General features: G+C 55.5%; 53 protein-coding genes and 4 tRNA genes (1 of these 57 cut by a window edge). 25 read left to right on the top strand and 32 right to left on the bottom strand.

Annotated features, from left to right (window positions below; all coding sequences use genetic code 11):
• Window positions 1-124: 124 nt before the first annotated feature.
• A complete protein-coding gene (ulaR, locus tag FHC49_RS09560; RefSeq protein ID WP_185669322.1) occupies window positions 125-880 on the top strand; it encodes an HTH-type transcriptional regulator UlaR in 756 nt (251 codons plus the stop codon).
• On the opposite strand, the gene yjfP is transcribed toward ulaR, so the two are convergent.
• Window positions 877-1614, bottom strand: coding sequence for an esterase (yjfP, locus tag FHC49_RS09565; protein ID WP_220439641.1), 738 nt, complete (start codon window positions 1612-1614; stop codon window positions 877-879). The genes ulaR and yjfP overlap by 4 nt on opposite strands.
• Window positions 1615-1820: 206 nt before the next feature.
• Between yjfP and bsmA the strand changes: the two genes are divergently transcribed.
• Both bsmA and yjfN read left to right on the top strand, forming a co-directional pair.
• On the top strand, window positions 1821-2129 hold the full coding sequence (gene bsmA, locus FHC49_RS09570) for a biofilm peroxide resistance protein BsmA (protein WP_220439642.1): 309 nt from the start codon (window positions 1821-1823) through the stop codon (window positions 2127-2129).
• 116 nt (window positions 2130-2245) lie between these two features.
• Window positions 2246-2533 (top strand): DUF1471 family protease activator YjfN, encoded by a 288-nt coding sequence (gene yjfN, locus FHC49_RS09575; protein WP_305067772.1) that lies wholly within the window; start codon window positions 2246-2248, stop codon window positions 2531-2533.
• A 61-nt stretch (window positions 2534-2594) separates the two neighbouring features.
• Here yjfN and FHC49_RS09580 read toward each other — a convergent pair whose 3' ends face one another.
• The 15 genes from FHC49_RS09580 to nnr all read right to left on the bottom strand — a co-directional run bounded on the left by FHC49_RS09580 (window position 2595) and on the right by nnr (window position 20490).
• Window positions 2595-4217, bottom strand: coding sequence for an isovaleryl-CoA dehydrogenase (locus FHC49_RS09580; protein WP_220439643.1), 1623 nt, complete (start codon window positions 4215-4217; stop codon window positions 2595-2597).
• A 175-nt stretch (window positions 4218-4392) separates the two neighbouring features.
• Window positions 4393-5124, bottom strand: coding sequence for a 23S rRNA (guanosine(2251)-2'-O)-methyltransferase RlmB (rlmB, locus tag FHC49_RS09585; protein WP_220439644.1), 732 nt, complete (start codon window positions 5122-5124; stop codon window positions 4393-4395).
• A 121-nt stretch (window positions 5125-5245) separates the two neighbouring features.
• Complete coding sequence (gene rnr, locus FHC49_RS09590; protein ID WP_185669317.1) at window positions 5246-7705, bottom strand: ribonuclease R; 2460 nt, start codon at window positions 7703-7705, stop codon at window positions 5246-5248.
• A 38-nt stretch (window positions 7706-7743) separates the two neighbouring features.
• Window positions 7744-8169, bottom strand: coding sequence for a nitric oxide-sensing transcriptional repressor NsrR (gene nsrR / locus FHC49_RS09595; protein WP_035893314.1), 426 nt, complete (start codon window positions 8167-8169; stop codon window positions 7744-7746).
• Between the two features lie 227 nt (window positions 8170-8396).
• Window positions 8397-9695, bottom strand: a complete 1299-nt coding sequence (purA, locus tag FHC49_RS09600; protein ID WP_035893315.1) for an adenylosuccinate synthase — start codon at window positions 9693-9695, stop codon at window positions 8397-8399.
• A 102-nt stretch (window positions 9696-9797) separates the two neighbouring features.
• Window positions 9798-9995, bottom strand: a complete 198-nt coding sequence (locus FHC49_RS09605) for a DUF2065 domain-containing protein (protein ID WP_185669315.1) — start codon at window positions 9993-9995, stop codon at window positions 9798-9800.
• A gap of 70 nt (window positions 9996-10065) precedes the next feature.
• Complete coding sequence (gene hflC, locus FHC49_RS09610; protein ID WP_123651143.1) at window positions 10066-11070, bottom strand: protease modulator HflC; 1005 nt, start codon at window positions 11068-11070, stop codon at window positions 10066-10068.
• Window positions 11071-11072: 2 nt separating this feature from the next.
• The gene (gene hflK, locus FHC49_RS09615) at window positions 11073-12335 is read right to left on the bottom strand and encodes an FtsH protease activity modulator HflK (protein ID WP_035893322.1); all 1263 of its coding nucleotides are present in this window, start codon (window positions 12333-12335) and stop codon (window positions 11073-11075) included.
• A gap of 155 nt (window positions 12336-12490) precedes the next feature.
• The gene (hflX, locus tag FHC49_RS09620; RefSeq protein ID WP_035893324.1) at window positions 12491-13771 is read right to left on the bottom strand and encodes a ribosome rescue GTPase HflX; all 1281 of its coding nucleotides are present in this window, start codon (window positions 13769-13771) and stop codon (window positions 12491-12493) included.
• Window positions 13772-13846: 75 nt separating this feature from the next.
• On the bottom strand, window positions 13847-14152 hold the full coding sequence (hfq, locus tag FHC49_RS09625; RefSeq protein ID WP_185669313.1) for an RNA chaperone Hfq: 306 nt from the start codon (window positions 14150-14152) through the stop codon (window positions 13847-13849).
• A gap of 89 nt (window positions 14153-14241) precedes the next feature.
• The gene (gene miaA, locus FHC49_RS09630; RefSeq protein WP_220439645.1) at window positions 14242-15237 is read right to left on the bottom strand and encodes a tRNA (adenosine(37)-N6)-dimethylallyltransferase MiaA; all 996 of its coding nucleotides are present in this window, start codon (window positions 15235-15237) and stop codon (window positions 14242-14244) included.
• The gene (mutL, locus tag FHC49_RS09635; protein ID WP_220439646.1) at window positions 15230-17098 is read right to left on the bottom strand and encodes a DNA mismatch repair endonuclease MutL; all 1869 of its coding nucleotides are present in this window, start codon (window positions 17096-17098) and stop codon (window positions 15230-15232) included. Before mutL ends, miaA begins: the two co-directional genes overlap by 8 nt.
• Window positions 17099-17107: 9 nt before the next feature.
• Entirely contained in the window at window positions 17108-18493 is a 1386-nt protein-coding gene (amiB, locus tag FHC49_RS09640) for an N-acetylmuramoyl-L-alanine amidase AmiB (protein WP_220439647.1), read from the bottom strand.
• Window positions 18494-18509: 16 nt separating this feature from the next.
• A complete protein-coding gene (tsaE, locus tag FHC49_RS09645; protein WP_123651147.1) occupies window positions 18510-18971 on the bottom strand; it encodes a tRNA (adenosine(37)-N6)-threonylcarbamoyltransferase complex ATPase subunit type 1 TsaE in 462 nt (153 codons plus the stop codon).
• Window positions 18964-20490 carry a bifunctional ADP-dependent NAD(P)H-hydrate dehydratase/NAD(P)H-hydrate epimerase gene (nnr, locus tag FHC49_RS09650; RefSeq protein ID WP_220439648.1) on the bottom strand — a complete coding sequence of 509 codons (1527 nt, stop codon included), beginning with the start codon at window positions 20488-20490 and terminating at the stop codon, window positions 18964-18966. Before nnr ends, tsaE begins: the two co-directional genes overlap by 8 nt.
• On the opposite strand from nnr, the gene queG reads away from it, so the two are divergent.
• Complete coding sequence (gene queG / locus FHC49_RS09655; RefSeq protein WP_220439649.1) at window positions 20489-21628, top strand: tRNA epoxyqueuosine(34) reductase QueG; 1140 nt, start codon at window positions 20489-20491, stop codon at window positions 21626-21628. The genes nnr and queG overlap by 2 nt on opposite strands.
• A gap of 269 nt (window positions 21629-21897) precedes the next feature.
• On the opposite strand, the gene FHC49_RS09660 is transcribed toward queG, so the two are convergent.
• From FHC49_RS09660 to orn, 4 genes are all read right to left on the bottom strand, one after another.
• Window positions 21898-21973 (bottom strand) — tRNA-Gly (locus FHC49_RS09660).
• Window positions 21974-22006: 33 nt separating this feature from the next.
• Window positions 22007-22082: transfer RNA gene (locus tag FHC49_RS09665), tRNA-Gly, on the bottom strand.
• Window positions 22083-22116: 34 nt separating this feature from the next.
• Window positions 22117-22192: transfer RNA gene (locus FHC49_RS09670), tRNA-Gly, on the bottom strand.
• Window positions 22193-22372: 180 nt separating this feature from the next.
• Complete coding sequence (orn, locus tag FHC49_RS09675) at window positions 22373-22918, bottom strand: oligoribonuclease (RefSeq protein WP_185669307.1); 546 nt, start codon at window positions 22916-22918, stop codon at window positions 22373-22375.
• 107 nt (window positions 22919-23025) lie between these two features.
• On the opposite strand from orn, the gene rsgA reads away from it, so the two are divergent.
• The 3 genes from rsgA to mscM all read left to right on the top strand — a co-directional run bounded on the left by rsgA (window position 23026) and on the right by mscM (window position 28580).
• Window positions 23026-24081, top strand: a complete 1056-nt coding sequence (gene rsgA / locus FHC49_RS09680) for a small ribosomal subunit biogenesis GTPase RsgA (protein WP_185669306.1) — start codon at window positions 23026-23028, stop codon at window positions 24079-24081.
• 120 nt (window positions 24082-24201) lie between these two features.
• Window positions 24202-25242 carry an archaetidylserine decarboxylase gene (gene asd, locus FHC49_RS09685; RefSeq protein ID WP_255581294.1) on the top strand — a complete coding sequence of 347 codons (1041 nt, stop codon included), beginning with the start codon at window positions 24202-24204 and terminating at the stop codon, window positions 25240-25242.
• 20 nt (window positions 25243-25262) lie between these two features.
• The gene (gene mscM / locus FHC49_RS09690; protein ID WP_220439650.1) at window positions 25263-28580 is read left to right on the top strand and encodes a miniconductance mechanosensitive channel MscM; all 3318 of its coding nucleotides are present in this window, start codon (window positions 25263-25265) and stop codon (window positions 28578-28580) included.
• A gap of 84 nt (window positions 28581-28664) precedes the next feature.
• Here mscM and yjeM read toward each other — a convergent pair whose 3' ends face one another.
• Entirely contained in the window at window positions 28665-30167 is a 1503-nt protein-coding gene (yjeM, locus tag FHC49_RS09695; protein WP_185669304.1) for a glutamate/gamma-aminobutyrate family transporter YjeM, read from the bottom strand.
• A gap of 214 nt (window positions 30168-30381) precedes the next feature.
• Entirely contained in the window at window positions 30382-31359 is a 978-nt protein-coding gene (gene epmA / locus FHC49_RS09700; protein WP_220439651.1) for an elongation factor P--(R)-beta-lysine ligase, read from the bottom strand.
• A gap of 310 nt (window positions 31360-31669) precedes the next feature.
• On the opposite strand from epmA, the gene frdA reads away from it, so the two are divergent.
• The 4 genes from frdA to frdD are packed head-to-tail and all read left to right on the top strand — an operon-like array spanning window position 31670 to window position 34963.
• Complete coding sequence (gene frdA, locus FHC49_RS09705; RefSeq protein WP_220439652.1) at window positions 31670-33460, top strand: fumarate reductase (quinol) flavoprotein subunit; 1791 nt, start codon at window positions 31670-31672, stop codon at window positions 33458-33460.
• The gene (locus tag FHC49_RS09710; protein WP_220439653.1) at window positions 33453-34187 is read left to right on the top strand and encodes a succinate dehydrogenase/fumarate reductase iron-sulfur subunit; all 735 of its coding nucleotides are present in this window, start codon (window positions 33453-33455) and stop codon (window positions 34185-34187) included. The genes frdA and FHC49_RS09710 overlap by 8 nt, the downstream gene beginning before the upstream one ends.
• Window positions 34188-34197: 10 nt before the next feature.
• Window positions 34198-34593, top strand: a complete 396-nt coding sequence (frdC, locus tag FHC49_RS09715; protein WP_185669325.1) for a fumarate reductase subunit FrdC — start codon at window positions 34198-34200, stop codon at window positions 34591-34593.
• A gap of 10 nt (window positions 34594-34603) precedes the next feature.
• Window positions 34604-34963: a fumarate reductase subunit FrdD gene (frdD, locus tag FHC49_RS09720; RefSeq protein ID WP_035894225.1), complete on the top strand. Its 360-nt coding sequence runs from the start codon at window positions 34604-34606 to the stop codon at window positions 34961-34963.
• Window positions 34964-35033: 70 nt separating this feature from the next.
• Here the strand turns inward: frdD and sugE are convergent, their stop codons facing one another.
• The 3 genes from sugE to efp form a co-directional block, all read right to left on the bottom strand.
• A complete protein-coding gene (gene sugE, locus FHC49_RS09725; protein ID WP_185669301.1) occupies window positions 35034-35351 on the bottom strand; it encodes a quaternary ammonium compound efflux SMR transporter SugE in 318 nt (105 codons plus the stop codon).
• Window positions 35352-35491: 140 nt separating this feature from the next.
• Window positions 35492-35638: a lipoprotein toxin entericidin B gene (gene ecnB, locus FHC49_RS09730; protein ID WP_185669300.1), complete on the bottom strand. Its 147-nt coding sequence runs from the start codon at window positions 35636-35638 to the stop codon at window positions 35492-35494.
• A gap of 183 nt (window positions 35639-35821) precedes the next feature.
• On the bottom strand, window positions 35822-36388 hold the full coding sequence (efp, locus tag FHC49_RS09735; protein WP_185669299.1) for an elongation factor P: 567 nt from the start codon (window positions 36386-36388) through the stop codon (window positions 35822-35824).
• A 40-nt stretch (window positions 36389-36428) separates the two neighbouring features.
• Here efp and epmB point away from each other — a divergent pair, with 40 nt between their 5' ends.
• Together epmB and yjeJ are read left to right on the top strand one after the other, a co-directional pair.
• The gene (gene epmB / locus FHC49_RS09740; RefSeq protein ID WP_220439654.1) at window positions 36429-37457 is read left to right on the top strand and encodes an EF-P beta-lysylation protein EpmB; all 1029 of its coding nucleotides are present in this window, start codon (window positions 36429-36431) and stop codon (window positions 37455-37457) included.
• A 150-nt stretch (window positions 37458-37607) separates the two neighbouring features.
• On the top strand, window positions 37608-38471 hold the full coding sequence (yjeJ, locus tag FHC49_RS09745; RefSeq protein WP_220439655.1) for a YjeJ family protein: 864 nt from the start codon (window positions 37608-37610) through the stop codon (window positions 38469-38471).
• Window positions 38472-38514: 43 nt separating this feature from the next.
• Here yjeJ and FHC49_RS09750 read toward each other — a convergent pair whose 3' ends face one another.
• Window positions 38515-38868 carry a DUF4156 domain-containing protein gene (locus FHC49_RS09750; RefSeq protein WP_185669296.1) on the bottom strand — a complete coding sequence of 118 codons (354 nt, stop codon included), beginning with the start codon at window positions 38866-38868 and terminating at the stop codon, window positions 38515-38517.
• 236 nt (window positions 38869-39104) lie between these two features.
• Here FHC49_RS09750 and FHC49_RS09755 point away from each other — a divergent pair, with 236 nt between their 5' ends.
• From FHC49_RS09755 to iadA, 3 genes are read left to right on the top strand one after another with little or no spacing between them, the layout of a single operon-like run.
• Entirely contained in the window at window positions 39105-39767 is a 663-nt protein-coding gene (locus FHC49_RS09755) for a nucleoside recognition domain-containing protein (protein WP_185669295.1), read from the top strand.
• Window positions 39764-40225 (top strand): YjiG family protein, encoded by a 462-nt coding sequence (locus FHC49_RS09760; RefSeq protein WP_185669294.1) that lies wholly within the window; start codon window positions 39764-39766, stop codon window positions 40223-40225. The genes FHC49_RS09755 and FHC49_RS09760 overlap by 4 nt, the downstream gene beginning before the upstream one ends.
• A 9-nt stretch (window positions 40226-40234) precedes the next feature.
• A complete protein-coding gene (iadA, locus tag FHC49_RS09765; RefSeq protein WP_220439656.1) occupies window positions 40235-41401 on the top strand; it encodes a beta-aspartyl-peptidase in 1167 nt (388 codons plus the stop codon).
• Between the two features lie 76 nt (window positions 41402-41477).
• On the opposite strand, the gene groL is transcribed toward iadA, so the two are convergent.
• The gene (groL, locus tag FHC49_RS09770) at window positions 41478-43124 is read right to left on the bottom strand and encodes a chaperonin GroEL (RefSeq protein ID WP_185669293.1); all 1647 of its coding nucleotides are present in this window, start codon (window positions 43122-43124) and stop codon (window positions 41478-41480) included.
• A gap of 33 nt (window positions 43125-43157) precedes the next feature.
• Window positions 43158-43451 (bottom strand): co-chaperone GroES, encoded by a 294-nt coding sequence (locus tag FHC49_RS09775; RefSeq protein ID WP_003855929.1) that lies wholly within the window; start codon window positions 43449-43451, stop codon window positions 43158-43160.
• 254 nt (window positions 43452-43705) lie between these two features.
• On the opposite strand from FHC49_RS09775, the gene yjeH reads away from it, so the two are divergent.
• Complete coding sequence (yjeH, locus tag FHC49_RS09780) at window positions 43706-44941, top strand: L-methionine/branched-chain amino acid transporter (protein ID WP_220439657.1); 1236 nt, start codon at window positions 43706-43708, stop codon at window positions 44939-44941.
• Between the two features lie 139 nt (window positions 44942-45080).
• Here the strand turns inward: yjeH and FHC49_RS09785 are convergent, their stop codons facing one another.
• Window positions 45081-45557 carry an FxsA family protein gene (locus FHC49_RS09785; RefSeq protein ID WP_185669291.1) on the bottom strand — a complete coding sequence of 159 codons (477 nt, stop codon included), beginning with the start codon at window positions 45555-45557 and terminating at the stop codon, window positions 45081-45083.
• Between the two features lie 337 nt (window positions 45558-45894).
• On the opposite strand from FHC49_RS09785, the gene aspA reads away from it, so the two are divergent.
• The 5 genes from aspA to FHC49_RS09810 all read left to right on the top strand — a co-directional run bounded on the left by aspA (window position 45895) and on the right by FHC49_RS09810 (window position 51469).
• A complete protein-coding gene (gene aspA, locus FHC49_RS09790) occupies window positions 45895-47331 on the top strand; it encodes an aspartate ammonia-lyase (protein ID WP_185669290.1) in 1437 nt (478 codons plus the stop codon).
• A 111-nt stretch (window positions 47332-47442) separates the two neighbouring features.
• Window positions 47443-48744: an anaerobic C4-dicarboxylate transporter gene (locus FHC49_RS09795; RefSeq protein ID WP_220439658.1), complete on the top strand. Its 1302-nt coding sequence runs from the start codon at window positions 47443-47445 to the stop codon at window positions 48742-48744.
• Between the two features lie 113 nt (window positions 48745-48857).
• On the top strand, window positions 48858-49181 hold the full coding sequence (gene cutA, locus FHC49_RS09800) for a divalent cation tolerance protein CutA (protein WP_185669288.1): 324 nt from the start codon (window positions 48858-48860) through the stop codon (window positions 49179-49181).
• On the top strand, window positions 49157-50851 hold the full coding sequence (locus FHC49_RS09805; protein ID WP_220439659.1) for a protein-disulfide reductase DsbD: 1695 nt from the start codon (window positions 49157-49159) through the stop codon (window positions 50849-50851). The genes cutA and FHC49_RS09805 overlap by 25 nt, the downstream gene beginning before the upstream one ends.
• Before the next feature lie 42 nt (window positions 50852-50893).
• Complete coding sequence (locus tag FHC49_RS09810; protein WP_185669286.1) at window positions 50894-51469, top strand: transcriptional regulator; 576 nt, start codon at window positions 50894-50896, stop codon at window positions 51467-51469.
• Here FHC49_RS09810 and FHC49_RS09815 read toward each other — a convergent pair.
• Window positions 51466-52056, bottom strand: coding sequence for a LysE family translocator (locus FHC49_RS09815; RefSeq protein WP_220439660.1), 591 nt, complete (start codon window positions 52054-52056; stop codon window positions 51466-51468). The genes FHC49_RS09810 and FHC49_RS09815 overlap by 4 nt on opposite strands.
• A 36-nt stretch (window positions 52057-52092) precedes the next feature.
• Entirely contained in the window at window positions 52093-52941 is an 849-nt protein-coding gene (locus FHC49_RS09820) for an AraC family transcriptional regulator (protein WP_220439661.1), read from the bottom strand.
• A gap of 169 nt (window positions 52942-53110) precedes the next feature.
• Between FHC49_RS09820 and FHC49_RS09825 the strand changes: the two genes are divergently transcribed.
• The 3 genes from FHC49_RS09825 to FHC49_RS09835 all read left to right on the top strand — a co-directional run bounded on the left by FHC49_RS09825 (window position 53111) and on the right by FHC49_RS09835 (window position 56771).
• Window positions 53111-53186, top strand: a tRNA-Phe gene (locus FHC49_RS09825).
• A 694-nt stretch (window positions 53187-53880) separates the two neighbouring features.
• Window positions 53881-54804 (top strand): hypothetical protein, encoded by a 924-nt coding sequence (locus FHC49_RS09830; protein ID WP_199557807.1) that lies wholly within the window; start codon window positions 53881-53883, stop codon window positions 54802-54804.
• Between the two features lie 779 nt (window positions 54805-55583).
• Window positions 55584-56771 carry a site-specific integrase gene (locus tag FHC49_RS09835; RefSeq protein WP_061090727.1) on the top strand — a complete coding sequence of 396 codons (1188 nt, stop codon included), beginning with the start codon at window positions 55584-55586 and terminating at the stop codon, window positions 56769-56771.
• Window positions 56772-56898: 127 nt separating this feature from the next.
• Here the strand turns inward: FHC49_RS09835 and FHC49_RS09840 are convergent, their stop codons facing one another.
• Window positions 56899-57302, bottom strand: the 3' portion of a protein-coding gene (locus FHC49_RS09840) for a hypothetical protein (RefSeq protein WP_061090728.1). 16 nt of this gene lie beyond the right edge of the window; only the last 404 of its 420 coding nucleotides appear in the window; its start codon lies off the right edge, out of view — the gene reads right to left on this strand; it ends in the stop codon at window positions 56899-56901.

The raw sequence follows: 57302 nt of genomic DNA on the forward strand, positions 1-57302 counted from the left end.
TCTTCAGTGTGTTCAGGCGCAATCTTCAGATAGCCGCCCACGTGGTGGGTTGCGCATATACTTTTAGTATTTTGGCTATTTTTCAAATATCATCTTTAATCATCATTTTTTTTCGGATTAGCTCATGACGGAAGCGCAAAGACATCAGATTCTACTGGACCTGCTGGCGCAAGCGGGTTTTATAACAGTAGAGCAGGTGATTTCCCGTCTGGGGATCTCACCCGCCACGGCCCGCAGGGACATCAACAAGCTTGATGAAAGCGGCAAGCTGAAAAAAGTGCGCAACGGCGCCGAGGCCGTAAACCAGCAGCGTCCACGCTGGTCGCCAATGAACATTCACCAGGCACAAAATCACGACGAGAAAGTGCGCATCGCAAAAGCGGCGTCGCAGTTGGTGATGCCCGGTGAAAGCGTGGTGATCAACTGCGGCTCGACCGCTTTCCTGGTCGGCCAGGAGATCTGCGGTAAACCGGTGCAGATCATCACCAACTACCTGCCGCTGGCAAATTACCTTATCGATCAAGAGCACGACAGCGTGATCATTATGGGCGGGCAGTACAACCGCAGCCACGCCATTACGCTCAGCCCACAGGGCAGCGAAAACAGCCTGTACGCCGGACACTGGATGTTTACTAGCGGCAAAGGGCTGACGGCAGAAGGGTTGTACAAAACCGACATGCTCACCGCCATGGCAGAACAGAAAATGCTGAACGTGGTGGGCAAGCTTGTCGTACTGGTCGATAGCAGCAAGGTTGGCGAACGAGCGGGCATGCTGTTCAGTCGCGCCGATGAGATCGATATGCTGATCACCGGCAAGCAGGCTGACGCGGAGATCCTCAAGAAGCTTGAGGATCAGGGTGTGAAAGTCATCCGCGTTTAAAGATGCTGGCGGAAAAAGGCCACCGTACTGTCCAGCGCTTCAGGCGTAATACGGTGGCGAACGCCCGCCTGCCAGACGCAGGTAAGGCGCTCGTCCAATCCTGACTCACGTAGTGCCTGCTGCAGACGGAACGTTTCCCCCGCTGGCACCACGTCATCTTCCTCTCCATGCCAGAGCAGCAAAGGCCGGTCCGCCAGACGCGCCAGTTGATGCCCGATGTCCCACTTCGCCAGCGGTGCCAGCAGGCGCGCCTTCTCGATACTGTTTGCTGCAGAAGGTGGGTATAAGGTCTGGGAAAGCGAAGTGAAATAGCCCGATCCCATCAGGCTCGCCACGCATTTCAGCTCCGGGTGCTGCGCCATCAGCCCCAGCGCGGTCATACCGCCCATCGAGGCTCCTGCCACCGCTAACCGCCCGTCGCTCACCAGCCCGCTTGCCAACAGCGCATCACGCAGCGTCGGGAACTCGGTAAAGTTCTGCACCAGAATCTGCCAGAAATGCTGTAACCGCTCGGTGCCATCACCGTTGAAGCGTTCCCCATGCTCGGCGGCGTTGGGCATCACCACCCGAAAGCCCGCCTGCGCCAGCGCTACGGCAAAATAGCTATAAACAACGTTCGACGAGGTGAAACCGTGATAAAACACTATGCTGGGAAGCGCCTTTTCACTACATCCCTTTGGGTAAGCATGCAAAATTTGCTGTCCTGCCAGGGTGCGCATTTCCAGTTCAATCATGAGTTATCTCCTTTAGCTATGCTGATATGGCATACGAAAATTGATGCAGTATGATGACGACAATACCCCTGATTTATAACATTGAGAACCCGGTTACGAAATCGTGATATTTTCATTCGAAAATAGCGCTATGGTTAACAAATCAGGAACATTCGCCTAAAGCGAAATGCTTTCCCCACTACACTATGACTATCAGGAAACGGGAAATGGCTAAACGACGGTTTATCCCACTGTTGCTGGCGCTCTTGTTGAGCGGTTGTACCATTCTGGAAGGCACCCCTGAAGCGCCTCCACCGGTCACCGATCACCCGCAGGAGATTCGTCGCAACCAGACGGAAGGTTTGCAGCGCATGGGTACGGTTAGCGCGTTGGTGTTTGGCTCTCCGATGGATGTTGAAGCGTCTATCAAAGAGAAAGTCACCGCGCAAAAGGCAGATTACTACGTGATCGTCATGATGGATGACACCGTAGTGCCAGGCCAGTGGTATGCGCAGGCCATCCTTTACCGTAAGTAGTTTTACGAGCTTTACGTAGGTTTGCACCGTTTCACGTTTCCCTGATGCACAATGACGCCTCTGTCTGGATACAGGATATGCGTCTGCTATGGACTGCCCCCACTGGGTTATGTGAAATGGAGCTGACGATGAAACAAACACTTACCTTATCTACCCTGCTTTTGTCAGGCGGCAGCCATGCCGCGGCGGCGCAATCTGCAGAGTTCGCCAGCGCAGACTGCGTAACGGGGCTAAATGAAATTGGGCTGATTTCGGTGAATAACGTCACCGGAAGCCTGGAAGATGTCGAACAGGTCATCGCTCGTAAGGCGGATGAACAAGGCGCTTCCTGGTATCGTATTGTGCAGATGTATGAAGAGCCCCAGCAGGATAACTGGCGTGCACAGGCGATTATCTATGCCTAACACTCGTCACTAGTGGAAGAAGCGTTACGCTTGTCGCGCCTCTTCCACCCGCTTCTCTTGCCTATCGTCCTCCGCCCGTCGCCCGACACAGCAGGTCATTCATCACCGCTTCATTGAGCAACGCACCGCCTCGCGGATCCAACATCATTCGACACCAGGCCTGAGCCATCGGTGGCGACGCATGACGCAGCATCTGCGCACCAACCCCCAGCAGGTACAGCTGATGCGTAATTTCACGTCCCTGAGATTCAGAAGGCTTACGCAGCCGCTGCTGCAGCTGTCGCCAGTGCCGGTCGAAATGACGATCCTGGCCCTTCACCTCATTGCATTCGACCACCAGCAGCGCCATTGCGTCAGGCTGCTTCACCAGCACCCGCAGCACATCAAGGCACATGATATTGCCCGAGCCTTCCCAGATGCTGTTCACCGGCATCTCCCGGTACAGGCGCGGCAACTCACTCTCTTCGCAGTAGCCAATCCCGCCCAGCACTTCCATCGCCTCCGCCACGAACGGAATGCCGGCCTTGCAGATGGCAAACTTGGCGGCTGGGGTGAAAAGACGCGACCACAGCGCCTCCTGCGGCTGATGATTCTGGCCCCAGGCGCTGGCGAGACGAAACATAAACGCGGTCTGCCCTTCCAGCTGGAGCGCCATTTTCCCCAGCACCTGGCGCATCAGCGGCAGGTCGACAAGGTTATGGCCAAACGCCTGACGCTGGAAGGCGTGGTACAGCGCCACCGACAGCGCGCGACGCATCAGGCTATGGCTGCCCAGCGCGCAATCAAAGCGCGTTAGCCCGCCCATTCTGAGGATTTGCCGGATACCGTCGCCCTCTTCGCCTAGCGGCCAGCCGAGGGCCTGCTGGAACTCCACTTCGCTGCTGGCGTTGGCGCGGTTGCCGAGCTTGTCTTTCAGCCGCTCAAGGCGAATGGCATTGCGGGTGCCGTCGGGCAGCAGGCGCGGCACAAAGAAGCAGGTTAATCCACCGCTGGCCTGCGCCAACACCAGATGCGCGTCGCTCTGCGGCACCGAATAGAACCATTTATGCCCGGTAAGCTGATAGCTGCCGTCCTCCAGTCGTTCAGCCCGCGTGCTGTTGCTCAGCACGTCCGAACCGCCCTGCTTTTCGGTCATCCCCATGCCGATCAGAAGCCCGCGCTTCTGCGCGCCGGGCAGCTGATGCGGGTCATAGCGATCGCTAAGCAGCGCCGAGCGCCAGTCGGCAAAAAGCGGCGGCAGCGTTTTTAGCAACAGCGGCGTAGCGGCAAAGGTCATGGTGATGGGGCACAGCGTGCCGGCTTCCACCTGCGCATGCAGCATAAAGCGCGCGGCGCGGGCGACAAACGCTCCGCTGCGGGCCTCTTCCTCCCAGGGAAGGTTATGCACCCGGTTAGCGCAAAGCCCCTGCATCAGCAGATGCCAGGCGGGATGAAAGCGAACGTCATCAAGCCGCTGCCCTTGAGGGTCATAGCGTAATAGTTCAGGAGGATGGGCGTTGGCGAGTCTGCCAAGCTCCAGCGACTCGGCGGTGCCGAGCTGTTGGCCGATGCTCGCCAGTAGCTCGCTGTCCCAGCCGGCATCATAGCGGGCAACCGCATCACGCAGCGCGACGTCAGATAAGAACAGGTTACTGTTATTTAAGGGGATAGGTTGATTAAAAACGGTGTGTGTTTGCCAGTTCATTGTGTCTCCCTCCGTCAATGGGCAACCTGTTAAGTATGGACGGTCAGGGAAGATGCACAATAAAAAAGCCACCCGAAAGGGTGGCCTGAATGCAGAACCCGGCGGCGCTTCGCCTGGACGGGCTATCGAATGGTAGCCCGGGCGAGGCGTTTACGCCGACCCCGGGAACGGTGTATTAGCTGCGCTGACGCACCGCTTCAAACAGGCAGATGCCGGTTGCCACGGAGACGTTCAGCGACGATACGGTACCCGCCATCGGAATGCTGATCAGTTCATCGCAGTGTTCACGGGTCAGACGGCGCATACCTTCGCCTTCCGCGCCCATCACCAGCGCCATCGCGCCGGTCATTTTGCTCTGATACAGGGTGTGGGTCGCTTCACCGGCGGTGCCCACAATCCAGACGCTCTCTTCCTGCAGCATACGCATGGTACGCGCCAGGTTGGTTACGCGGATAAGCGGTACGTTTTCAGCGGCACCACAGGCCACTTTCTTCGCCGTAGCGTTCAGCTGCGCCGAACGGTCTTTCGGTACGATAACCGCATGTACGCCAGCAGCATCGGCGCTACGCAGGCAGGCGCCGAGGTTGTGTGGGTCAGTTACGCCGTCGAGGATCAGCAAGAACGGGCTGTCGAGCGAAGCGATCAGATCCGGCAGATCGTTTTCCTGATACTGACGACCCGGCTTCACGCGCGCGATGATACCCTGGTGCACGGCACCTTCGCTTTTCTCATCCAGGTACTGACGGTTTGCCAGTTGAATGACCACGCCCTGGGCTTCCAGTGCGTGGATCAGCGGCATCAAACGCTTATCGTCACGGCCTTTCAGAATAAAAACTTCCTGAAAACGTTCAGGTGCGCGCTCCAGCAGTGCCTGCACTGCGTGGATGCCGTAAATCATTTCACTCATGAATATACTCGTTGTTAATTCTACGTTGTGATTACCCTCACCCTAGCCCTCCCCCTGGAAGGGAGAGGGAACAGTTCTCCCTCGCCCCTAAGGGGAGAGGGTCGGGGTGAGGGGAATGGGGTTATTCCGCCGCTTTCTTCTTCGCGGCACGCTTAGCTTTGGTCGCTGCGGCGATTTTCTGCGTCTTGGTGGAAGGCTTTTTGGCCTTCTTCGCCGCCCCTTTCTCGGTAGAAGCCGGTTTAGCTTTCGCTTTACCTTTCTTCTCGCCGCGGAAGGCGCTGTCCGGTTCGAAGTTAGTGCGCTTGCCCGCCTGACGACGACGGCTGGCGCTCGGCTTGCCGCCGCTGCCTTTCTTCGCTTTCTCGCGCTCGGTTTTACCGACGTTACGCGGGCCGCGCTCGCTGGAGATCAGCGAGAAGTCGATTTTACGCTCGTCCATGTTGACCGCTTCCACGCGCACTTCCACGCGATCGCCCAGACGATAAGTCTGGCCGCCGGATTCACCAATCAGACGCTGGCCGACCTGGTCAAAGCGATAGTAGTCGTTGTCCAGCGAGGAGACGTGGACCAGACCATCGATGAACAGCTCGTCCAGACGCACGAAGAAGCCAAAGCCGGTCACGCTCGCGATCACGCCGTTAAAGACGTTACCCACCTGGTCCTGCATGAAGTCACACTTCAGCCAGTCAGAGACATCACGGGTGGCTTCGTCAGCGCGGCGTTCCGTCATCGAGCAGTGCTGACCCAGTTGCAGCATCTCTTCCATCGAATAATGGTAGCCGCCGGTGTCGGTGCTGTTGCCCTTATGACCCTGCTCTTTCGCCAGCAGATACTTGATGGCACGGTGCAGCGACAGGTCAGGATAACGACGAATCGGCGAGGTGAAGTGCGCATAGGACTGCAGCGCCAGGCCAAAGTGACCGCGGTTTTCCGGGTCATAGATAGCCTGCTTCATCGAACGCAGCAGCATGGTTTGCAGCATTTCGGCGTCAGGACGGTCGGCAACGGATTCCAGCAGCTCGGCGTAGTCGCGCGGCTCCGGTTTGTTGCCGCCAGGCAGTTCGAGACCAAGTTCAGACAGCACCGAACGGAACGCGGTAATCGCTTCGGTCGTTGGCTTATCGTGAATACGGAACAGCGCAGGCTCCTGAGCTTTCTCGACGAAACGCGCCGCCGAGATGTTCGCCATGATCATGCACTCTTCAATCAGTTTGTGCGCGTCGTTACGCTGGGTCTGCTCAATACGCTCAATACGGCGTTCGGCGTTGAAGATAAACTTCGCCTCTTCGCTCTCAAACGAGATCCCGCCGCGCTCGGCGCGAGCCTGATCAAGCACCTTGTAGAGGTTATGCAGCTCTTCAATGTGTTTCACCAGCGGTGCGTACTGTTCACGCAGCTCCTGGTCGCCCTGCAGCATATGCCAGACCTTGGTGTAGGTCAGACGCGCGTGGGAGCTCATCACCGCTTCGTAGAATTTGAAGCCGGTTAAACGGCCCTTCGACGAAATGGTCATTTCGCAGACCATACACAGGCGGTCAACCTGAGGGTTCAGCGAGCACAGGCCGTTGGAGAGCACTTCCGGCAGCATCGGCACAACCTGCGTTGGGAAGTAGACCGACGTACCACGGTTGCGCGCTTCGCCGTCCAGCGGCGTCGGTGGGCGCACGTAGTAGCTGACGTCAGCAATGGCAACCCACAGGCGCCAGCCGCCACCGCGTTTTTTCTCGCAGTAGACCGCATCATCGAAGTCACGAGCGTCTTCGCCGTCAATGGTGACCAGCGGCAGGTCGCGCAGGTCTACACGACCCACTTTCGCCTCTTCAGGCACCTGCTCTTTCAGCCCGGCAACCTGTGCTTCCACCGCTGGCGGCCAGACGTAGGGAATTTCATGGGTACGCAGCGCCATCTCAACGGCCATGCCGGTCCCCATGTTGTCGCCCAGCACTTCAACGATTTTACCAATCGCTTTGGTACGCCGGGTTGGGCGCTGGGTGAGTTCGACCACCACCACAAAGCCCATGCGTGCGCCCATCACCGATTCAGGCGGGATGAGGATATCAAAGCTCAGGCGGCTGTCGTCCGGGACCACAAAGCCCACGCCAGCGTCGGTAAAGTAGCGGCCGACGATCTGCGCATTGCGCGGCACCAGTACGCGAACGATACGCGCTTCGCGGCGGCCTTTACGATCCGCGCCCAGCGGCTGTGCCAGCACTTCATCGCCGTGCATGCACATTTTCATCTGTTCGCTCGACAGATACAGGTCGTCTTTACGGCCTTCAACGCGCAGGAAGCCGAAGCCATCGCGGTGACCGATAACCATGCCTTTCAGCAGGTCGAGACGTTCCGGCAGCGCATAGCACTGGCGGCGGGTAAAGACTAACTGCCCATCGCGCTCCATGGCGCGCAGGCGACGGCGCAGCGCTTCAATCTGCTCTTCGCCTTCAATATTGAGTTCGACGGCCAGTTCTTCACGGTTGGCCGGTTTTTCGCGTTTTGTTAAGTGTTCGAGGATAAATTCCCGGCTCGGGATAGGATTCGAATATTTTTCTGCTTCGCGTTCCAGGAAAGGATCTTTTGACATGTCGGTTCCTCCGTCATCATCGCTGCTGGCGGGAGTCGTTATTCCACCAGCAATAATTTATATAGCGGTTGATTCTTTTCAACCAAATCAGCCAGTGTGTAGTTATCCAACTCCTTGAGAAAACATTGCACGGCTTGAGCAAGTGCCTGTTTCAAACGACAGGCTGGCGTAATATGGCAAAATTCGCTGCTGCAGTTCACCAGCGATAACGGTTCGAGTTCACGCACCACGTCTCCGACGCGGATATCCTTGGCTGGTTTACCCAGACGGATCCCGCCATTTTTTCCCCGCACGGCCATCACGTATCCGGCGCGACTGAGCTGGTTGATTATTTTAACCATATGGTTACGCGACACGCCGTAGACCTCGGTTACCTCCGAGATGCTGGTCATGTTGCCTTCCGGCAGCGACGCCATATAGATCAGCGCACGTAGTCCATAATCGGTAAAACTTGTTAACTGCACATCAACCTCAGGAAAAAGGGGAAAAACAGGGTGAGCCTGTTGATATTAATTATATTGATGATAAACCAGCCAGCGACTGAGCCGCTAATTTATTTCAGTTCGGGAAGGAAAAAGCGAGGATTTAACGCACGATTAAGCCGGATGGTGACGCTTTGCGTCTTATCCGGCCTACCGAGTAGTAGGCCTAATAAGCGCAGCGCCATCGGGCGCTGCACGACGAACCAGAATTATGCGTCGAACGGGTCGCGCAGGATCATGGTTTCGGTACGGTCTGGACCAGTCGAAATAATATCGATCGGTACGCCGGTCAGTTCTTCAATACGCTTGATGTAGTCCAGCGCTGCCTGTGGCAGGCCACTACGTTCCTTCACGCCGAAGGTGGTTTCAGACCAGCCCGGCATGGTTTCATAGATTGGTTCGATACCTTCCCAATCATCAGCTGCCAGCGGAGTGGTGGTCACTTCGCGGCCATCCGGCATGCGGTAGCCCACGCAGATTTTCACTTCTTTCAGGCCGTCCAGAACGTCCAGCTTGGTCAGGCAGAAGCCAGACAGGGAGTTGATCTGTACAGCGCGACGCACGGCAACGGAGTCCAGCCAGCCGGTACGACGACGACGGCCGGTAGTAGCGCCGTATTCGTTACCCTGCTTGCACAGGAACTCACCGGTTTCATCAAACAGTTCGGTCGGGAATGGACCAGCACCCACGCGAGTGGAGTACGCTTTGATGATGCCCAGTACGTAGTCAACATAGCGCGGGCCAAGGCCAGAACCGGTTGCTACGCCACCTGCGGTGGTGTTGGAAGAGGTCACGTACGGATAGGTACCGTGGTCGATATCCAGCAGCGTACCCTGCGCGCCTTCGAACATGACGAAGTCACCGCGCTGACGAGCCTGATCCAGCAGGTCAGAAACATCAACAACCATGCTGGTCAGGATGTCAGCAACTGCCATCACATCGTCCAGCACTTTCTGGTAGTCAACCGCGTCAACTTTATAGAAGTTCACCAGCTGGAAGTTATGATATTCCATCACTTCTTTCAGTTTGTCGGCGAAGGTTGCTTTATCGAAGAGGTCACCCACGCGCAGACCGCGACGAGCCACTTTATCTTCGTAAGCAGGACCGATACCACGACCGGTAGTACCGATAGCTTTCGCACCGCGCGCTTTTTCGCGAGCGTTATCCAGCGCGACGTGATAGTCGAGGATTAACGGGCATGCTTCGGAAAGCAGCAGACGTTCGCGAACCGGGATACCACGGTCTTCCAGGCCTTTCATCTCTTTCATCAGCGCAGCCGGAGACAGCACAACACCGTTACCGATGATGCTGGTTACATTCTCACGGAGAATACCTGATGGAATAAGATGGAGGACGGTTTTTTCACCGTTGATTACGAGAGTATGGCCCGCGTTGTGACCACCCTGATAGCGAACAACATATTTTGCACGCTCAGTAAGAAGATCGACGATCTTCCCTTTACCTTCGTCACCCCATTGGGTGCCCAGTACGACGACGTTGTTACCCATTTTTCAAAATCACCGATTGCTTAAAAATGGATTCTACCATCGCTTTTTCAGATATACAGCACTTTTTACCCATAAAATCGTGCTTTAGTGTTCTCTTTTTAATCAGCCAATCGTTTTCGTCAACATGTAGTAGATCACGACTCCAGCGACCACAAGACCGCCGCCAAATCGACGTAACATCGTATCCGGTAATTGAGTCATCGTAGAAATCATCTTGCGCCAGGCCTTCGGATAAAGCATCGGTCCCAGGCCTTCAAACACTAACACCAGCGCAAGCGCCAGCCAGATTGTGGAATTCATTGATCATCCTTATAAAAGAAAACCACCGACTCCCGAAGGAGGCGGTGGTTTTGTTCAGGCTGTCGCGCGATTAACGCGTCGTGGTGCCTGGGTTCTTCATGTAACGGAAGAAGTCGCTATCCGGGCTCAGTACCATCACGTCCTGGTTGCTATCGAAGCTCGCTTCGTATGCACGCAGACTACGGATGAAGGCATAGAAGTCTGGATCCTGGCTGAAGGCATCGGCAAACAGCTTAGCGGCTTCTGCATCACCTTCACCGCGCATGATACGCCCCTGACGTTCTGCTTCTGCCAGCGTCTTCGTCACTTCATAGTCAGCGGTAGCGCGCAGTTTTTCTGCCTCTTCCTGACCCTGTGAACGGTGACGACGGGCTACGGCTTCACGCTCGGCGCGCATACGGTTGTAGATAGCTTCAGAAACCTCTGCAGGCAGGTTGATCTGCTTAATACGCACATCGACCACTTCAATCCCTAACGCCGCCATACTGTTCGGGTTAATGGTTGGCCCTTTGATGTTTGCCTGCTGCTCTACGCGCTCTGCGGCTTCGGCAATCGCGTTATCCGCAGCGGGCGTAGCCACTTCGTCTTCAGCACCGGAAGAACCGGAGTTCAGGGCGTCGCGAACTTCCAGCGTCAGACGACCACGGGAGTCGGTAACAATGTCTTTCACGTCCAGGCGACCAATCTCAGAACGCAGACGGTCAGAGAACTTACGTTTCAGCAGCACTTCGGCCTGGGAGACGTCACCGCCGCCGGTTGCCAGGAAGTAACGGCTAAAGTCGCTGATACGCCACTTGATGTAAGAGTCGACGATCAGGTCTTTTTTCTCTTTGGTCACGAAACGGTCGGCCTGGTTATCCATGGTCTGGATACGAGCATCGAGCATTTTCACCGACTGAATGAACGGAACCTTGAAGTGCAGGCCTGGCTCATAAATCAGCGGTTTCTTGTCGCCGTCACGCACGACGCTGCTGAACTGGAACTTAATCCCACGCTCGCCTTCTTTAACCACGAAGATAGAGGTGTAAAGCACTACCAGCACGATGATGATAATCGCAATAACTGACTTACGCATCGTTATTCCCCCTGACGCTGGTAGTCGTTACGCTGCGCGTTAGCGCGGCGTTGGTCCATGATATTGCCCTGACTGGCAGACGACGTGTTGCTTGCGCTGCTGCTGGAAGAGGACGCAGGCGGCAGGCGCAACAGGTTGTTCGCACCACTGCTATCGCTCTTTGCTGCCGGGGCGTTGCCGCCTTTCAGCATTTGATCCAGCGGCAGTACCATCAGGTTGCCATTCTTGTTGTCGCTAACCAGCACTTTGCGGGTATGGCTCAGCACTTTTTCCATGGTCTCGATATAGAGACGCTCGCGGGTAATCTGCGGCGCGGCTTTATATTCCGGCAGGATTTTCGCAAAGCGCGCTACTTCACCCTGTGCTTCCAGTACGGTCTGAGTCTTATACGCACGCGCTTCTTCCAGAATACGCTGCGCCTGACCGTTCGCACGTGGCTGCACTTCGTTGGTGTACGCTTCCGCTTCACGGATGTACTGCTGCTCGTTCTCACGTGCGGCAATCGCATCATCGAACGCGGCTTTCACCTCTTCCGGCGGACGAGCGGCCTGGAAGTTGACGTCCAGCAGGGTGATACCCATGTTGTACGGACGTATGGTCTCTTCCAGCTCGCGCTGGGTATCGCTACGAATAACGGTACGACCTTCGGTCAGAATACGGTCCATGGTGTACTTACCGATAACACCACGCAGGGCGCTGTCGGTAGCCTGACGCAGACTGTCATCAGCGCTGGTCACGCTGAACAGGTATTTCTGCGGGTCGGTTACGCGGTACTGCACGTTCATTTCAACGCGCACGACGTTTTCGTCGGAGGTCAGCATCACGCCGGATGCGGCCAGTTCGCGAACCGCTTCAACGTTCACTGGAGTGACTTCATCAACGAAGGTCGGCTTCCAGTTCAGACCCGGCTCAACCAGATGGCTGAACTTACCAAAGCGCGTCACTACGCCACGCTCGGCTTCTTTAATGGTATAGAACCCGCTGGCCGCCCAGATGACGACAACGGCTGCGGCAGCGATACCGACAATACGTCCGCCCATAGGGCTACGCGGCCCCTGGGTTGAGCTTCCGTTACCGGAACCCCCTTTACCGCCCCCAAATCCACCGAGCTTTTTGCTCAGCTTACGGAAGATATCATCCAAATCCGGCGGACCCTGATCGCGACCGCCTTTATTTCCATTCCCCCCGGAGTTGCCGCCTTGATTATTGCTGCTTCCCCACGGGTCGCGGTCTTGTCCGTTATTACCGGGCTGATTCCACGCCATGTTTATGCTCCATATTTGTTATGCGGTGATATACCTTTTCCCAGTTCAGATCTTTTCGCGGTTAACCGTCATCGCCTTCCTGGTGGTGACGGTCGCGTTGAGGCGATCTGAACCGCTGGGTGCCCAAAGGGCTAATGTTCAGGCAAGCTGCACGGTCAGACGACGTAGTCTGCCAGTGTTGGTTCTTGTTTACAGAGGCGACGCCAGTCGACAATTGGCATACGAACCTGCAAATTGACGCAGCCGTCCTCCTCCATCCACTCTTTTTCAATTGCCTGAAGCTGGTAAAAGCGGCTACGCAAACGCCCGGCCTGCGGAGGTAAACGCAGCGTGTGCTGCGCAACTTCGCCGGCTAACCGTTCGGTTAACGCCTGAAAAAGGAGTGGTATGCCTACCCCGGTTTGTGCAGACAGCCACACCCGGATAGGTTTGTTCTCTTCATCACGATCGATGCGCGGCTCGAAATCGTCCAGCATATCGATTTTGTTCATCACCAGCAGGGTTGGGATCTCGTGCGCGTCGATCTCTTCGAGAACCGTGTTCACCGCGTCGATGTTTTCCTGTACCCGAACATCCGCTGCGTCAATCACGTGAAGCAACAGCGTCGCTTCGCGGGTTTCCTGCAAGGTGGCTTTAAAGGCCGCCACCAGATCGTGCGGCAGGTGACGAATAAAGCCTACGGTATCCGCCAGCACGGTTTCGCCCACGTCTGCCACGTCAATACGACGCAGCGTTGGATCAAGGGTCGCAAACAGCTGGTCGGCGGCGTAAACCTCCGCCTGCGTAATATGGTTAAACAGCGTCGATTTGCCGGCGTTGGTATAACCCACCAGCGATACCGTTGGCACGTCGGCCTTCACGCGGGCACGACGCCCCTGCTCACGCTGTTTCTCTACTCGCTCAATACGCGAGAGGATCTGCATAATACGGTTACGCAGTAAACGACGGTCAGTTTCGAGCTGGGTTTCACCCGGGCCGCGTAAACCGATACCGCCTTTTTGTCTTTCAAGGTGCGTCCAGCCGCGCACCAGACGCGTGGCCAGATGGCGCAGTTGCGCCAGCTCAACCTGCAGCTTACCTTCATGGGTACGCGCACGTTGGGCGAAAATATCTAAGATCAGACCGGTACGGTCGATAACCCGGCATTGACACAGGGCTTCAAGGTTACGCTCCTGCGCTGGGCTAAGTGCATGATCGAACAGCACAACGGAAGCACCTGTCGCTTTGACGGCTTCCGCAATCTCGACAGCCTTACCTTCACCAACAAAATATTTTGGGTGCGGCGCTTTACGGCTACCAGTAATCACCTGCATTGCTTCGACACCGGCGGAAGAGACCAGAGATTCAAACTCCTGGAGGTCTTCCATATCTTTGTCTTGCGTAAAATAGATGTGTACCAGCACCGCCTGCTCACCGGCGTCATAACGGTCAAACAAGCGTTATATCTCCTGAAATACCAGCGGGGAACCCGAATAATCCGGCTCCCCGACATGGATAAACAGCCATCAACCTTATTCGGTTTCGTCGCTGTCTTGCGGCGCAGAACCCTGCGCGTTGCTACCGTGGTGGTAGTTGCTGCCAGTACCGCCGCCAGCATTGTTGCTGTGATGGGAAACTGGACGAGACGGAACTACGGTAGAAATTGCGTGCTTATAGACCATCTGGCTGACCGTGTTTTTCAACAGGATCACGAACTGATCGAAAGACTCAATTTGCCCTTGCAGCTTAATACCATTCACCAAATAAATAGAAACTGGAACACGTTCCCGACGCAGTGCGTTCAGGAACGGATCTTGTAAAGATTGCCCCTTAGCCATTCTCTCTTTTCCTTATATGCTTATTTGTACTTATACACGTCGTCTTTCAAGCCGCGTTGCGGCAACTTGAGCGATGTTGCGTATGAACCTTACGATTCTGAAAATTGCGCACGATACGACTCAATTGTACACATTCCGTCTACACTAGCACCCACTACCTGTAATAGTTGGTTAAACGCCTGCTCTGGCTGCTCACTATCTAACCAGTGAACCCCTTCCCAGCCGCGTAACCACGTCACCTGGCGCTTCGCTAGCTGTCTCGTGGCACAAACTCCTCTATAAACCATTTCATCATATGAAATCTCGCCTTCGAGGTACGACCACATCTGGCGATATCCCACACAACGAATGGAAGGCATATCCGTATGCAAATCTCCACGGGCAAATAGCGCCCGCACTTCTGCTTCAAAACCTGAAGCTAACATCTGATGAAAACGCTGCTCAATGCGCTGATGGAGCAGTTCACGGCTCGCCGGGGCGATGGCGAACTGATGCACCTTATAGGGCAGAGCGTCTCCTGACGTTTGTGTCAGCTCCGTTAAAGTTTTACCCGAAATGAAAAAAACTTCCAGTGCTCGGGAAAGTCTTTGCGGATCATTCGGATGAATACGCTCAGCGGCAACGGGGTCGATTTCCCGTAGCTGCTGATGCAGCGCCATCCACCCCTGCTCTGCCGCCTGCTGCTCAATCCGCGCCCGAACGTCCGGGTCGGCTGAGGGCAGCGGTGATAAACCTTCAAGCAACGCCTTGAAATACAACATCGTGCCACCGACCAGCAGCGGAATTTTCCCTGCGGCGGTGATCTCCGCCATCTGCGCAAGCGCATCGCGGCGGAAGTCCGCCGCAGAGTATGCCTGCGACGGATCGAGAATATCTAACAGTCGATGCGGCGCGGCTTCTAGCTCTTCCGCACTCGGCTTAGCGGTGCCGATATCCATTCCCCGATAGATGAGGGCGGAATCAACACTAATCAACTCTACTGGCAAAACTTTACGTAATTCAATAGCCAGCGCCGTCTTGCCCGAAGCGGTTGGCCCCATCAAAAAAATTGCCTTAGGCAGGCTCGCCTCGGTTACGTCACTCATGTCTCAGGGCGTTCATCGCAGAATCTAAATCAACGGGTTGTAATAGACCACCCGGCGGCGCTTTGACCAGATGCGGGCAAAGACGTTCAACGTCAGCCAGCATCGAAATGGCCTGTGCCATGTTCCATTGCGCGTGATCGCTTGCCAGATTACGGGCCAGCCACTGCGCAACGTTCCCGGCATCAACCATACTCTGCTCCACCAGGTAGCCTATCAGTTCAGGAATCAAGATTTGTAAATTTTGTTGTCGTAAGGGTAAAGGCACGGCGCGGATCGTGGCGTGCTGCCCTTCGAGCAGTATTTCAATGCCAAGCAGGTTCAACGTTTCCTGCGCCCGCTCCAGCGTTTTCCTCTCGTCGTCAGTCACCTTCAGACGCAACGGGATCAGCAGCGGCTGCGCGCAGATGGTTGCTTCACCCGGCGTCAACTGCGCCTGACGCAGCCAGCGTTCCGCGACCGGCAACGCCAGCAGGCTTAGCTTACCGCCGCGCTCCAGCAACGCGCAGGTATCGGCGACGATCGCCAGCACGCGCCCGAAGCTCTGGCTATGCCCGGCAAGATTATCCGCCGCCGGTGCTTTTACCGGTTCCGGCGTCTTCTCTGGGGTATTCAGCAACTGGCGATAGAGCGCCCCCTGCTGTTTCTGATAGCCCGGCTGAGCGTTTGGCCAACTGCCATTGGCGCCACCACCGCTGCTCCGCCCGGCACTGCTGCCGCCAGTTGGCGTTTGGTAGCGCGGCATATCAGGCTCGCGAGCCACCGCCGGTTCGGCAAACTGGTTGCGCCCAGCGGCAACGCGGTTCTCAGGCAGGACGCGCGGCGCGGGCTCGTCATCTTCTGCCAGTGGCAGAGGCGCATCCAGCTGCTGTTGCAGCACGCTGAGCACCCCTTGATAGATAAAGTCATGCACCAGGCGGGACTGATGAAAACGCACTTCGTGCTTCGCCGGGTGAACGTTCACGTCGACCTGATGCGGGTCAATTTCGAGATAAAGAACAAACGCCGGCTGCTGGTCAGCGCCGAGCTTATCTTCACACGCCTGACGAATCGCATGGTTGATGAGCCTATCGCGCATCATGCGGCCGTTCACGTAGCAGTACTGAATTTCAGCCAGCGCAGGCGTGGTGTGTTTCGGGTCTGCCACCCAGCCGCGCAGCGCCAGGTCGCCGTGCTGCCACTCAATGGCCAGCGCATGCTCAAGGAACGGCACGCCGCAAATCGCCCCCAGCCGACGCTCTTTCGGTGCGCCTTCGGCCACCGCGCGATACTGGCGAACCGCTTTGCCATTGTGGGTCAGGTTAATGCTCACATCGAAACGCGCCAGCGCAATGCGGCGAACAATCTCATCGATATGGTTGAATTCGGTTTTCTCGGTGCGCATAAACTTGCGCCGCGCCGGGGTGTTGTAGAACAGGTCCAGCACTTCCAGCGTCGTCCCTACCGGGTGAGCCGCCGGTTTTACCGTCACGTCCTGATCGCGCCCTTCCGCGTAGGCCTGCCACGCTTCCTGCTGCTCTGCGGTCCGTGAGGTGATGGTCAGGCGCGAAACCGAGCTGATACTCGCCAGCGCCTCACCGCGAAAACCTAAGCTGATAATTGCCTCAAGGTCGTCAAGCGAGGCGATTTTACTGGTCGCGTGACGTGCCAGCGAGAGTGCCAGCTCGTCTTTCTTGATGCCACATCCGTTATCGCGAATACGGATAAGCTTGGCGCCGCCGCGTTCAATATCAATATCGATGCGGGTTGCCCCCGCATCGAGACTGTTCTCCACCAGCTCTTTCACTACCGATGCAGGCCGCTCAACCACTTCACCCGCGGCAATCTGGTTCGCAAGCTGCGGCGGTAAAACCTGTATCGGCATGAAAACTCCTTAGTTAACGAGCGTCCTGGATGATGACGCGGCGCTGGCGGTCTGCGACTGTTCGTCACGAGGGCCGGATTGTATCGGATGCGCCGTGAAATAGTTACGTAAACCGTTATAAATGGCTTCCGCGATCTTCTGCTGATAGTCGTCGCTGCCCAGCAAGCGCTCTTCGCTGCTGTTACTGATAAAGCCGGTTTCGACCAGAATGGACGGAATATCCGGCGAACGCAGCACGCCAAGGCTGGCGTGTTCAGGACGGCGTTTATGCAGATTACCCACTCGCTGAAGCTGGCTAATCACGTTGGTCGCGACATCATACCCTACCCGCTGCGAATGGCCGAACTGCAGATCCAGCACCGCCTGGCTCAGGTATGGGTCAGCCTGGCTGTTGGCCAGCACGTCACCCGCGCCGCCCAGCAGTTCGGACTGCTTCTCATGCTGTTCGAGCCAGCCCGCCATTTCGCTGTTCGCGCGACGGTTAGAGAGCACCCACACGGACGCACCGGTCGCATCGCGGTTCGGCGCAGCATCGGCGTGAATCGACACCAGGAAAGAGGCGTTTTGCTTACGCGCCACGTCGGAACGGCCCATCACCGAAATAAAGTAGTCGCCGTCACGGGTCAGCACGCCCTTAAACATTGGGTCATCGTTCAACAGCCCACGCAGCTTACGCGCAATGGCGATGGTGACGTTTTTCTCACGCGTACCGCCAGGGCCAATGGCGCCAGGATCCTGGCCGCCGTGACCAGCATCAATGGCAATAATCACTTTATCTCCCGAGACGCTGCGCGCGCGGGAAGACGGACGCTGGGTTGGCGTCGCGGTGCTGGCAATCGCCGGCTGGCGTTCGCCGCTGAAGCTGCCGCTATCGTTACCGCTGTTCGTACTGCTACCGCCGTTACGGCTGCCGCTGAACGGGTTACGCCCTGGCTGTACCGGCGCAGGCGTCACAACTGGGGTTTCCACTCGCTTCGCTACAACTGGCGGTGGAGGCGGCGGCGGTGGAACGTCGGCGTTAATGGTGAACACCACGACGTAGTTCGCCCCGTTCTGCTGCTTCACCGCTCGGGTTTTGCCGTTCTCGGTAAGATCGACCACCAGTCGTAATGTCTGATCGTCTTTCGGCGTACCTGAACGAATGGCTTTCACCAGGTTGTTGCCGCTAAAGCGCAGCGGCAGCCCCTGAATCACGCCGGTTTGTTTGATATCCAGCACGACGCTGCGTTTGTCGTCCTGACTAAAGTTGTACTCTGGATCGCCCATAAAACTGAACGTGATCCGCGCCTGCGTTTCACTGTTCGCCACCTGAATATCGGATAAACTCGCCGCCATTGCCGGTACACCGACCAGCATCAGCGCGGCCATCAACCACCCTTTTGCGCGAAAAATCATCCTGGGATCCCTTAAATTAACCGGCAAACCGCGCCAGCAGAGACTCACCTAATGAGGAGACCGCGCTGATGCGCGCCTCACGCCCTTGCGCCTGGTAATCTAAGTGTATTTCGATATCCGGCTCGGGCAGAACACCTGCGCCCTGTTGCGGCCATTCCACCAGGCAGATGGCATCGTTAGCAAAGTAATCGCGGATCCCCATAAATTCGAGCTCCTCGGGATCGGCAAGGCGGTACAGATCAAAGTGATAAACCATCAGGTCGGCGAGCTGATATGGCTCAACCAGGGTATAGGTGGGGCTTTTGACGTTGCCGTTATGACCTAACGCCTGCAGGAATCCACGGCTAAAGGTGGTTTTCCCAGCACCCAGATCGCCGTACAGATAGATGACGGTTGCGCCGACGCAGGCTTTCGCCACTCGGTTGCCAAGGTCCAGGGTTGCCTGCTCGTCAGATAAAGGAATCACTCGATTAGTCATGGTTTACGTCAATCACATCCGGGTTAACAACACGCCGTAGCGTGGAAAAGAGGTCTGTCGCGAGCATACCGCGGGTACCATAGCGCGCCGCTAGTTCATCGGCGGCGGCACCGTGGGCGATACACCCTGCGCACGCTGCATCATACGGCGATAATGCCTGCCCCAGCAATGCGCCGATGATGCCCGAAAGCACATCGCCCATTCCGCCGCTGGCCATACCGGCATTTCCCGCATCAATAATTCCGATCGCGCCCTGCTCATCTGCCACGACCGTACCGGCGCCTTTCAGCACCACCGCGCCGCCGTACCGTTTTACCAGACGCTGCGCGGAAAGTAAGCGATCGTTCTCGATGTCGGCCACCCGACAGCTGAGCAGCCGTGCGGCTTCGCCGGGGTGCGGCGTGATCACGCGATTGTGACGTTTATCCGGATTGATTGCCAGCAGGTTCAGCGCATCGGCATCCCAGAGGGTGGGTTTACGGAAATTGTCGATTTTCCGCAGCGCCTGCTTGCCCCATTCGGCCTGCCCCAGACCGGGGCCAATCACCACCACATCCGCCCACTCCAGCGCTTCATCGAGCGCCTGCGGCGTCAGTTCGTGCACCATCAGTTCAGGCCTGGCGGTAATAATCGGCGCGACGTTTTCAGCGCGGGTCAGCACCCGCACCAGCCCCGCACCGGCTCGTAGTGCCGCCTCACCGGTCATGCGAATCGCCCCGGCGGTACCGTGGTCGCCGCCAATCACCACCAGGCGGCCGTGATCGCCTTTGTGTGAGGTAGGACGACGCGGCGTGAACCACTGCCCTAGCTGCGAAGCATCAAACCGATGAATGTTGGTGTGCTGGGTTGCCAGCCAGGCGTCGAGACCCAGCGCATCGTGATACAGATGCCCGACAACGTCACGCGCCTTGCCGGTCAACAGACCTGGCTTCAGGGCGATAAAGGTGATGGTGTGAGCGGCCTGGATAACCGCGCCGGGCGTCGTGCCGGTTTGGGCGTTCAGCCCGGAGGGAATATCCAGCGCGATAATCGGTGCCGGGAAGGCGTTAGCCCGCTCAATCAGGTTCGCGACGTTCTCGCGCGGCGCGCTTTGTAGTCCGGTGCCGAGCAGGCCGTCAATAATCAGATCGGCATCCTGCGGCCAATCGGCATCCGCTGGGTAAATCTCGCCGCCCACCGCACGCCACGCCTCACGAGCCGCGTGTGCCTCTTCCGGCAGCGACTTATCGCTGGCTATCGCCAACAGTGTCACCTGAATACCGGCAGCCTGCGCCAGACGCGCGACCTCGTAGCCATCACCGCCGTTATTGCCATGACCACAGAGGACAATCCAGCGGCGGCTAGCAGGATACGCGCCACGCGCGAGGTTAAACGCCGCTTCGCCCGCGCGCTGCATTAAGGTGTAAAGGGAGAGGCCGAGGCTCTGTGCCGCCGTTTTTTCAGCGCGACGCAGGTCATCCGCAGGCCAAATGGAGTGTGGTATACTGTGGGGGTTACTCGTCAATGTATGGTCCGTCATGTCACAGCCCCTCGATCTCAATCAATTAGCGCAACAAATCAAACAATGGGGCACCGAACTGGGTTTTCAGCAAGTCGGCATCACCGATACCGATCTCAGCGCCTCCGAGCCCAAACTGCAGGCATGGCTGGATAAACAATATCACGGCGAGATGGAATGGATGGCGCGCCACGGTATGATGCGCGCGCGTCCGCACGAACTACAGCCCGGTACGCTCCGGGTGATTAGCGTTCGCATGAACTATCTTCCCGCCAATGCGGCCTTTGCCAGCACGATGAAAAATCCCGATCTAGGTTACGTCAGCCGTTATGCCCTGGGGCGTGATTATCATAAGCTGTTGCGTAACCGCCTTAAAAAGCTCGGTGAAATGATTCAGGAACAGTGCGTCTCGCTGAATTTTAGACCGTTTGTCGACTCTGCGCCTATTCTTGAGCGTCCGTTAGCGGAAAAAGCCGGAATTGGCTGGACGGGCAAGCACTCGCTTATCCTCAACCGCGACGCCGGATCGTTCTTTTTCCTCGGCGAACTGCTGGTTGATATTCCTCTGCCCATCGATCAACCGGTGGCCGAAGAGTGCGGGCGCTGCGTGGCCTGCATGACCATCTGCCCCACCGGCGCAATCGTCGAGCCCTACACCGTCGATGCTCGCCGCTGTATCTCTTACCTGACCATCGAGCTCGAAGGCGCCATCCCGGAAGAATTTCGTCCACTATTGGGTAATCGTATTTACGGTTGTGACGACTGCCAGCTCATCTGCCCGTGGAACCGCTTCTCACAGCTGACTGATGAAGCCGACTTTAGTCCGCGCAAAGCGCTACATGCGCCAGAGCTTATCGAGCTGTTTGCCTGGACCGAAGCACATTTCCTGAAGGTAACGGAAGGTTCGGCCATTCGCCGTATCGGCCACCTGCGCTGGCTGCGCAATATCGCCGTTGCGCTGGGGAACGCCCCGTGGAGCGATGCTACGCTAAACGCGCTGGAGAGCCGCCGAGGTGAGCACCCACTACTCGATGAACACATTGAATGGGCGGTAGCGCAGCAAATCACGCGTCGAAATGAGAACGTGGTTGAGGTGCAGTTGCCGAAGAAACAGCGTCTGGTGAGAGTGGTGGAAAAAGGGCTACCGCGCGATGCGTGATATATTCACAGCCTGTGAGTAAAAATAAAAAGACATTGCGTTTCAACACGCCAAAGTTCGTCAAGCGATCTCGCTAACATTTTGAAATGATATATCTCGTTATAATTCAATAAGTTAATAAAAACTGTAAAAATCCAGAAAACATTAGCGTGCGAAGAACGTGATAACAGCCTGTGGATAACTCTGTTTACAAGAGTATTTCAGAAACGAAAAAAACAACCTCAATGGCTTAACGCATTGTGGAAGTATTTTTGTTTTGGAAGAAAATTTGGAGCGGGAAACGAGACTCGAACTCGCGACCCCGACCTTGGCAAGGTCGTGCTCTACCAACTGAGCTATTCCCGCTTGGGTGTGTCTACTGCGACTACTTTCAAATTTTGGAGCGGGAAACGAGACTCGAACTCGCGACCCCGACCTTGGCAAGGTCGTGCTCTACCAACTGAGCTATTCCCGCTTGGGTGTGTCTACTGCGACTGCTTTCAAATTTTTGGAGCGGGAAACGAGACTCGAACTCGCGACCCCGACCTTGGCAAGGTCGTGCTCTACCAACTGAGCTATTCCCGCAAAATCTGGCAATTTTTGTTGCTGTCGTAATTCGCATTTCTGCTTCGTTACGGGAGGCGCATTATACGAGAATTCTTTCCCCCTGCAACCCCCCTTGAAGCGTTTTTTTAAAAAAATCGTTCAAGTGCTGGATAAATCGGCAAGTTGACTATTTTAGCGCCAATTCATCCCTTTAGCACGTTAAAGCTGAATAAAATGTTCGCGGTAGTAGGCCAGTTCCGCCACCGACTCACGAATGTCGTCCATCGCCTGGTGAGTGCCCTGCTTTTTAAAGCCCGGCAGAATTTCCGGCTTCCAGCGACGCGCCAGCTCTTTCAGGGTGCTGACATCCAGATAGCGATAGTGGAAGTAGGATTCCAGCTCCGGCATGTATTTAAACAGGAAGCGACGATCCTGACCGATACTGTTGCCGCAAATTGGTGATTTGCCTTCAGGCACCCATTGCTTTAAGAATTCCAGCGTCGCCAGCTCCGCTTCACGGTCGCCCATGGTGCTTGCCTTCACGCGTTCCACCAGGCCACTGCCGGTGTGGGTACGCACGTTCCAGTCATCCATCAGCGCCAGCTGCGCGTCAGATTGGTGAACGGCAATGGTCGGCCCTTCCGCCAGAATATTCAGCTGTGCATCGGTCACCAGCGTGGCGATTTCAATAATGCGATCGCGCTCGGGATCCAGACCTGTCATCTCCAGATCGATCCAAATGAGGTTGTTTTCATCTGCACTCATGCTATTTTCCACCCTTCTTGTCTAACCTGCCGCTGCGGGTTAACTAGTATTAATTAGCGTGTATCATAGAGGTTTTGCCCGATATGGGCGACCAGGAGTCAGCACGATTGAGTAAAAATAAACTCTCCAAAGGTCAGCAGCGCCGCGTTAAGGCGAACCACCAGCGCCGCCTCACAACTGCCGCGGAGAAGCCAGATTACGACGACAACCTGTTTGGCGAAGCCGCCGAAGGGGTAGTCATCAGCCGCTTTGGCATGCATGCCGACGTGGAATCCGCCGACGGTGAAACCCACCGCTGCAACATCCGCCGCACCATCCGTTCACTGGTCACCGGTGACCGCGTCGTATGGCGTCCGGGTAAAACCGCTGCCGAAGGGGTGAACGTTAAAGGTATCGTTGAAGCGGTGCACGAGCGCACCTCGGTACTGACGCGCCCTGACTTTTACGACGGCGTGAAGCCCATTGCCGCCAACATCGATCAGATAGTCATTGTTTCTGCCATTTTGCCCGAGCTGTCGCTGAATATTATCGACCGTTATCTCGTCGCCTGCGAAACATTGAGCGTTGAGCCGCTGCTGGTACTGAACAAAATCGACCTGCTGGATGATGAAGGCATGGCGTTCGTCAACGAGCAGATGGATATCTACCGCAACATTGGCTACACCGTTCTGATGGCATCCAGCCACACCCAGGACGGCTTAAAGCCGCTGGAAGCCGCGCTGACCAACCGCATCAGCATCTTTGCCGGGCAGTCTGGCGTCGGTAAATCCAGCCTGTTGAACGCCCTGTTGGGGCTTAACGACGACCGTATTCTGACCAACGACGTTTCCGATGTCTCTGGTCTCGGCCAGCACACCACCACCGCTGCGCGTCTGTACCACTTCCCGCACGGCGGCGATGTGATCGACTCACCGGGGGTGCGTGAATTTGGCCTGTGGCATCTTGAGCCGGAACAAATTACCAATGGTTTTGTCGAATTCCACGACTACCTTGGGCACTGTAAGTATCGCGACTGTAAACATGATACTGACCCAGGCTGTGCTATCCGCGCAGCCGTAGAGGAAGGGAAGATTGCCGAGACCCGTTTCGAAAATTATCACCGCATTCTGGAAACCATGGCGCAGGTAAAAACGCGTAAAAACTTTTCAGACATAGATAATTGAGAACTATGATTTTGCCGACTGACATTTTCGTCAACAGTCGCTAGAATCGGCCGCTTTTCTTTTTAAGATCCGACGCCCGTCGTCGGATCAGGATCGACACATAATGGCCTGGAGGCTACCTTGTTAAACTCGTTTAAACTTTCACTGCAATACATTCTGCCTAAACTGTGGCTTACGCGTCTCGCAGGCTGGGGTGCGAGCAAACGAGCGGGATGGCTGACTAAACTGGTTATCGATCTGTTCGTGAAGTTCTACAAGGTCGATATGAAAGAAGCGCAGAAGCCGGATACCGCCAGCTACCGTACTTTCAACGATTTCTTCGTTCGTCCGCTGCGTGAAGATGCCCGCCCGATGAACACCGACCCAAGCGTACTGGTGATGCCGGCCGACGGCGTGATTAGCCAGCTTGGCGCGATTGAAGACGACAAAATTCTGCAGGCCAAAGGCCATAACTACTCGCTGGAAGCGCTGCTTGCGGGTAACTACATCATGGCTGACCTGTTCCGTAACGGCAGCTTCGCGACCACCTACCTGTCGCCGCGCGACTACCACCGCGTGCATATGCCATGCAACGGTATCCTGCGTGAAATGATTTACGTGCCGGGCGATCTCTTCTCCGTGAACCACCTGACCGCGCAGAACGTCCCGAATCTGTTTGCCCGTAACGAACGCGTTATCTGCCTGTTCGATACTGAATTTGGCCCAATGGCGCAGATTCTGGTCGGTGCGACTATCGTGGGTAGCATCGAAACCGTCTGGGCAGGTACTGTGACGCCACCGCGTGAAGGCGTGATTAAACGCTGGACCTACCCGGCGGGCGATCAGGAAGGTTCCGTAGCGCTGCTGAAAGGCCAGGAAATGGGCCGCTTCAAGCTGGGCTCGACGGTTATCAACCTGTTTGCGCCGGGTAAAGTCACACTGATGGAACAGCTGAAAAATCTGTCCGTCACTAAGCTTGGCGAGCCGCTGGCTATCTCCACCGAAGCGGTGGTTGAAGCTGAGGCCGCACCGGTTGTTGAACCTGTCGTTGAGCCCGTTGTTACCCCTGCGGCCGAAGCAGTAGTCGAGCCGGTTGTTGAACCCGTTACTGAACCTACGGTTGAACCGGTTACAGAGCAGGATGTCGCCCCGAAGGCAGACAACGCGCAAGAAAAAAGCTAATCACACAATAAGGGTCTGACGTGCGCCTGATTATCACTTTACTGATGGCCTGGTGCCTCAGCCAGGGGGCGTACGCAGCGACGGCCCCCAACGCTCGACAAATCGCCCAGGAACTGGAACAGGCAAAGGCGGCAAAGCCTGCCCAGCCTGAAACCGTCGAGGCGTTACAAAATGCCCTGACCGCGCTCGAGGAGCAGAAAAGCTCTCTTGAGCGCGCTGCGCAGTACCAGCAGGTTATCGACAACTTCCCCAAACTCTCCCAGACGCTACGTAATCAGCTCAACAACCTGCGCGACGATCCGCGTCAGGTGCCGGAAGGCATGAGTACCGATGCGCTGAATCAGGAGATTTTGCAGGTCAGCAGTCAACTGCTGGAAAAAAGCCGCCTTGCCCAACAGGAGCAGGAGCGCGCCCGCGATATCGCCGACTCTCTGAACCAGCTTCCCCAACAGCAGACCGACGCGCGCCGCCAGCTCAACGATGTAGAACGTCGCATCGGGACGCAGGCCGGTAATACGCCGCTGGCACAGGCACAAAGCCTCAACCTGCAGGCTGATTCCAGCAAGCTAAAAGCGCTGGTCGATGAACTCGAACTGGCGCAACTCTCCGCCAATAACCGCCAGGAGCTGGCGCGAATGCGCTCGGAGCTGGCACAGAAGCAAAGTGAGCAGTTGGATGCCTATCTGCAAGCGCTGCGCAACCAGCTTAACAGCCAGCGTCAGCGCGAAGCCGAACGGGCGCTGGAAAGCACCGAACTGCTGGCGGAAAACAGCGAAAACCTGCCGACGGGTATCGTTGACCAGTTCAAAATTAACCGCGAGCTTTCTCAGGCGCTGAACCAGCAGGCCCAGCGTATGGATCTGGTGGCTTCACAACAGCGCCAGGCCGCCAATCAGACGCTGCAGGTGCGTCAGGCCCTGAACACGCTGCGCGAGCAGTCGCAGTGGCTGGGCTCGTCTAACCTGCTCGGTGAAGCCCTACGCGCACAGGTCGCCCGTCTGCCAGAAATGCCAAAACCGCAGCAGCTTGATACCGAAATGGCCCAGCTGCGCGTGCATCGTCTGCGCTATGAAGATTTGCTGAACAAGCAGCCGCAGCTGCGCCAGATTCGTCAGGCCGACGGCCAACCGTTGACCAGCGAAGAGAACCGCATTCTTGAAGCCCAACTGCGCACCCAGCGCGAATTACTCAACTCCCTGCTACAGGGTGGCGACACGCTGATCCTCGAACTGACCAAGCTGAAAGTCTCCAACAGCCAGCTGGAAGACGCGCTGAAAGAGGTCAACGAAGCGACCCATCGCTATCTGTTCTGGACTTCCGACGTGCGGCCTATCGATTTCAGTTGGCCGATTGAAATCGCGCAGGACCTGCGCCGCCTGATCTCGCTCGATACCTTTAGCCAGCTCGGCAAAGCCAGCATGATGATGCTCACCAGCCGCCAGACGCTGTTCCCGCTGTTTGGCGCCCTGCTGCTGGTTGGCTTCAGCATCAGCTCGCGTAAACACTTCACCCGTTTTCTGGAACGTTCCAGCGCCCGTGTGGGCAAAGTTACCCAGGACCACTTCTGGCTGACCATGCGCACGGTCTTCTGGTCGATTCTGGTGGCCTCGCCGCTGCCGGTACTATGGGCAACGCTTGGCTATGGTTTGCAGGAGGCATGGCCCTTCCCGCTCGCGGTGGCCGTCGGCGATGGTGTCACCGCCACCGTACCGCTGCTATGGGTGGTGATGATCTGCGCGGCGTTTGCCCGCACCAACGGCCTGTTTATCGTCCACTTTGGTTGGCCGCAGCACCGCGTGGCCCGCGCCATGCGCTACTACCTGATGAGCATCGGGCTTATCGTGCCGCTGATTATGGCGCTGATCATGTTCGATAATCTCAACGATCGTGAGTTCTCCGCGTCGCTTGGCAGGCTCTGCTTTATCCTGATCTGCGGCGCGCTGGCGATGGTAACGTTGAGCCTGAAACGCGCCGGGATCCCGCTGTATCTCGATAAAAGCGGCAGTGGTGAAAACCGGGTTAACCTGCTGCTGTGGAACCTGATGATTGGCGCGCCGCTGCTGGCGATTTTCACCGCAGCGGTGGGCTACCTTGCCACCTCGCAGGCGCTGCTGGCGCGTCTGGAAACCTCAGTCGCTATCTGGTTCTTGCTGCTGGTGATTTACCACGTCATCCGCCGCTGGATGCTGATTCAGCGCCGTCGTCTGGCCTTTGACCGCGCCAAACACAAGCGCGCGGAAATGCTGGCGCACCGCGCCCGTGGCGAAGAAGAAGCGCACGCCACCAGTCTGGAAGGGTCGGCCGAGCAGGAGGTGAGCGAAGTCAACCTCGATACCATCAGCGAGCAGTCGCTGCGCCTGGTGCGTTCGATTCTGATGCTGATTGCACTGGTGTCGGTGATTATCCTGTGGTCGGAAATCCACTCGGCGTTTGGCTTCCTCGAAAACATTTCGCTGTGGGACGTCACCTCAACGGTACAAGGCGTTGAAAGCATCGAGCCGATTACCCTCGGTGCCGTGTTGATCGCGATTCTGGTGCTGATCATCACCACTCAACTGGTACGTAACCTTCCCGCGCTGCTGGAACTGGCTATTCTGCAACACCTGGATTTAACGCCGGGTACCGGCTATGCCATTACCACCATCACCAAATATCTACTGCTGTTGATAGGCGGGCTGGTTGGATTCTCGATGATTGGTATTGAATGGTCGAAGCTACAGTGGCTAGTCGCCGCGCTCGGTGTCGGTCTCGGCTTTGGTTTGCAGGAGATTTTCGCCAACTTCATCTCCGGCCTGATTATTCTGTTTGAGAAGCCGATCCGTATTGGCGATACCGTCACCATTCGAGACCTGACCGGCAGCGTGACCAAAATCAACACCCGCGCCACCACCATCAGCGACTGGGACCGCAAAGAGATTATCGTGCCGAACAAGGCGTTTATCACCGAGCAGTTCATCAACTGGTCGCTGTCGGATTCGGTTACGCGCGTGGTGTTAAGTATTCCCGCGCCGTCGGACGCCAACAGTGAAGAGGTGGCGCAAATCCTGCTGACCGCTGCCCACCGCTGTTCGTTGGTGATTGATAACCCGGCACCGGAAGCGTTTCTTGTGGATTTACAGCAGGGGATTCAGATTTTCGAGCTGCGCATCTACGCCGCCGAGATGGGTCACCGTATGCCGCTGCGTCACGAGCTGCACCAGCTGATTCTGGCCGGGTTCCGCCAGCACGGTATCGATATGCCGTTCCCACCGTTCCAGATGCGTCTGGAGACCCTGGATGGCCGGAAAACGGGAAGAACGCTGACCTCCGCAGGCAAACGTCAGCCAGGAAGTCTGTAATACATGGGTAGCCCGGATGAGGTGCGTAAGCACCGACTCCGGGGAAATCCTGGCGTCACTACGTTCGGCCGGGCTACCACTGATTTACTCTGCCACCAGAACCGGCTGACGGTTAATACGGCGATGATAGTTCTCATAAATCGCCATCGCCAGCAGCGAGAAGAAGATTGGCCCACCGACCATCCACAGCGCGCTACTCCAGTCCCCTGCTTCAATCACCGGCTGAATAATGGTGAAGATGTTCGCGAAGGTCACGATCAGCACCACCACGCTGGTTGCCAGCAGGGTTGAGCCTTTGTTTTTGAAAATCACAAACGGACGTTCGAGATCCATTTTGGCCTTAAAGAACGGGAAGGCCAGCGCCAGGAACAGGTACGGCAGGGTCATCGACACGTTCGCCATCAGCGTCAGTTTGTTATAGAACGCCGACGCGGTATCACCACCAAACGACACCAGCAGAATAAACGCGCTGACCAGCAGGCACTGCATCCACATCGCGGTGGACGGCATACCGTTGGCGTTCAGGCGAGTCATCGACGCTGGCCACAGCGCTTTTGGCGTACCCTGAATAATCGCCTTCAGCGGCGAGTAACTCAGGGTGAAGAATGCCCCGGTGTAGGCGAGGAACATCGACAGACCGGTGATGCGCGCAAACCACACGCCCACGGTTGCTGCCACGTCCGGCGACAGGTGCATGGCGTTACCAAGCGTTGAGCCCAGGCTAGTCATCAGCACGTAGGTAATGTTGCCGAGGTTCACCGAACGGTCGCTCAGAATCTGCTGCCAGTTGGTGCTCACCCCCCACAGGAAGATCGCCAGCGAATAACCGATAGAAATAACAATCGCCGCAAAAACAATTCCTTTGGCGAAGTTCTTTTCCGGTTTCTCGGTTTTATCCACCAGACCGCCAACGGCTTCAATACCGCCGTAAGCAAAAATAGCGAATACCACAAACGATAATACCGCCAGACCGGATTGATAACCGGGGTTAGGCGAGGCGGTGAAATTAAGTGGCTGGGCGAAGTGGCCGCCATTTAATAACAAAATGGCAATACTCACTAACAATAAAACTAAATTCAGACACATTACGGAAATACCGCCAACGGCAGTAATGCGGGCAATCTTATTAATACCTTTCGATGCTACCGTCGTCACCAGCACCATCCAGAGCACCGCCAGCAGACCAACAACCTGCGTCGATTGCAGCCCCGCCACGCTCCAGTGCTGCGTCATGTCTGCGCCGAACACGAAGGTAGAGAACGGCACCCACACCTTGGCAGAGGTACTGACCATCCAGACAACGTAGGATGAGAACCACATAAAGGTGCCAATAAACGCATAGCGTGGGCCAACGCTGTTATTCATCCAGGAATAGATCCCGCCCTCTTCTTTACGATAGGCCGAGCCCATTTCCGCCATCATTAAGGCGAAGGGGATAAAGAATAAAAGCGCGGAAAATATATACCAGGTAATTGCGCTATAGCCCATCAGATAAAAGGCGGAGGGGCTATTAGCAAAGCCAAAGACTGACGTAAATATCATAAGGATGAGTCCTATCAGGCTCATCTTTTTAATTGATTGGGTCATGTGACCATCCCTTATTTTGGATCATTTTTTTTACACATCGACAGGGCACCGCGCTGCATGCTTGCGAAAACAAGGCAACGGAAAATCGACGCGAGAAATTGCTGGCTGGATGATAGCAAATAACCAGACTAATCTTGTGACCTTAAGAGGGAATTTGAAAATATATCACTAAGAATGGCGCAAAAAGCGCCATTTTATCTTTCAGGAGAGCGAGTTATGCGCGATCGACGCTAAAGGCCAGCACCTCAGCCAGCGTTTCCGTCCCCAGCGCCAGCATGATCAGGCGATCAACGCCCAGCGCCACGCCGGAGCAGTCCGGCAGGCCAGCGGCCAACGCGTCCAGCAGGTTTTGATCGATAGGCTGCTGCGGCAGGCCGCGCGCCGCGCGCTTACGGTTATCCTGCTCAAAGCGCTGCTGCTGTTCACGAGCATCGGTCAGCTCGTGGAAACCATTCGCCAGCTCAATACCCTTGAAGTAAACCTCAAAGCGTTCGGCCACGCGGTGGTCTTCAGCGCTAATCTGCGCCAACGATGCCTGGCTTGCCGGGAAGTGATAAACGAAGGCTGGGCGGTCTTTACCAATGTGCGGCTCTACGCCGAAGGCAAACAACAGCTGCAGCAGCGTGTCGCGGTCTTCTTCGGTATCAGCCACATTGCTCAGGTCGAGCTTCGCCGCCGCTTCGCGCAGCTGCGTTTTGTCGGCAGACAGCGGGTCAATCTCCAGATGGCGCTGGAATGCCTGCTGATAGGAGAGGCTTTCTGCCGGCTGGGTTTCCAGCACCTGCTGCAGCAGATCGTCCACTTCGTTGATCAGGCGATACATATCAAAGTGCGGACGATACCACTCCAGCATGGTGAATTCCGGGTTATGGTGGCGCCCCATCTCTTCGTTGCGGAAGCTACGGCAAAGCTGGAACACCGGGCCACACCCCGCCGCCAGCAGGCGCTTCATGTGGTATTCCGGGCTGGTCATCAGATACAGGTTCATCCCCTGGGAATGGCCTGGGCCAACAAAGCGAGTCTCAAACGGAACCAGATGAATGTCAGTTACCGTTGCCTGGCTCATACAAGGCGTCTCCACCTCCAGTACTCCACGGTCGGCAAAGAAACGGCGGATTTCCGCCATCAGTGCCGCACGCTTTAACAGGTTAGGGATGGATGCGCTCGGCTGCCAGGTTGCCGTCTCGCTCATGTTTTTTTCTCCGATTTCAGACAAGGGCACGAAGTCTACCCGCAAGTGATACACGACACAAATATTGCTCAATCATTTCCCCTATGGCCGGGGGCAACATTTCCCTAATTAATTCCGCAATGTAATTCATCAGCTACAGTGATAAATAGCCGCACATAACGACAAAAAAATCGAACACATCAAATTTCCCCCACAACCCTACGGGTATACTGCTTTACCCATAAAGGAGCAGTGGAAACGTTTTTGCGCAGGCCACGTGATATCCCCCAACGCAGCCTGTTGTGAAATAACAAAAATCTGGAGGAATGTCGTGCAAACCTTTCAAGCCGATCTAGCCATTATTGGCGCAGGCGGGGCCGGGCTACGTGCTGCTATCGCAGCCGCTCAGGCCAACCCAAAAGCCAAAATCGCGTTGATCTCAAAAGTTTATCCTATGCGCAGCCACACGGTGGCCGCTGAAGGTGGCTCCGCCGCCGTCGCACAGGACCATGATAGCTTCGAATACCATTTTCACGACACCGTCGCCGGTGGCGACTGGCTTTGCGAGCAGGATGTCGTCGATTACTTCGTCCATCATTGCCCAACCGAAATGACCCAGCTCGAACAGTGGGGCTGCCCGTGGAGTCGTCGTCCTGACGGCAGCGTCAACGTTCGCCGCTTCGGCGGAATGAAGATTGAACGCACCTGGTTTGCCGCCGATAAGACCGGCTTCCATATGCTGCATACCCTGTTCCAGACCTCCCTTCAGTTCCCGCAAATCCAACGCTTTGATGAGCACTTCGTCCTCGATATTCTGGTCGATGATGGTCAGGCTCGCGGCCTGGTGGCGATGAACATGATGGAAGGCACGATGGTGCAAATTCGCGCCAACGCGGTGGTGATGGCCACCGGCGGCGCAGGCCGCGTCTATCGCTACAACACCAACGGCGGCATCGTCACCGGTGATGGCATGGGCATGGCGCTGGGCCACGGCGTTCCGCTGCGCGACATGGAGTTCGTCCAGTATCACCCGACCGGCCTGCCGGGCTCGGGCATCCTGATGACCGAAGGCTGCCGCGGTGAAGGCGGTATTCTGGTCAACAAAAATGGCTATCGCTACCTGCAGGATTACGGCATGGGCCCGGAAACCCCGCTGGGCGAGCCGAAAAACAAATATATGGAGCTGGGTCCACGCGACAAAGTCTCCCAGGCCTTCTGGCATGAATGGCGCAAAGGCAACACCGTGCCTACGCCGCGCGGCGACGTGGTCTACCTCGACCTGCGTCACCTTGGCGAGAAAAAGCTGCTGGAGCGTCTGCCGTTCATCTGCGAACTGGCAAAAGCCTACGTTGGCGTCGACCCGGTGAAAGAGCCGATTCCGGTTCGCCCAACCGCGCATTACACCATGGGCGGCATCGAAACCGACCAGCAGTGTGAAACCCGCATTAAAGGGCTGTTTGCCGTCGGCGAATGTTCTTCCGTCGGCCTGCACGGCGCCAACCGTCTGGGCTCCAACTCGCTGGCAGAACTGGTGGTCTTTGGCCGCATGGCCGGTGAGCAGGCGATGGCCCGTGCGGCAACCGCCGGTGAAGCCAACGGCAGCGCGCTGGACGCGCAGGTCAGCGACATCGAAAACCGCCTGAAAGCGCTGGTGAATCAGGAAGGCAGCGAAAGCTGGTCGAAGATCCGCGACGAGATGGGCCTGTCGATGGAAGAAGGCTGCGGCATTTACCGTACGCCGGAGCTGATGCAGAAAACCATCGATAAGCTGGCGGAACTGCAGGAGCGCTTCAAGCGCGTCCGCATTACCGATACCTCAAGCGTCTTCAACACCGACCTGCTCTATACCATCGAGCTGGGCCATGGTCTGAACGTGGCTGAATGTATGGCGCACTCCGCCATGGCGCGTAAAGAGTCTCGCGGCGCACACCAGCGTCTGGACGAAGGCTGTACCGAACGTGACGATGTCAACTTCCTCAAGCATACCCTCGCCTTCCGCGACGCCGACGGCACCACGCGCCTCGACTACAGCGATGTGAAGATAACGACCCTGCCACCGGCAAAACGCGTCTATGGCGCCGAAGCCGAAGCGGCCGAGAAGAAGGAGACGGCGAATGGCTGAGATGCAGAATTTAAAAATTGAGATTGTGCGCTACAACCCGGAAGTGGACAGCGCACCGCACAGCGCCTTCTATGAGGTGCCTTACGATGAGCAGACTTCACTGCTGGATGCCCTGGGCTACATCAAAGATAACCTCGCGCCGGACCTGAGCTACCGCTGGTCCTGCCGTATGGCTATCTGTGGTTCTTGCGGCATGATGGTCAACAAGGTGCCGAAGCTCGCCTGTAAAACCTTCCTGCGTGAATACACCAAAGGCATCAAGGTTGAGGCGCTGGCAAACTTCCCTATCGAGCGCGATCTGGTGGTCGATATGACCCACTTTATCGAGAGCCTGGAAGCGACTAAGCCGTACATCATCGGCAACCCGCGCACACCGGATCAAGGGCCAAACACCCAAACCCCGGCGCAGATGGCGAAGTACCACCAGTTCTCCGGCTGCATCAACTGCGGCCTGTGCTATGCCGCCTGCCCGCAGTTTGGCCTGAACCCAGAGTTCATCGGCCCGGCGGCGATTACCCTGGCGCATCGCTACAACGAAGACAGCCGTGACCACGGTAAGAAAGAGCGCATGGCGCAGCTGAACGGCCAGAACGGCGTCTGGACCTGTACGTTTGTGGGCTACTGCTCCGAAGTGTGTCCGAAACACGTCGACCCAGCAGCCGCCATTCAGCAGGGCAAAGTGGAAAGCTCGAAAGACTTTCTTATCGCTACCCTGAAACCACGCTAAGGAGTGCATGATGACGACTAAACGCAAACCCTATGTACGGCCAATGCCGTCCACCTGGTGGAGAAAGCTGCCGTTTTATCGCTTCTATATGCTGCGTGAAGGGACGGCGGTGCCAACGGTATGGTTCAGCATCGTGCTGATTTACGGTCTGTTTGCGCTGAAGCACGGTGCAGAAAGCTGGGCGGGATACGTTGGTTTCCTGCAAAACCCGGTGGTGGTGGTGCTGAACCTGATTACCCTGGCCGCCGCGCTGCTGCATACCAAAACCTGGTTTGAGCTGGCGCCAAAGGCTGCCAACATCATCGTTAAAAGCGAAAAAATGGGGCCAGAGCCGATTATCAAAGGGCTTTGGGTGGTTACCGCGCTAGTCAGCGTGGTGATTCTGTTTGTCGCGCTGTTCTGGTAAGGAGACTGGTATGATTAACCCGAACCCAAAACGTTCCGATGAACCGGTATTCTGGGGTCTGTTTGGCGCAGGCGGCATGTGGGGCGCGATTATTGCACCGGTCATCGTGCTGCTGGTTGGCGTACTGCTGCCGTTAGGCCTGGCACCGGCCGATGCTTTCAGCTACGAACGCGTGCTGGGCTTTGCCCACAGCCTGATTGGCCGCGCATTTATCTTCCTGATGATCGTTCTGCCGCTGTGGTGTGGTCTGCACCGTATTCACCATGCGATGCATGATCTGAAGATCCACGTCCCGAACGGGAAATGGGTGTTCTACGGTCTGGCAGCGATTCTGACGGTGGTCACACTGGTCGGCGTGCTGTTTATTTAACGCCGTGCCGCTTCCCGGCGGCGCTACGCCTGGCCGGGCTACGACATCACACGTAGCCCGGCCGAGGCTATTAATGCGCGCTCATCTTTAAGCCAATAATTCCCATCACAATCAGCGCCAGGCTGGCGATGCGCATCGGGCTTGCTGACTCACCCAGCAGCAGAATGCCGGTAATCGCCGCGCCAACCGCGCCAATCCCCGTCCATACCGCATAGGCCGTTCCTACCGGCAGACTTTTCATCGCCCACGACAGCAGCGCCATGCTGGCAATCATCGCCACAATGGTAATTACGCTCGGCACCAGGCGGCTAAAACCATGAGTGTATTTCAGGCCGACAGCCCAGACGACTTCGAGCAGGCCAGCAATAAAGAGAATTAACCAGGACATTTCAGGCTCCATAACGATGGGGCCGTCCCCGGTTGAGATACGCTTACGGGTCGTCCCGCAAGGTGTTGGAAAGTATAACGGGGGGATTATAGGCGTTGAAAAACGACGGTACAACCGTGCGTCGTACCGTCAGATTCGATTTATTGCTGCGCCTTGGTTGCGGCCCCAGAAATAGCGCTACCACCGTCGGAAATATCCTCGCCGAGTCCTCGCGTGGTGTTACAGGCCGTGAGCACAGAGGAGAGAACCAGAACCGTAAAAAATGCTGCGATCGCTTTTTTCACCATAATGTCATCCTTAAGAGCCAGTTATCGTTATCTTGCTTCATAAGCATAGACAACTTCACTCAGGATGTTGGATGTCAGCGTTTTTTTTCGGAAGAAGACGAAGCGGGAAAAGCAGAAGATTGGATCAAGCGTGGAAAAAGGCTGGCGCAGCATCACTGCTGCGCCGGGCGATCAATGCATGAATTACTTCACGCGAGATACGTATTCGCCGGAGCGGGTATCCACTTTGATCACTTCGCCAATCTGGACGAACAGTGGAACTTTAACCACTGCGCCAGTGGACAGGGTAGCTGGTTTGCCGCCAGTACCTGCGGTATCGCCTTTCAGACCTGGATCGGTTTCAATGATTTCCAGTTCAACGAAGTTCGGCGGAGTCACGGAGATAGGCTGACCGTTCCACAGGGTCACGATGCATTCAGCCTGATCCAGCAGCCATTTCGCGTTTTCGCCAACGGCTTTCTCATCGGCAGCCAGCTGCTCGAAGGTTTCGTTGTTCATGAAGTGCCAGAATTCACCGTCGGTGTACAGGAAGGTGAGGTTCATGTCGGCAACGTCTGCGCCTTCAGCGGAGTCGGTAGACTTGAAGGTTTTCTCTACGCGAGTACCGGTCAGCAGGCGGCGCAGCTTAACGCGTGCGAATGCCTGACCTTTACCCGGCTTAACGAATTCACTGGCTTCAACCGCGTACGGTTCGCCGTCCATCATGATTTTAAGACCAGCACGAAAATCGTTGCTATAGTAAGTCGCCATAAGGCCCTCTGAAATTGTTAAATGGTAGCTAAGCCACAAAATGGCGCATATTGTAACCCTAAATACCCCATCCAGAGAAGATTGGTTGATGCAACTTGCCGATGTTCTCACCGATCCGGATGAACTATTACGTCTTCTGAATATAGACGCTGATGAAAATCTGCTCGCTGGCCGTGAGGCTAAGCGCCTGTTTGCCCTGCGCGTTCCGCGCGCATTTGTGGCGCGCATGGAGAAAGGCAACCCGAACGATCCGCTTTTACGTCAGGCACTTACCTCGCAGGAAGAGTTTATCGCCGCCCCTGGTTTTTCCACCGATCCGCTGGAAGAACAGCACAGCGTGGTGCCTGGCCTGCTGCATAAGTACCATAACCGTGCGTTATTGCTGGTAAAAGGCGGCTGCGCGGTAAATTGCCGTTATTGCTTCCGTCGTCACTTCCCGTACGCCGAGAACCAGGGCAATAAGCGGAACTGGCAGGCTGCGCTGGACTATGTCAGTGCGCATCCGGAACTCGACGAGATCATTTTCTCCGGCGGCGATCCGCTGATGGCAAAAGATCACGAACTGGACTGGCTACTCACCCAACTGGAAGCCATCCCGCACATCAAGCGCCTGCGTATTCATAGCCGCTTGCCGATCGTCATTCCGGCTCGCATTACCGACACGCTGGTTAGCCGCTTTGCGAATTCATCGCTGCAGATCCTGCTGGTTAACCATATCAACCACGCCAACGAGATTGACGATGCCTTCCGCCATGCCATGGGGCAACTGCGCCGCGTGGGCGTAACGCTGCTCAACCAGAGCGTGCTGCTGCGCGGCGTGAACGATAATGCACAAACCCTGGCCAATCTCAGCAATGCGCTGTTTGATGCTGGCGTGATGCCATATTACCTGCACGTGCTGGATAAAGTTCAGGGCGCGGCCCACTTCCTCGTCAGCGATGACGAAGCGCGCGAAATTATGCGCGAGCTGCTCACGCTTATCTCCGGTTATATGGTGCCGAAACTGGCGCGAGAAATTGGCGGCGAGCCAAGTAAAACGCCGCTGGATCTCCAGCTACGTCAGCGATAAATGAAATAAAGGGGCAGACTTCGGTCTGCCTGTTTTTTTGGACATCATAACGGTCTGTGTTATTTTAACGATTCATATCGCCATTAAAAATAAACCAAATCAATAAGTTAAATAAATACATTTAACTAAAAAATGGTTAAGGAGAACCGTTTGTCTATTTCCATCAAAGGCATTAACGCAGGCGTCATTCGTCAGGAAAATAATTTCATTGCGCTGGCCCTGAAAATTAAAGAGCCGCGTAAAAAAGAGTCGCTCTTTTTCCTGCCCGCTATCGCCCTGAAAGACCTGTTTATCGCCCTCGAATACCGCCTCGCGCAGCTTCCTCTGCTCAGCGTAGACGAGCGCAGCCGCTACGAAAAAGCGCGCGATAAAGCCGCGCAGAAAATGCACCAGAATATCCCGGCGCTTCAGCGTGAAGCGCTGGAGCATGCTGACGTCAATCTGCGCGTCAACGCCATCTCGCTCACCAACGATGACAATGAAAGCCAGACGTTCACCCTGACGCTGCACTCCGGTAAAAAGGTCGAGCTGGTTGTTGATCTGCTGCAAATCGAGCTGCTGGTGACCGTAATGGTCCATGCCATCAATAACGCGGGGATGAACGAACTGTCGCTGCGTATCTCTTCCATGCTGGATTTCCTGCCGCTGTACGACGTGGACTACAAGGCAGGCGGCAACCTGGAGTATGACTCCTACGACCATCCAGCCTGGAAACGAAACCTGTTCGTTCACCATCTGGCGGTTGTCTATCGTTATACCGATAGCGAAGGGAACACGCAGTTTAGCGGGACGGCGATCAAAACGCGCAGCAAGCCGGGCACCAAAGACGTCGAGGCTGTCACCCGTCGACTGTTAGATTGCAGCCCAAGGCTGCAGAAACTCGCGGGCTTACCGTGCCAGGTTTTTGTCAGAGCGCTCTCTTCTGACAAACGTAAAACCTTCACGGCGGATGCCTATATGCAGGCGCTGTATCAGCTACAGCAAAGCGTAGAAAAAAACGCAGAGAAAGCCTGAAGCACTACGCCCCCGGAATACTAGCGGGGGCGCTACGCATGAATCAGTTCGGGCACTTATAGACCTGGCCGTTCATTTCGCTGTCGGTCGGCACGAAGCTGGAGAGCATGCCTTGCGTTGGGCTGCTCACGCCATAAATCACGTTTCCGCCCATTTCAGCGGCATGGTTACGCAGCGCATTTGCCGCACCGCGCATAGAGCCGCCTTCCGCGCCCTGCTGCCCTGACAGCCAGTTACCCTGCGCCCCAGTCGCCGTACCCAGCAACTGACACTCCGCGCTCGGCTTCTCTTCTACAAAGCGCACGTTCTGGCCGCCAGAGGTCAGTTCCGTGGTTGAGCTACAGCCGGCCAGCAGCAGCGCCGCACCAACGATCCCTGCCAAATATTTTACCTGCATGTTATTCCCCATAATCAATGAGCTGGACGCAAGTCGTCCGTGTGTAAACCTTATACTAAAAAGATGACCAAAAGAGAATTCCCCGTGCGTTTTTACAACGGGCATGACAACTCCTTGATCCCTCCCATCTAAATGTATTCCGATAATCGCCTAAGGATATCGTCATTAACCTCGATATGGTTTTAGTGTTGCCAGGTGCAACGTGATGCACGGCATTAAAAAACCAAGGAGGCAACATGAGTAAAACATCCTCAGGAGAGGACAAGGTGACGTGGGTAGGTTATTTCGTTTTCCTGCTGACCATTATATTTTTCTCAGGCTGCTTTGCGAAAAGCACCGAATGGTGGCGCGTTTTTGACTTTACGGTTCTGAATGGCAGTTTTGGGCAGGTGAATACGGCGGGAGAAAACGCGTTATCTTTCCGTGGGGTGGGTGGGGTAGGAGCGAAAGATGGCTTCCTGTTTGCCCTTGAGCTTGCCCCATCCGTCATTTTATCACTGGGGATCATCTCGGTTACTGAAGGGCTGGGTGGGCTTCGCGCCGCACAACAGCTGATGACCCCCATTCTGCGTCCTATACTGGGCATCCCCGGCATCTGCTCGCTGGCGCTTATCGCAAATCTACAAAACACCGATGCGGCGGCAGGCATGACCAAAGAGCTTGCCGACGAAGGAGCTATCAGCGATCAAGAACGCGCAATTTTCGCCACCTTCCAGACCAGCGGAAGCGCCATTATCACCAACTACTTCTCTTCCGGCGCAGCGCTGTTTACGGTCATCAGCGTCCCGGTGATTACCCCCCTGGTTGTCATTCTGGTGTTTAAGTTTATCGGCGCCAATTTCTTGCGCTTGTGGATCGCGCACTGTGAAAACCGCACACAGCAGGAGGCAAAAGAATGACGACGTTGCCGCGCAAAAATATCATGGATTTATTTATCGACGGCGCTCGCCGTGGGTTTACCATCGCCACAACCAGCCTATTGCCCAACGTGGTGATGGCATTCGTCATCATCCAGGCGCTTAAGGTCACCGGACTACTGGATATCGTTGGCAAGGTCTGCGAGCCCGTGATGGCATTGTGGGGGCTACCCGGCGTGGCCGCCACGGTGTTGCTCGCGTCGGTGATGAGCATGGGCGGAGGCGTCGGCGTATGCGCAAGCCTGGTGGTTGCCGGCACGCTCAGCGGTCATGATGCCACCGTGCTTTTGCCCGCCATTTATCTGATGGGTAACCCGGTTCAGAATACCGGCCGCTGTCTCGGCACCGCAGGCGTGAATCCGAAGTATTATCCCCATATCATCGTTATCTGTATCGCCAACGCCCTGCTCTCCATGTGGGTGATGCAGATACTTTTCTAAGGAAGAATGATGAATTTCTCTTTGCTGGAGCCACGCTTATTTCGCAATGCGCACCTCTTCGCACCTGAAGAGCGCGGTATGTGCGATCTCCTCGTCGCCGGAGGAAAAATTATCGCCATTGAACAGGCTGGCGCAGACATCGCCCTCCCGGACTGCCCAATAAGCGACCTTAACGGGGCGACCGTGTGCCCTGGCTTTATCGACCAGCACGTGCATCTGATTGGCGGCGGCGGCGAGGCAGGTCCTCATACGCGGACCCCGGAAGTACGCCTGTCGAAACTTGTCGCTGCCGGGATCACCTCGGTCGTTGGCTTACTCGGCACCGACGGCGTGACACGTCATCCTGAGTCGTTACTGGCCAAAACCCGCGCGCTGGAGTACGAAGGGATAAGCGCCTGGATGCTGACCGGCGCTTATGGGCTTCCGTCGCCCACGCTAACCGGCAGCGTCGAAAAAGACGTTGCGCTTATTGATAAAGTCATTGGCGTCAAATGTGCGATTTCCGACCACCGCTCATCGGCACCGACGTCCGCGCAACTCGCCACGATGGCGGCACAATCACGGGTTGGCGGCCTGTTGGGAACCAAAGCCGGGATTTCCGTTTTTCATATGGGCAACAGCCCACGTGAACTGGAACCCGTCTATGACATATTGCATCATGCCGATGTTCCGATAACCAAGCTGCTTCCCACCCACGTTAATCGCGCTCAGTCGCTGTTTCTTGCCGCCCTGCGCTTTGCCCGGGAAGGTGGATACATCGATATCACCAGCAGCATCGACGAGCCTATCGACCCCGCAAGCGCCATTATGATGGCCCGGGAAGGCGATGTTCCCTCATCAAGAGTAACACTGAGTTCAGACGGTAACGGAAGCCAACCGCATTTTGACGCCAACGGTAACCTGATAGGCATCGGCGTCGCCGGGTTCGAATCGCTGTTGGAAACGGTACAGAAGTTAGTGAAACAGCATCATCTTCCGCTGGAAGAGGCGCTGTTGCCGCTCACCCGTAACGTGGCGGAATTTCTTGGGTTTGGTCATAAGGGACGACTGTCGCCGGGCTGTGATGCCGACTTTATCGTTCTGGATGAGGAACTGCGTATTCAGGAAGTATGGGCGAAGGGAAAGCAGATGGTGCGCGACGGTAAAGCCTGCGTTAAAGGCACTTTCGAGGAATAACACCCCAGCACATAAAGAAAAACCCCCGAGCATTTCTGCTCGGGGGTTTCTTGATGCTATGGGGTATAGCGCACGATTACATCATGCCGCCCATACCGCCCATGCCACCCATGCCGCCAGCTGCGCCTAAATCAGGAGCATCGCCTTTTGGCAGGTCGGTCACCATGCACTCGGTGGTGATCATCAGGCCCGCAACGGATGCCGCGTACTGCAGAGCAGAACGGGTCACTTTAGTTGGGTCCAGGATACCGAAGTCGATCATGTTGCCGTATTCTTCAGTTGCGGCGTTGTAACCGTAGTTACCTTCGCCCGCTTTCACGTTGTTCGCAACAACAGATGGCTCTTCACCGGCGTTGGAAACGATCTGACGCAGTGGCGCTTCCATTGCGCGCAGCGCAACTTTGATACCGACGTTCTGATCTTCGTTCTGAGCAGCCAGGCCAGCCAGTTTAGCGGCTACGCGAACCAGCGCTACACCACCACCAGCAACCACGCCTTCTTCTACCGCAGCACGGGTCGCGTGCAGGGCATCGTCAACGCGTGCTTTTTTCTCTTTCATTTCAACTTCGGTGGCAGCACCGACTTTGATTACCGCAACGCCGCCAGCCAGTTTCGCTACGCGTTCCTGCAGTTTTTCACGGTCGTAGTCAGAAGTTGCTTCTTCAATCTGTTTGCGGATCTGAGCAACGCGGCCCTGGATCGCCGCTTCTTCACCCACGCCATCGATGATGGTGGTGGTGTCTTTGTTGATCACAACGCGTTTAGCCTGACCCAGGTCTTCCAGGGTAGCTTTTTCCAGCTCCATACCGATCTCTTCAGAGATAACGGTACCGCCGGTCAGGGTTGCGATGTCCTGCAGCATCGCTTTACGACGGTCGCCGAAGCCAGGTGCTTTAACAGCAGCGACTTTCACGATACCGCGCATGGTGTTAACCACCAGGGTAGCCAGCGCTTCGCCTTCAACATCTTCAGCGATGATAACCAGTGGTTTGCCGGCTTTCGCAACGGCTTCCAGAACTGGCAGCATTTCGCGGATGTTGGATACTTTTTTGTCAGCCAGCAGGATGAACGGGCTTTCCAGCTCAACAGCACCAGTCTCTGGTTTGTTGATGAAGTATGGGGACAGGTAACCACGGTCGAACTGCATACCTTCAACTACGTCCAGTTCGTCTTCCAGACCGGTACCGTCTTCAACGGTGATCACGCCTTCTTTACCGACTTTATCCATCGCTTCAGCGATCAGTTTACCTACGGTTTCGTCGGAGTTAGCGGAGATGGTACCAACCTGAGCAATCGCTTTAGAGTCGGAGCAAGGAACGGACAGTGCTTTCAGTTCTTCAACCGCAGCAACGACAGCTTTGTCGATACCACGTTTCAGGTCCATTGGGTTCATGCCCGCAGCAACGGCTTTCAGGCCTTCTGCGATGATAGCCTGAGCCAGTACGGTCGCGGTGGTGGTACCGTCGCCTGCAGCGTCGTTCGCTTTGGAGGCAACTTCTTTTACCATCTGAGCACCCATGTTTTCGAACTTGTCTTCCAGTTCGATTTCACGTGCTACAGATACACCATCTTTGGTGATGGTTGGTGCGCCGAAGGATTTGTCCAGAACAACGTTACGGCCTTTAGGGCCCAGGGTAACTTTAACTGCGTCTGCCAGTACGTTAACGCCGCGCAGCATTTTTACACGAGCGTCGTTACCAAATTTTACGTCTTTAGCTGCCATTTCTTCTATTCCTCAAATTCGTTCGCGCGTTGCTTACGCTTCAACAATTGCCAGGATGTCGCTTTCAGACATGATCAACACTTCTTCATTGTCGATCTTCTCAGATTTCACGCCGTAGCCATCGTTGAAAATCACGATGTCACCAACTTTAACGTCCAGCGGCTGCACGGTCCCGTTTTCCAGGATGCGGCCCTTACCGACAGCGATGATTTCGCCACGAGTTGATTTTGCTGCCGCAGAACCGGTCAGAACGATGCCGCCAGCAGATTTGGTTTCAACTTCTTTGCGTTTGACGATCACACGATCATGTAACGGACGAATACTCATTGATAGCTCTCCTTTGAGAAAGTCATTATCAGTTATGGGTGATGCCGGGCCGTAAGCGGTTTTCCGGCTAGTGCCTGAGAGATGGGGATGGTTATTTTGCCCTTCAAGGGGGCACCCTAAAAAAAATTTCATCCGGCTGCGCAATCGCGATAAATCGCTGTATTGCCAGCGTAGAACAGCACAATGACGCGGGGCTGCCGGGAGAGGGGATGTGGTAACATTTTGCTCTTTTTGTAAAAGTGTGGACGAGGGACATGGCGGGACTTAAACAGGAGCTCGGGTTAGCTCAGGGAGTAGGATTACTATCGACGTCGCTGCTCGGCACCGGGGTCTTTGCCGTTCCGGCGCTGGGCGCGCTGGTTGCCGGTGACAACAGCCTGTGGGCCTGGCCCGCGTTAATCGTGCTGGTCTTTCCGGTCGCTATCGTCTTTGCCCTCCTCGGCCGACACTTCCCTAGCGCAGGCGGCGTAGCGCACTTCGTCGAAATGGCCTTTGGCCCTCGCCTCGCTCGCGTTACCGGCTGGCTGTTTCTCTCGGTTATCCCGGTTGGCCTGCCCGCCGCGCTGCATATTGCCTCCGGCTTTACCCAGGCGCTGTTCGGCTGGCACGGTTGGCAGTTGCTGATGGCGGAGGTCGCCACGCTGGCGATCGTCTGGTGGCTGGGCTCACGCGGCGCCAGTTCCAGCGCTAATTTGCAGACGCTGGTCGCCATTTTAATTGTTGCCCTATTGGCCGCTATTTGGGTCTACGGCGATATCTCAGTAAAAGCGATCCCTTTCCCGGCCCTGCCTGATATCGACAGTTCACAGCTTTTCGCCGCGCTGTCGGTGATGTTCTGGTGCTTCGTCGGCCTGGAGGCATTTGCCCATATGGCTTCGGAGTTCCGCAACCCGGAGCGCGACTTCCCGCGCGCGCTGATTATCGGCCTGCTGCTGGCAGGCGTGGTCTACTGGGCCTGTACCGTACTGGTGCTGCACTTCCACGCCTACGGTGCTGCCAATACTGCCGCGGCTTCGCTGCCGACCATCGTGGTACAACTGTTCGGCGTGAAGGCGCTGTGGGTGGCGAGCGTCGTCGGTTTCCTCGCCTGCTTCGCTAGCCTCAATATCTACATCCAGAGCTTCGCCCGGCTGGTGTGGTCGCAGGCTCAGTCTAAACCGGATAGCTATCTGGCGCGCCTCTCACCGGGGCTGGTACCGCGTAATGCGCTGAGCGTGGTGATTGGCAGCTGCATGGTGAGCACGCTTGCCAGCTACTGGCTGAACATCAACCTCGATGCGCTGATCGTCTACGCCAACGGCATCTTTATTATGATTTACCTGCTATGCATGCTAGCGGGATGCCGGTTGTTAAGCGGGCGCTACCGCGCATTATCCGTCGTGGGCGTGGCGCTGTGCGTGCTGCTGCTGTCGATGGTGGGATGGAAGAGCCTGTACGCGATCGTGATGCTGGCGGCGCTGTGGGTATTACTGCCGAAAAGGAAGGTCTGAGCATTCCCGGCGTCGCTTTGCTCGGCCGGGCTACGTGTCAAATTGTAGCCCGGCCGAGCGCAGCGACGCCGGGACCGCACCAACGCCATAAAAAAAGCCGGAGCCACAACGCGCTCCGGCTTTTTATCATCGCCACGGCTTATGGGCGATTATCGTCTTTATGATCCAACTGGTCAGGACGTTCGTCCTTACGCTGATACTCACCGTCAAAAGTCTGCCCGCTCGTGGTACCGCCCGCAAAACCGCCGCCCGGCATCCGATTAAAGTGCAGATACGGCATCAGTTTCACGGTGAGGTGTTTCTGCACCGGCGGCAGCAACAGCACCAGACCCAAGAAGTCGGTGAAGAACCCTGGCAACAGCAGCAGCAAACCGGCGAGGATCAGCGAAACGCTTTTGATCATCTCGGCCGCCGGGCTTTCGCCCGCCTGCATTTTTTCCTGCATCAGCATCAGGTTTTTGAAGCCCTGATTGCGCACCAGCGACATGCCGATGACGGAGGTAAAAATAACCAGTACTAACGTCAGCAGGACGCCAAACACATGGGCGACCTGGATAAAAATCGATATCTCAATGTAAACATAGAGAAAAATGGCAATTAACGGTATCCAGCGCACTGGCATCTCCTGTTCGAAAAATCACGCGGTTCGCGCGTTTGCAGCGATTCACGGCCCGCTGCACTACTTTTAAATGGTGGTGATTCGCCGCATTTCAATCAGCGCGCATCCATATTTTTGTCAACAATGGTCAAGCGGTGACTCATTTCACAAATCAATAATTCTTATCCGTTCCGTCTGATAATAAGTGATCCAGATTACTGCAATCCGCTATTATCAGCATATGATCATAGACACTGGGCCGATTAAGGAAATAATCTGCGGTCATAAAACGCATAACCATTCAGATTATGCGTATTTGGTGAAATCATTGGCAGCTCGCAAATAGAAGGTTCACATGCTAAACAACATTCGTATCGAAGAAGATCTGTTGGGTACCAGGGAAGTTCCGGCTGACGCTTACTACGGCGTTCATACTCTGAGAGCGATTGAAAACTTTTACATCAGCAATAGCAAAATCAGCGACATCCCGGAATTTGTTCGTGGGATGGTGATGGTGAAAAAAGCAGCGGCCCTGGCGAACAAAGAGCTTCAGACGATCCCTAAAGGCGTAGCAAATGCCATTATTGCTGCCTGTGATGAAGTTCTGAATAACGGCAAATGCATGGACCAGTTCCCGGTAGACGTTTACCAGGGCGGTGCAGGCACCTCCGTTAACATGAACACCAACGAGGTACTGGCGAACATCGGCCTGGAGCTGATGGGCCACCAGAAAGGGGAATACCAGTACCTGAACCCGAACGACCACGTCAACAAATGCCAGTCCACCAACGATGCCTACCCAACCGGCTTCCGCATCGCGGTGTACACCTCTATTCTGAAGCTGATTGACGCGATTAATCAGCTGGGCGAAGGCTTCCAGCGTAAAGCAGCGGAATTCCAGGACGTCCTGAAGATGGGTCGAACCCAGCTGCAGGATGCGGTACCAATGACCCTGGGCCAGGAATTCCACGCATTCAACGTGCTGCTGACCGAAGAGACCAAAAACCTGCTGCGCACCGCAGAACTGCTGCTAGAAGTGAACCTCGGCGCGACCGCTATCGGTACTCGCCTGAACACCCCGGACGGCTACCAACAGCTGGCGGTACAGAAGCTGGCGGAAGTCAGTAATCTGGCGGTTGTCCCGGCGGAAGACCTGATTGAAGCGACTTCCGACTGCGGCGCCTACGTCATGGTACACAGCTCGCTGAAACGCCTGGCGGTGAAAATGTCGAAGATCTGTAACGACCTTCGCCTGCTCTCCTCCGGCCCACGCGCTGGCCTGAACGAAATCAACCTGCCGGAACTGCAGGCGGGCTCATCCATCATGCCAGCCAAAGTGAACCCGGTGGTGCCAGAAGTGGTGAACCAGGTGTGCTTCAAAGTCATCGGCAACGACACCACCGTCACCATGGCTTCTGAAGCCGGTCAGCTGCAGTTGAACGTGATGGAGCCGGTGATTGGACAAGCGCTGTTTGAGTCTATCCACATCCTGACCAACGCCTGCTACAACCTGCTGGAAAAATGCATCGACGGCATCACCGCGAACAAAGAAGTGTGCGAAAGCTACGTCTATAACTCCATCGGTATCGTCACCTACCTCAACCCGTTCATCGGCCACCATAACGGCGACATCGTCGGTAAAATTTGTGCCGAAACCGGTAAGAGCGTACGTGAAGTGGTGTTGGAGCGCGGCCTGCTGACGGAAGCGGAGCTGGACGATATCTTCTCCCCGCAGAACCTGATGCATCCGGCCTATAAAGCGAAGCGCTATACCGATGAAAGCGAACAGTAAGCTTCCCGAATAACGCACAAAGGCATGTCATCGTGACATGCCTTTTTTGTATCTATAGTTTACCAAAACACAACAATTACATATCAATCTAGCAATACAAGGAAGGCTAATATGTTTGGAGCAGAACTGGTCATTGTGCTTCTTGCCATTTATCTGGGGGCAAGACTTGGCGGCATTGGCATCGGCTTCGCCGGCGGTTTCGGCGTGCTGGTGCTAACGCTCATCTTTCAAATTAAACCCGGCGCTATACCCTTTGACGTTATTGAAATCATCATGGCGGTCATCGCCGCGATTGCCGCGATGCAAATCGCTGGCGGGATGGATTATCTCGTCAGCCTGGCTGAGCGACTGCTCCGCCGTCACCCTAAATACATCACCTTCTTAGCGCCGCTAGTCACCTGGTTTATGACCATTCTGGCAGGCACCGGGCACACCGCGTTCTCCACGCTGCCGGTGATTACCGAAGTGGCTAAAGAGCAGGGCATCCGCCCTTCTCGCCCGCTCTCTATCGCCGTGGTGGCCTCGCAGATTGCGATTACCGCCTCGCCGATTTCCGCCGCGGTGGTGTTCTTCGCGGGCATTCTGGAACCGATGGGCGTGAGCTACCTGACGCTGCTCTCCATCTGCATTCCGGTCACGCTGATTGCCGTACTGCTGACCTCCATCGTCTGTAACTTCCTCGGCTGCGAGCTAAAAGACGATCCGGTGTATCAGGAGCGTCTGGCCAAAGGCGAAGTGCGCCTGCGCGGCAGCAAAGTGTTTGAGCTGAAACCTCATGCGAAGCGCTCCGTGTTGCTGTTCCTGATTGGTATCGTGGCCGTGATGTTCTACGCCACCGCCATCAGCGACACCGTCGGGCTGATTCAGAACCCGGTACTGCCGCGCAACGAAGCGATTGTGGTGTTCATGCTGACCATCGCCACGCTGATTTGCATCACCTGTAAAGTCGATACCGGTGAGATCCTCAACGCCAGCACCTTTAAATCCGGCATGAGCGCCTGCGTGTGCGTACTAGGCGTCGCGTGGTTGGGTGATACTTTCGTCAAAGCCCATATTGCCGACATCCAGGCCATCGCGGGCGATCTGCTGAACAACTACCCGTGGCTGCTGGCGGTGGTGCTGTTCTTTGCTGCTACCCTGCTGTACTCCCAGGCGGCGACCACTAAAGCACTGATGCCTGCAGCGCTGATGCTGGGCGTTACCCCGTTGACGGCCATTGCGTCCTTCGCTGCGGTTTCCGCGCTGTTCGTGCTGCCAACCTACCCTACGCTGCTGGCAGCGGTAGAAATGGATGACACCGGCTCTACCCGTATCGGCAAATACGTGTTTAACCATGCGTTCCTGGTGCCGGGCGTGATTGCTATCGCTTTGTGCGTGATCCTCGGTTTTATCTTCGGCGGGCTGATGCTCTAGCCCTGTGACGCCATGTAAAAATCGTTAAAGTCGGGCCGCTCTGCGGCCCGATTCACTCAACCCCTTTTTCCCGCCGTGCTATAGTGCCTCTTTTCATCGATACGAGGTTTGCAATGAGTATTCCCGACGCTGTTGTGGTTCTCTGTACTGCTCCTGATGAAGCTACCGCCCAGGATCTGGCGGCGAAAGTGCTGGCGGAAAAGCTGGCGGCCTGCGCCACGCTACTTCCCGGCGCAACATCGCTCTACTACTGGGAGGGGAAACTCGAACAGGAGTATGAAGTGCAGATGCTGCTGAAAACCGACCACGCGCACCAGCAAGCGCTGCTCGACTGTCTGAAGGCTCACCACCCGTATCAAACACCCGAACTTCTGGTTTTACCCGTTACTCACGCAGACACTGATTACCTCTCATGGCTCAACGCTTCATTACGCTGATTCTGCTGCTGTGCAGCACCTCGGCCTTTGCCGGGCTATTCGACGCGCCCGGCCGCACCAATTTTGTTCCTGCCGATCAGGCCTTCGCCTTCGATTTTCAACAAAATCAGCACGATGTGAACCTCACCTGGCAGGTGAAAGACGGCTACTACCTCTACCGCAAGCAGGTGCAGGTGACCCCGGCTAACGCCAGCATCGCTCCGCTCCAGTTGCCCAACGGCGAGTGGCATAGCGACGAGTTCTACGGCAAAAGCGAGATCTATCGCCACAGCCTGACCGTGCCGGTGACGCTGACCCAGGCGAACGCAGGCGCGACGCTCACCGTCACCTACCAGGGCTGCGCCGACGCGGGCTTCTGCTACCCGCCGGAAACCAAAACCGTACCATTGAGCGCGGTCGAGGCCCTTCCCCCTCTCCCCACCGGGGAGAGGGCCGGGGTGAGGGGCAACCCCAGCGCGGACTTACCGTTCTCCGCCCTCTGGGCCCTATTAATCGGCATCGGCATCGCCTTCACCCCCTGCGTGTTACCGATGTACCCGCTGATCTCCGGCATCGTCCTCGGCGGCAAACAGCGCCTCTCCACCGCTCGTGCGCTGCTGCTGGCCTTTATCTACGTGCAGGGCATGGCGCTTACCTACACCGCGCTCGGCCTGGTGGTAGCCGCCGCCGGAATGCAGTTCCAGGCAGCCCTGCAACATCCGTACGTGCTGATTGGCCTGTCGGCGGTGTTTATCCTGCTGGCGCTGTCGATGTTTGGTGCCTTCTCGCTGCAGCTGCCATCGTCGCTGCAAACCCGCCTCACCCTGATGAGCAACCGCCAGCAGGGCGGCTCGATGGGGGGCGTATTTGCGATGGGCGCGATTGCCGGGCTTATCTGCTCGCCGTGCACCACCGCGCCGCTCAGCGCCATTCTGCTGTACATCGCCCAGAGCGGTAACCTGTGGCTCGGCGGCGGTACGCTGTACCTTTACGCGCTGGGCATGGGACTGCCGCTGATTCTGGTGACGGTATTCGGCAACCGCCTGCTGCCGAAAAGCGGGCCGTGGATGGCGCACGTCAAAACCGCCTTTGGCTTTGTGATCCTCGCCCTGCCGGTGTTCCTGCTGGAACGTATTATTGGCGACGTCTGGGGGCTACGGCTGTGGTCGATGCTCGGCGTGGCGTTCTTCGGCTGGGCATTTATCACCAGCCTGGGTTTGCAAAAACCGTGGCAGCGCATTGGACAAATTCTTCTGCTGGCCGCCGCGCTGATCAGCGTGCGCCCGCTTCAGGATTGGGCCTTTGGCACCTCCGTCACGCAGAGCCAATCGCACCTCAACTTTACCCGCATCAGCAACGTTGAGACGCTGAACGCGGCGCTCGCCAGCGCTCAGGGCAAGCCGGTGATGCTCGACCTGTACGCCGACTGGTGCGTGGCCTGCAAAGAGTTTGAGAAGTACACCTTCAGCGACCCGCAGGTACAGCAGGCGCTGCAAAATACCGTACTGCTACAGGCGGACGTGACCGCCAACAGCGCGCAGGATGTGGCGCTGCTAAAACATTTACAGGTTCTGGGTCTGCCGACCATTCTCTTCTTTGATGAGAACGGCAACGAGCAGCCCGCACTACGGGTGACCGGCTTCAAGGATGCCGCCGCGTTCCGCGCACATTTGCGCGATCGCCAACCGTAGACAACACTTTTAGACGGATAGCCGTCAACGGAGGAGAGACACGTGCAACGCGAAGACGTACTAGGAGAAGCCCTACAGCTCCTTGAGCAAGAAGGGATTGCGAGCACCACGCTGGAGATGGTTGCCGAACGCGTAGACCGCCCGCTGGACGAACTGCGCCGTTTCTGGCCAGACAGCGAAGCGCTACTGTATGACGCGCTGCGCTACCTGAGCCAGCAGGTGGAGACCTGGCGCCGCCAGTTGATGCTTAACGAAGAACTGACCCCCGAGCAAAAACTGCTGGCCCGCTACACCGCGCTGACCGAGTGCGTGACGAAAAATCGCTACCCCGGCTGCCTTTTTATCGCCGCCTGCACCTTCTACCCGGAGGCAGACCATCCGATTCACCAGCTCGCCGAGCAGCAAAAGCAGGCCGCCTATGCGTACAGCCATGAGCTGCTGACCCAGTTGGAAGTGGACGACCCGGCAATGGTCGCCAAACAGATGCAGCTGGTGCTGGAAGGCTGCCTGAGCCGTATGCTGGTTAGCCGCAGCCAGGCCGACGTGGACACCGCGCACCGTCTTGCCGAAGACATTCTGCGCTTTGCCCAGTGCCGCCAGAACGGCGCGCTGACCTAAGCCAGCATCCCCGCCCACGCGGAGACCAGCAGGCACAGCGCCATCAGCCGCTGAAACCGCACCATCGCCACGGTGGTGCGGAACACTCGATTCACCGCCTTCCCCAGCCACGCCCAACACATCAGACACGCCACCGAGATCAGTAAAAACCATAGCGCCATCAGCGCCACCTCGCGCAGCGCGTGCTCACCCGCCGGAGCAAACAGGCTGACAACCGCCAGCGCCATCATCCAGGTTTTCGGGTTTACCACCTGCAACAGCGCTGCCGCTTTGGCGGTAAAGCGCTGCCTCTCCTTTCCGGCGATATTCGCCGCTGGCGCGCAGAACAGCTGCCAGCTCATCCAGGTCAGCCACAGCACGCCCGCCCAGCTCATCACCTGCCGCACCAGCGGATATTGGCGCAGTACTTCCCCCGCGCCCGCACCGGAAACCAGCACAATCAAACTTGCCGCCACGCAGCCGCTCACTAGCGCCGGAATGGTCGCCCGCACGCCAAAGTGCTGACTGTTGTTGAGGATGAGGATATTGGTCGGCCCCGGCGTTATCGACGCAACGAGGGCAAACAGCAGGAACGGCATGATATTCACAGGTGACTCCTTATTATTGGAGTTCCGACTGTGCCGTTATTTATTGGAAACGTCTGGAAGGTTTGTGCACAACCGACGGTAGTGGGCTGGCGAGATACGATACGCCCGCTGGAACCAGCGCCCGAGGTGGCTCTGGTCGGCAAAACCGAGCGTCGCCGCCACGTCCACCGGCTGCTCGCCCAACGACAGCAGCTGGCGCGCTTTCGCCAGCCGCAGCTGGATCAGCCACGCGTGCGGTGCCAGGTTGAACTCTCGCTTAAAGCTGCGCGTGAGAGTAAAACGGTCGGTGCCCGTCTCCCGCGCTAAATCAGACAGCCCGATATTGTCGCCCATATGCGCATGCAGATAATCTCGCGCCCGATGAGCAATTGCCGAGCTTTGAATCGCCGACGGCAGCCGCTTGCGCCACTGACAGTGCGCGGTCAGCTGCGCCAGCAGGCCGTCCATGCTGCTCTGCTGCACAATGCGCATCTCATCGGTATGCAGCGTGCTGAACGTCTCGCCAATCGCCCGCACCAGCTGCGGTTCGCGGGTAAGCGTTTGGTTAAAGTGCAGCGAGTAGCTGTCCGGCGTAGCGTCATACAGCCCGCGCAGGGTGTTGGTCAGCCAGCGTTCGTCTAGGTAAAAGGTGAGATAGGTAAAGCCACCGGCCACCGGTGCTTCACCGTCGTGAATTTCCCCCGGCTCCAGCAGAAAGGCATCGCCCGGCACGCTATGGTGACGCTCGCGACGGCAGTGAAACTGTTGGGTGCCAGACAGCGTGATCCCCACCAGATAGCTATCATGCCAGTGCGGATCAAACGCGTACCCTTCAAAGTGCGCTTTGATGGTTTCAATGCCCGTATCGGCATGCTGTCGCAGCTCAAGCCAGTCTTTCGTTGCCATACCGTCCCCCTCTCACCGCCAGCATTGCCCGATTACCGCGCCGATGTCTGGAAGATTTGTGCAATCACCCGGCGCAAACGCGTAGATTGCCGCAATAGTAAGCAGTTGAACAGCTTTTCGGTGAATTTGGTTGACGTGAGGGAGCGACTACGGTTTAATGCGCCTCGTTGCCCGGATAGCTCAGTCGGTAGAGCAGGGGATTGAAAATCCCCGTGTCCTTGGTTCGATTCCGAGTCCGGGCACCACTATTCATAAGGCCTCGCTGCAAAGCGGGGCTTTTCCTTTTCTGGCTACGGTAGATTTCTGGTCGTTGCAACACGTTATTTGTTTGCTGGATTTCTCGTCTTTTTCGCAGATGTTCGTTACTTTTAAACACCTCAACATCCTCTGATGTACTTTTCCCTAACCTCACAGCTACGGTCTTTCTACGGTCCTCTACGATTCCTTTCTCTCAGGGCATTCATAATGAAGTAGAAAATACGGGGAAAACGGGGGAATTATCATTTCGCCCTAATCCGCTGGTCTTAACGTGATTTTGTCGCGGGGGAATAAGGTGGGTAAATCCCCAATAGCAAACGGGGAAATCTGGCAGCATACCCCCTCCACCATTCACATGGGGATCTTCACCAGTCCGTCCACCTACAACAAGCTCTTCTTGCCCTTTCACTTCTTACCGTTTTCAGAATCCCCCGTTCTCCACGCCATCATAAAATGATTATCCGTAAGCTTAACGGTAAGCTTAACGTAATGGACTGTTGAACCTGAGTGTCCGCTGTGAGCGAGGAGCGGAAGCTCCCTGTTAATCTCATAACTACAAACATCGCGATACACATCAATGAGTCCATGCATGTCATTTCTGCCTAAATTTCTTTTCTGCGACCATCGAAAGATGCTAAACAAGTATCTGTACTTGAACAGTACAACATGAGGAAAAAAGGAATGACCGCGCAAGATGTAATCAACGTGCTCACTATTCTTAAAGCTGATAATTCAGTCAGTTTTAGCAAGATTCAACGCACGTTAGGAATGAATGTCTCACAGTTGGAAAGTCTCGTTACTGGGTTAACTGCGATGGGGATTGTGTATAAATCATCATTCACTTCATACAGCCTTACTGAGTTCACCTCTAAACCTGCTGTTAGTGACGGTGTAAGAAAGGCATTCGAAGATATCATTACCAATCGCGGTACTTACCTGTCAGAAGAACTCCTACAAAAGGTAAGTACACCATTTATCCCAATGATGACGCACGAATACAAAAATGCCCCAGTTAAAGTGATGATCGTGGGGCAAGAAACTCTGGGAATGGAAAACGCTTTCAGTACCATCGTTTCGGTTGATGACTACATTAATCAGAGAATTGAGTTCTTCAATGAATTCAATTTTGGTGAAGACTTAAGGAATAGCCACTTTTGGTACGCATTTGATGAAGTGGTAAATTATTTTAACCTACCATCCAGAAGACATGCTTATTGGACTAATCTGCATAAGTTTCAATTAATTGAAAATGAAGGAGATAGTGTCAGCATTTCCAAACTGCCTTCAAAAGATATTATGTCAATGATTCATATGCAGCATGAATTATTCTTGGCTGAAATTAAAGATACCAGGCCAGATATCATCATCTACTTCACTGGCGGGCAAACATGGGTGTTAGATCATTACTTAAACAATGGTAAAAAATTAGCAGTTAAGGCAATAGATGAACGTTCGCATCTGGGGATTATACAGACAGAATTTTTGCATTGCCCAATCGCTGTATGTACCGACCATCCTGCCAGAAGAGGATATACTCAAGCCATCTTAGATCATAGATCTAACCTACTGAAATACGCTGCTGATAAATTTCTTGCAAGTCGATAATTTCCAATTGATTGTGTACTAACACCCTCCATTTTTAACGGAGGCGACCAGTTCCCCAATAATTAATATAGTTTGGAACCAGTAAAGTCTGCTCCTGGCGAGAAGCTGCAAATCCGGATACAGGTAGGTCTTCTTTGAGCGAGGAGCGGACTCTCTTATTGAAACTAAAAATACCTGCATAACCTATATTCGATGAACTACCTTGGGTTATTCAGCCACTTATTATTTTCACCTGGCTATACATGCAAGAGATAAATTAGACGGCTCGTTTTTCAAGAAGCAGCATGAAAATACTTGCCTTCCATTTCCACCCTCATCTCATGAACAGAATAGAGGTAATTCACAATAAGCTTTATTGCAGTACCGGGTGATCTGACAGGTGAATATTATCTGATAAGAAAATCTACCCAGAAAACTGATGGCTTTCGTCGTATAAGCATAAACCTGACCACTAAGATAGTTCACTTTAACGTCCGTTTTTGGCACATAGCCGACACCAAAACCAGCCACATATGGGCAACGGTCCTTGCCCTGTTGACAGGTAATTGTATCCGACTTAAACACATATTATTTCTGTGAACTCTTCCCCAACGGCAATCTTTCCCCTTAAGACCAGAAGCAGACCGTAAAGCCTGCTCTTTCTGCATTTCCCCTCTTCATTCATCCCATGTGGCACCAGCATTCCCTTCGCCACACCAGAAAATAAACTCAGCCATTAACAACGCCGTGCCGGGGATGGGTCAACCCTGACGTTCTTTACACCAGTCACAGGAGGTTATATGTCCACTCCCAAACGCTTCCGTTTTACTAATCAGCTCATTAAATCACTGCCCCCTAACACATCAGATGCACGCAGCACCGATGCCGAATACAGCGACACCGAGATTTCCGGCCTCAAGTGTCTGGTCAGCAGAAAAGAAGGTCGTAAAAAGTTTTTGCTCCGCTACCTCTATCATGGACGAAAACGCGCCATCGCCATTGGTCACTGGCCTGAAGTGGACGTCAATCTTGCCCGTCAGATTGCCATAGAACACAAACGTTCCCTTGCCACCGGCACTGACCCTAAGCAGGAGCGTGAAAACAAGAGAATGGAGCTGACGTTCGATGAACTCTTTAATCAGCATTATCTGCCATGGGCAAAATCCGCTAAACGCAGTTGGGGAAAGGATGTTCAGCGCTACCGCGATCATATCCGTCCCGCCATTGGTCAGAGGCTGCTGAGCGATATCACACCAGCGAGCATTCTGCGCCTTCAGCAGACGTTAAGTACTTCCCTGTCAGCGGCTACCTGTAACCGTGTCATCGTACTCATTAAAGCCGTCTTTACATGGGCCGGAAGGCAAAGCATGACCTCTGTTCATCCGGCAAGGGTGGTACAGCTACTCAGGGAGAACAACGCCCGACAGCGTTATTTTACCGAGGACGAAATTCGTCGTATTTTTCTCTCCGCCGATAACGATACCAGCCCTGTAGCTGCCCGCTATGTCAAACTGCTGTTATTGACCGGCCTTCGCCGCGATGAGCTGCGTCTGGCAAAGTGGGAGCATGTTGACCCGGTTAAACGCACCCTGTGGCTCCCTGAAACCAAGAATGGCTATGGACGGATTGTTCACCTTAACTCACTGGCGATGGACGTAATCAGAACGCTGCCAACGCAGCGGGGAAATCCGTGGTTGTTTATTGGTAAAAAACAGGGAATGCCGCTGAGTAACCCGGTTAAAGCCTTTCAGCGTATCGTGCGTCGGGCGGGAATTTTCGACAAGGAAGTGTGTATCCATACCTGCCGCCATTCGGTTGCCGCCCTCATCGTGTCCTACGGCGGTACGCTATATGACGTTCAGGCTCAACTGGGGCACCGTAGCAGTCAGTCTTCACAGCGTTATGCACATCTTCATCCTCAGCGCTTACAGAACACCAGTCAGTTACTGGCGGAACGTATCCGCGCTCAGTTACCCGATACGTTGTAGCAAAAAAAGCAGAGGGGCCGCCCCTCTGCTTTCACAGTCGTTTATCGATAAGTAACTACCTCATAGATATAGATGTTTTCATGTGCGAATTTCGATTTCGTTACTGACGTGAAAATCCAGTATAAACCTATGAATTATTGCCGAATGGAATACCATTTTCAAAATAGCTCATCATGTCTTCTTCGATACTATCGCTATCATTTTCACCCTCCCAGTTATTACGGCGGGAGTCATCGCAGTTATTGAAAACTCCCTCTGCGATTTCTTTTGCATCACTAATTGTCATATGAGGCCAATCACCAAGAGAACCATAGTAATCCAGCCCTCTACACTTATATTTCACAAAAAATTCGATTTGAAAATCACCTTTAACAATTGCTCTAAGAGCAGGAAATTCGCCATCAAAAATCTCTCGTTGAATACCATAAAAATTGCATTGAGCCTGTGTCATTAAGAGCCTGTAACGTGTAAATTTTACTTTCCCCACATTTTCGGAACTAATCGCCTGTGGAAACTCAGGACATTCATCAG

Source organism: Kluyvera sp. EC_51, from assembly GCF_019584505.1.
GTDB lineage: Bacteria > Pseudomonadota > Gammaproteobacteria > Enterobacterales > Enterobacteriaceae > Kluyvera > Kluyvera sichuanensis.

Excerpts from the sequence above, each read along its gene's own strand:
- ulaR (WP_185669322.1), top strand. The coding sequence starts at position 125 with ATGACGGAAGCGCAAAGACATCAGATTCTACTGGACCTGCTGGCGCAA.
- yjfP (WP_220439641.1), bottom strand. The coding sequence starts at position 1,614 with ATGATTGAACTGGAAATGCGCACCCTGGCAGGACAGCAAATTTTGCAT.
- bsmA (WP_220439642.1), top strand. The coding sequence starts at position 1,821 with ATGGCTAAACGACGGTTTATCCCACTGTTGCTGGCGCTCTTGTTGAGC.
- yjfN (WP_305067772.1), top strand. The coding sequence starts at position 2,246 with ATGGAGCTGACGATGAAACAAACACTTACCTTATCTACCCTGCTTTTG.
- FHC49_RS09580 (WP_220439643.1), bottom strand. The coding sequence starts at position 4,217 with ATGAACTGGCAAACACACACCGTTTTTAATCAACCTATCCCCTTAAAT.
- rlmB (WP_220439644.1), bottom strand. The coding sequence starts at position 5,124 with ATGAGTGAAATGATTTACGGCATCCACGCAGTGCAGGCACTGCTGGAG.
- rnr (WP_185669317.1), bottom strand. The coding sequence starts at position 7,705 with ATGTCAAAAGATCCTTTCCTGGAACGCGAAGCAGAAAAATATTCGAAT.
- purA (WP_035893315.1), bottom strand. The coding sequence starts at position 9,695 with ATGGGTAACAACGTCGTCGTACTGGGCACCCAATGGGGTGACGAAGGT.
- FHC49_RS09605 (WP_185669315.1), bottom strand. The coding sequence starts at position 9,995 with ATGAATTCCACAATCTGGCTGGCGCTTGCGCTGGTGTTAGTGTTTGAA.
- hflC (WP_123651143.1), bottom strand. The coding sequence starts at position 11,070 with ATGCGTAAGTCAGTTATTGCGATTATCATCATCGTGCTGGTAGTGCTT.
- hflK (WP_035893322.1), bottom strand. The coding sequence starts at position 12,335 with ATGGCGTGGAATCAGCCCGGTAATAACGGACAAGACCGCGACCCGTGG.
- hfq (WP_185669313.1), bottom strand. The coding sequence starts at position 14,152 with ATGGCTAAGGGGCAATCTTTACAAGATCCGTTCCTGAACGCACTGCGT.
- miaA (WP_220439645.1), bottom strand. The coding sequence starts at position 15,237 with ATGAGTGACGTAACCGAGGCGAGCCTGCCTAAGGCAATTTTTTTGATG.
- mutL (WP_220439646.1), bottom strand. The coding sequence starts at position 17,098 with ATGCCGATACAGGTTTTACCGCCGCAGCTTGCGAACCAGATTGCCGCG.
- amiB (WP_220439647.1), bottom strand. The coding sequence starts at position 18,493 with ATGATTTTTCGCGCAAAAGGGTGGTTGATGGCCGCGCTGATGCTGGTC.
- tsaE (WP_123651147.1), bottom strand. The coding sequence starts at position 18,971 with ATGACTAATCGAGTGATTCCTTTATCTGACGAGCAGGCAACCCTGGAC.
- queG (WP_220439649.1), top strand. The coding sequence starts at position 20,489 with ATGTCACAGCCCCTCGATCTCAATCAATTAGCGCAACAAATCAAACAA.
- nnr (WP_220439648.1), bottom strand. The coding sequence starts at position 20,490 with ATGACGGACCATACATTGACGAGTAACCCCCACAGTATACCACACTCC.
- orn (WP_185669307.1), bottom strand. The coding sequence starts at position 22,918 with ATGAGTGCAGATGAAAACAACCTCATTTGGATCGATCTGGAGATGACA.
- yjeM (WP_185669304.1), bottom strand. The coding sequence starts at position 30,167 with ATGACCCAATCAATTAAAAAGATGAGCCTGATAGGACTCATCCTTATG.
- epmA (WP_220439651.1), bottom strand. The coding sequence starts at position 31,359 with ATGAGCGAGACGGCAACCTGGCAGCCGAGCGCATCCATCCCTAACCTG.
- FHC49_RS09710 (WP_220439653.1), top strand. The coding sequence starts at position 33,453 with ATGGCTGAGATGCAGAATTTAAAAATTGAGATTGTGCGCTACAACCCG.
- frdC (WP_185669325.1), top strand. The coding sequence starts at position 34,198 with ATGACGACTAAACGCAAACCCTATGTACGGCCAATGCCGTCCACCTGG.
- frdD (WP_035894225.1), top strand. The coding sequence starts at position 34,604 with ATGATTAACCCGAACCCAAAACGTTCCGATGAACCGGTATTCTGGGGT.
- sugE (WP_185669301.1), bottom strand. The coding sequence starts at position 35,351 with ATGTCCTGGTTAATTCTCTTTATTGCTGGCCTGCTCGAAGTCGTCTGG.
- ecnB (WP_185669300.1), bottom strand. The coding sequence starts at position 35,638 with ATGGTGAAAAAAGCGATCGCAGCATTTTTTACGGTTCTGGTTCTCTCC.
- efp (WP_185669299.1), bottom strand. The coding sequence starts at position 36,388 with ATGGCGACTTACTATAGCAACGATTTTCGTGCTGGTCTTAAAATCATG.
- epmB (WP_220439654.1), top strand. The coding sequence starts at position 36,429 with ATGGCGCATATTGTAACCCTAAATACCCCATCCAGAGAAGATTGGTTG.
- FHC49_RS09750 (WP_185669296.1), bottom strand. The coding sequence starts at position 38,868 with ATGCAGGTAAAATATTTGGCAGGGATCGTTGGTGCGGCGCTGCTGCTG.
- FHC49_RS09755 (WP_185669295.1), top strand. The coding sequence starts at position 39,105 with ATGAGTAAAACATCCTCAGGAGAGGACAAGGTGACGTGGGTAGGTTAT.
- FHC49_RS09760 (WP_185669294.1), top strand. The coding sequence starts at position 39,764 with ATGACGACGTTGCCGCGCAAAAATATCATGGATTTATTTATCGACGGC.
- iadA (WP_220439656.1), top strand. The coding sequence starts at position 40,235 with ATGAATTTCTCTTTGCTGGAGCCACGCTTATTTCGCAATGCGCACCTC.
- groL (WP_185669293.1), bottom strand. The coding sequence starts at position 43,124 with ATGGCAGCTAAAGACGTAAAATTTGGTAACGACGCTCGTGTAAAAATG.
- FHC49_RS09775 (WP_003855929.1), bottom strand. The coding sequence starts at position 43,451 with ATGAGTATTCGTCCGTTACATGATCGTGTGATCGTCAAACGCAAAGAA.
- yjeH (WP_220439657.1), top strand. The coding sequence starts at position 43,706 with ATGGCGGGACTTAAACAGGAGCTCGGGTTAGCTCAGGGAGTAGGATTA.
- aspA (WP_185669290.1), top strand. The coding sequence starts at position 45,895 with ATGCTAAACAACATTCGTATCGAAGAAGATCTGTTGGGTACCAGGGAA.
- FHC49_RS09795 (WP_220439658.1), top strand. The coding sequence starts at position 47,443 with ATGTTTGGAGCAGAACTGGTCATTGTGCTTCTTGCCATTTATCTGGGG.
- cutA (WP_185669288.1), top strand. The coding sequence starts at position 48,858 with ATGAGTATTCCCGACGCTGTTGTGGTTCTCTGTACTGCTCCTGATGAA.
- FHC49_RS09805 (WP_220439659.1), top strand. The coding sequence starts at position 49,157 with ATGGCTCAACGCTTCATTACGCTGATTCTGCTGCTGTGCAGCACCTCG.
- FHC49_RS09820 (WP_220439661.1), bottom strand. The coding sequence starts at position 52,941 with ATGGCAACGAAAGACTGGCTTGAGCTGCGACAGCATGCCGATACGGGC.
- FHC49_RS09830 (WP_199557807.1), top strand. The coding sequence starts at position 53,881 with ATGACCGCGCAAGATGTAATCAACGTGCTCACTATTCTTAAAGCTGAT.
- FHC49_RS09835 (WP_061090727.1), top strand. The coding sequence starts at position 55,584 with ATGTCCACTCCCAAACGCTTCCGTTTTACTAATCAGCTCATTAAATCA.